General features: G+C 71.0%; 41 protein-coding genes. 27 read left to right on the forward strand and 14 right to left on the reverse strand.

Annotated features, from left to right (window positions below; all coding sequences use genetic code 11):
- Positions 1 to 853, reverse strand: an 853-nt coding sequence (locus E1285_RS14795; protein WP_132152270.1) for a DivIVA domain-containing protein, incomplete at its 3' end; no start/stop codon positions are given.
- 305 nt (positions 854 to 1,158) lie between these two features.
- Here E1285_RS14795 and E1285_RS14800 point away from each other — a divergent pair.
- The 5 genes from E1285_RS14800 to E1285_RS14820 all read left to right on the forward strand — a co-directional run bounded on the left by E1285_RS14800 (position 1,159) and on the right by E1285_RS14820 (position 8,814).
- Positions 1,159 to 1,716 carry a gamma carbonic anhydrase family protein gene (locus tag E1285_RS14800; protein ID WP_132152272.1) on the forward strand — a complete coding sequence of 186 codons (558 nt, stop codon included), beginning with the start codon at positions 1,159 to 1,161 and terminating at the stop codon, positions 1,714 to 1,716.
- A 174-nt stretch (positions 1,717 to 1,890) separates the two neighbouring features.
- A complete protein-coding gene (locus E1285_RS14805; protein WP_132152274.1) occupies positions 1,891 to 6,054 on the forward strand; it encodes an AAA family ATPase in 4,164 nt (1,387 codons plus the stop codon).
- 309 nt (positions 6,055 to 6,363) lie between these two features.
- Positions 6,364 to 6,555: a hypothetical protein gene (locus E1285_RS14810; RefSeq protein WP_347814080.1), complete on the forward strand. Its 192-nt coding sequence runs from the start codon at positions 6,364 to 6,366 to the stop codon at positions 6,553 to 6,555.
- A gap of 439 nt (positions 6,556 to 6,994) precedes the next feature.
- Positions 6,995 to 7,612: a DUF47 family protein gene (locus E1285_RS14815; protein WP_132152276.1), complete on the forward strand. Its 618-nt coding sequence runs from the start codon at positions 6,995 to 6,997 to the stop codon at positions 7,610 to 7,612.
- Positions 7,609 to 8,814 (forward strand): inorganic phosphate transporter, encoded by a 1,206-nt coding sequence (locus E1285_RS14820; protein ID WP_243722791.1) that lies wholly within the window; start codon positions 7,609 to 7,611, stop codon positions 8,812 to 8,814. Before E1285_RS14815 ends, E1285_RS14820 begins: the two co-directional genes overlap by 4 nt.
- Before the next feature lie 117 nt (positions 8,815 to 8,931).
- Here the strand turns inward: E1285_RS14820 and E1285_RS14825 are convergent, their stop codons facing one another.
- The gene (locus E1285_RS14825) at positions 8,932 to 10,617 is read right to left on the reverse strand and encodes a bifunctional metallophosphatase/5'-nucleotidase (protein ID WP_132152278.1); all 1,686 of its coding nucleotides are present in this window, start codon (positions 10,615 to 10,617) and stop codon (positions 8,932 to 8,934) included.
- Between the two features lie 159 nt (positions 10,618 to 10,776).
- Between E1285_RS14825 and mshD the strand changes: the two genes are divergently transcribed.
- From mshD to pstB, 5 genes are all read left to right on the forward strand, one after another.
- Positions 10,777 to 11,760: a mycothiol synthase gene (gene mshD / locus E1285_RS14830; RefSeq protein WP_132152280.1), complete on the forward strand. Its 984-nt coding sequence runs from the start codon at positions 10,777 to 10,779 to the stop codon at positions 11,758 to 11,760.
- Positions 11,761 to 12,116: 356 nt separating this feature from the next.
- Complete coding sequence (pstS, locus tag E1285_RS14835; protein WP_132152282.1) at positions 12,117 to 13,220, forward strand: phosphate ABC transporter substrate-binding protein PstS; 1,104 nt, start codon at positions 12,117 to 12,119, stop codon at positions 13,218 to 13,220.
- 92 nt (positions 13,221 to 13,312) lie between these two features.
- Positions 13,313 to 14,293, forward strand: a complete 981-nt coding sequence (gene pstC / locus E1285_RS14840) for a phosphate ABC transporter permease subunit PstC (RefSeq protein WP_132152284.1) — start codon at positions 13,313 to 13,315, stop codon at positions 14,291 to 14,293.
- Positions 14,290 to 15,186 carry a phosphate ABC transporter permease PstA gene (gene pstA / locus E1285_RS14845; RefSeq protein ID WP_132152286.1) on the forward strand — a complete coding sequence of 299 codons (897 nt, stop codon included), beginning with the start codon at positions 14,290 to 14,292 and terminating at the stop codon, positions 15,184 to 15,186. Before pstC ends, pstA begins: the two co-directional genes overlap by 4 nt.
- Before the next feature lie 35 nt (positions 15,187 to 15,221).
- Positions 15,222 to 15,998: a phosphate ABC transporter ATP-binding protein PstB gene (gene pstB, locus E1285_RS14850; protein WP_132152289.1), complete on the forward strand. Its 777-nt coding sequence runs from the start codon at positions 15,222 to 15,224 to the stop codon at positions 15,996 to 15,998.
- A 228-nt stretch (positions 15,999 to 16,226) separates the two neighbouring features.
- Here the strand turns inward: pstB and E1285_RS14855 are convergent, their stop codons facing one another.
- Positions 16,227 to 16,943 carry a response regulator transcription factor gene (locus E1285_RS14855; protein WP_132152291.1) on the reverse strand — a complete coding sequence of 239 codons (717 nt, stop codon included), beginning with the start codon at positions 16,941 to 16,943 and terminating at the stop codon, positions 16,227 to 16,229.
- A 218-nt stretch (positions 16,944 to 17,161) separates the two neighbouring features.
- Here E1285_RS14855 and E1285_RS14860 point away from each other — a divergent pair, with 218 nt between their 5' ends.
- From E1285_RS14860 to E1285_RS14900, 9 genes are all read left to right on the forward strand, one after another.
- Complete coding sequence (locus tag E1285_RS14860) at positions 17,162 to 17,422, forward strand: MoaD/ThiS family protein (protein WP_132152293.1); 261 nt, start codon at positions 17,162 to 17,164, stop codon at positions 17,420 to 17,422.
- A 112-nt stretch (positions 17,423 to 17,534) separates the two neighbouring features.
- Positions 17,535 to 18,242, forward strand: coding sequence for a DUF2993 domain-containing protein (locus E1285_RS14865; protein ID WP_132152295.1), 708 nt, complete (start codon positions 17,535 to 17,537; stop codon positions 18,240 to 18,242).
- An 85-nt stretch (positions 18,243 to 18,327) separates the two neighbouring features.
- Positions 18,328 to 18,843, forward strand: coding sequence for a sigma-70 family RNA polymerase sigma factor (locus tag E1285_RS14870; protein ID WP_132152297.1), 516 nt, complete (start codon positions 18,328 to 18,330; stop codon positions 18,841 to 18,843).
- Positions 18,840 to 19,580 (forward strand): zf-HC2 domain-containing protein, encoded by a 741-nt coding sequence (locus tag E1285_RS14875; protein WP_132152299.1) that lies wholly within the window; start codon positions 18,840 to 18,842, stop codon positions 19,578 to 19,580. Before E1285_RS14870 ends, E1285_RS14875 begins: the two co-directional genes overlap by 4 nt.
- A 117-nt stretch (positions 19,581 to 19,697) precedes the next feature.
- Complete coding sequence (locus tag E1285_RS14880; RefSeq protein ID WP_132152301.1) at positions 19,698 to 20,162, forward strand: thioredoxin family protein; 465 nt, start codon at positions 19,698 to 19,700, stop codon at positions 20,160 to 20,162.
- 249 nt (positions 20,163 to 20,411) lie between these two features.
- Positions 20,412 to 20,849, forward strand: coding sequence for a DUF4395 domain-containing protein (locus E1285_RS14885; RefSeq protein ID WP_132152303.1), 438 nt, complete (start codon positions 20,412 to 20,414; stop codon positions 20,847 to 20,849).
- Positions 20,846 to 21,685, forward strand: a complete 840-nt coding sequence (locus E1285_RS14890) for a sulfurtransferase (protein WP_132152305.1) — start codon at positions 20,846 to 20,848, stop codon at positions 21,683 to 21,685. Before E1285_RS14885 ends, E1285_RS14890 begins: the two co-directional genes overlap by 4 nt.
- 49 nt (positions 21,686 to 21,734) lie before the next feature.
- The gene (locus E1285_RS14895) at positions 21,735 to 22,043 is read left to right on the forward strand and encodes a DUF1416 domain-containing protein (protein ID WP_132152307.1); all 309 of its coding nucleotides are present in this window, start codon (positions 21,735 to 21,737) and stop codon (positions 22,041 to 22,043) included.
- Between the two features lie 156 nt (positions 22,044 to 22,199).
- Positions 22,200 to 23,501: a hypothetical protein gene (locus tag E1285_RS14900; protein ID WP_132152309.1), complete on the forward strand. Its 1,302-nt coding sequence runs from the start codon at positions 22,200 to 22,202 to the stop codon at positions 23,499 to 23,501.
- Here E1285_RS14900 and E1285_RS14905 read toward each other — a convergent pair.
- Genes E1285_RS14905 through E1285_RS14915 form a run of 3 tightly spaced genes read right to left on the reverse strand, consistent with a single transcriptional unit; the run spans position 23,389 to position 25,225 of the window.
- Positions 23,389 to 24,006 (reverse strand): hypothetical protein, encoded by a 618-nt coding sequence (locus E1285_RS14905; RefSeq protein ID WP_132152311.1) that lies wholly within the window; start codon positions 24,004 to 24,006, stop codon positions 23,389 to 23,391. The two genes, E1285_RS14900 and E1285_RS14905, sit on opposite strands and share 113 nt — an antisense overlap.
- On the reverse strand, positions 24,003 to 24,608 hold the full coding sequence (locus tag E1285_RS14910; protein WP_132152313.1) for a hypothetical protein: 606 nt from the start codon (positions 24,606 to 24,608) through the stop codon (positions 24,003 to 24,005). The genes E1285_RS14905 and E1285_RS14910 overlap by 4 nt, the downstream gene beginning before the upstream one ends.
- Positions 24,605 to 25,225: a hypothetical protein gene (locus tag E1285_RS14915; RefSeq protein WP_132152315.1), complete on the reverse strand. Its 621-nt coding sequence runs from the start codon at positions 25,223 to 25,225 to the stop codon at positions 24,605 to 24,607. The genes E1285_RS14910 and E1285_RS14915 overlap by 4 nt, the downstream gene beginning before the upstream one ends.
- Positions 25,226 to 25,400: 175 nt before the next feature.
- On the opposite strand from E1285_RS14915, the gene E1285_RS14920 reads away from it, so the two are divergent.
- Positions 25,401 to 26,669 (forward strand): S8 family serine peptidase, encoded by a 1,269-nt coding sequence (locus tag E1285_RS14920; RefSeq protein WP_132152317.1) that lies wholly within the window; start codon positions 25,401 to 25,403, stop codon positions 26,667 to 26,669.
- Between the two features lie 72 nt (positions 26,670 to 26,741).
- Here the strand turns inward: E1285_RS14920 and eccCa are convergent, their stop codons facing one another.
- Complete coding sequence (gene eccCa, locus E1285_RS14925; protein ID WP_132152319.1) at positions 26,742 to 30,722, reverse strand: type VII secretion protein EccCa; 3,981 nt, start codon at positions 30,720 to 30,722, stop codon at positions 26,742 to 26,744.
- Between the two features lie 199 nt (positions 30,723 to 30,921).
- On the opposite strand from eccCa, the gene eccD reads away from it, so the two are divergent.
- The 7 genes from eccD to mycP all read left to right on the forward strand — a co-directional run bounded on the left by eccD (position 30,922) and on the right by mycP (position 38,094).
- A complete protein-coding gene (gene eccD / locus E1285_RS14930) occupies positions 30,922 to 32,322 on the forward strand; it encodes a type VII secretion integral membrane protein EccD (protein ID WP_132152321.1) in 1,401 nt (466 codons plus the stop codon).
- A gap of 7 nt (positions 32,323 to 32,329) precedes the next feature.
- Entirely contained in the window at positions 32,330 to 33,784 is a 1,455-nt protein-coding gene (eccB, locus tag E1285_RS14935; RefSeq protein ID WP_132152323.1) for a type VII secretion protein EccB, read from the forward strand.
- Between the two features lie 192 nt (positions 33,785 to 33,976).
- Positions 33,977 to 34,297, forward strand: coding sequence for a WXG100 family type VII secretion target (locus tag E1285_RS14940; RefSeq protein ID WP_132152325.1), 321 nt, complete (start codon positions 33,977 to 33,979; stop codon positions 34,295 to 34,297).
- Positions 34,298 to 34,340: 43 nt separating this feature from the next.
- Positions 34,341 to 34,637, forward strand: a complete 297-nt coding sequence (locus tag E1285_RS14945) for a WXG100 family type VII secretion target (RefSeq protein ID WP_165966620.1) — start codon at positions 34,341 to 34,343, stop codon at positions 34,635 to 34,637.
- A 129-nt stretch (positions 34,638 to 34,766) separates the two neighbouring features.
- Positions 34,767 to 35,372: a hypothetical protein gene (locus E1285_RS14950; RefSeq protein WP_132152329.1), complete on the forward strand. Its 606-nt coding sequence runs from the start codon at positions 34,767 to 34,769 to the stop codon at positions 35,370 to 35,372.
- A 24-nt stretch (positions 35,373 to 35,396) separates the two neighbouring features.
- Positions 35,397 to 36,533, forward strand: coding sequence for a hypothetical protein (locus E1285_RS48175; RefSeq protein WP_132152331.1), 1,137 nt, complete (start codon positions 35,397 to 35,399; stop codon positions 36,531 to 36,533).
- A gap of 208 nt (positions 36,534 to 36,741) precedes the next feature.
- Positions 36,742 to 38,094 carry a type VII secretion-associated serine protease mycosin gene (gene mycP, locus E1285_RS14960; protein ID WP_132152333.1) on the forward strand — a complete coding sequence of 451 codons (1,353 nt, stop codon included), beginning with the start codon at positions 36,742 to 36,744 and terminating at the stop codon, positions 38,092 to 38,094.
- A gap of 4 nt (positions 38,095 to 38,098) precedes the next feature.
- Here the strand turns inward: mycP and E1285_RS14965 are convergent, their stop codons facing one another.
- From E1285_RS14965 to E1285_RS14995, 7 genes are all read right to left on the reverse strand, one after another.
- Positions 38,099 to 38,950, reverse strand: a complete 852-nt coding sequence (locus tag E1285_RS14965; protein WP_132152335.1) for a hypothetical protein — start codon at positions 38,948 to 38,950, stop codon at positions 38,099 to 38,101.
- A 17-nt stretch (positions 38,951 to 38,967) separates the two neighbouring features.
- The gene (locus tag E1285_RS14970) at positions 38,968 to 39,411 is read right to left on the reverse strand and encodes a hypothetical protein (RefSeq protein ID WP_132152337.1); all 444 of its coding nucleotides are present in this window, start codon (positions 39,409 to 39,411) and stop codon (positions 38,968 to 38,970) included.
- Entirely contained in the window at positions 39,408 to 39,863 is a 456-nt protein-coding gene (locus tag E1285_RS14975; RefSeq protein ID WP_132152339.1) for a hypothetical protein, read from the reverse strand. The genes E1285_RS14970 and E1285_RS14975 overlap by 4 nt, the downstream gene beginning before the upstream one ends.
- 24 nt (positions 39,864 to 39,887) lie before the next feature.
- Entirely contained in the window at positions 39,888 to 41,249 is a 1,362-nt protein-coding gene (locus E1285_RS14980) for a TNT domain-containing protein (protein ID WP_132152341.1), read from the reverse strand.
- The gene (locus E1285_RS14985) at positions 41,246 to 42,163 is read right to left on the reverse strand and encodes a glycohydrolase toxin TNT-related protein (protein ID WP_132152343.1); all 918 of its coding nucleotides are present in this window, start codon (positions 42,161 to 42,163) and stop codon (positions 41,246 to 41,248) included. The genes E1285_RS14980 and E1285_RS14985 overlap by 4 nt, the downstream gene beginning before the upstream one ends.
- A gap of 1 nt (position 42,164) precedes the next feature.
- Positions 42,165 to 42,974, reverse strand: coding sequence for a hypothetical protein (locus tag E1285_RS14990; RefSeq protein ID WP_132152345.1), 810 nt, complete (start codon positions 42,972 to 42,974; stop codon positions 42,165 to 42,167).
- 82 nt (positions 42,975 to 43,056) lie between these two features.
- Positions 43,057 to 43,917: a hypothetical protein gene (locus E1285_RS14995; protein ID WP_132152347.1), complete on the reverse strand. Its 861-nt coding sequence runs from the start codon at positions 43,915 to 43,917 to the stop codon at positions 43,057 to 43,059.
- Positions 43,918 to 43,962 lie beyond the last annotated feature (45 nt).

Here is a 43,962-nt window from a genome sequence, read left to right on the forward strand (position 1 = left end):
GGATCGGCTTCGTGGCACCACCGCCGGGCTGCGGTCCGGAGGGCGACGCGGGCCCGGACTGCCCGGGCTGCCCCGACTGCCCGGACTGCCCCGACTGCGTGGGCTGGGCGGGCGCGGACTGGCCCTGGGCGGGCTGCTGCTTGCGGGGTGCGGCCTGCCGGACGGCGTCCTCGACCATCTTCTCCAGCGGTCCCGCCTCGTTCTCGGCGGTCAGCAGCCGGTGCAGCGTCTCGCTGATCTCGGTGAGGCGCTGAAGGGCCTGGGTGTGGTTCTTGGTGAGCGAGGTCAGCCGCTGCGTCGCGCCCTCGTTGATCACGCTGGCGCGGCGCTCGGACGCGGTGAGGGTGCGCTCGGCCTCCAGCCGCGCGCTGCTCACGGTCTGCTCGGCCTCCTGCTGGGCGGCCGACAGCACGCCGTCGGACTCCTTCTGGGCGGAGTTGATCACGGTGTCGGCCTTCTCCTGCGCCTGGGAGAGGTTCTTCTCGGCGTGCGCGCGGGCGTCGTCGATGATCCGCTTGGACTCCTGCTCGGCGTCCTTGCGGATCTCGGACCCCTTGGTCTCGGCCTGGGCGACCTTGTCCTGGGCCTCGTCCTCGGCGAGGTTGATGATCTGCCGGAGCCGGTCGCTCAGGTCGTCGCCGGTGGGCTTGCGCGCCTCCCGGAGTTCGGCCATCTCGCGGCGGAGGCGTTCGCCGTCGTCCTGGGCGCGGGCGAGCCGTGCCTCCAGTTCGCGGTGCTTCTGCTGGGCGCGGGCGATGAAGTCGTCGACCTGGCGGCGGTTGTAGCCGCGCATGACGATCTCGAAGGACTCTTCTTGGAGGAGGTTCGGCAGGATTTCGGCTTCGTTGCTCATGATGCCTTGGGGGGTCGTTGGCGGGGGTCATCACCCCGTCAGGGTCGGTTGTGACAACATCCTCACCCGCCCGTTGAGCGGGCCCACTTGTGGAAACGTCAGGACGACTCTTGTCCGGTCCACCCCATTCGCGCAACCGGAACGCGCTTCTCGCTGCCGTTTTTCACCTGGGTAGACCCGACAAACTATCCAATACACCCAAACTTCGCGGGCCGTGGGTGCCGGACGCCCGCCGGGACACGTCCGCGGGTACCGCCCAGGGGGCACCGTCCAGGACGCGACGGGGCGCGTCCTAGCATCGGCGCATGAGCTACCTGGGATCATTGGGTGAGGACCGGCCGAAGATCGACCCCGAGGCGTGGGTCGCGCCGGGCGCGGTCGTCGTCGGGCGGGTGACGCTGGGCCGCGCGACCAGCGTCTGGTACGGCTCGGTGCTGCGCGGGGACGACGAGGAGATCGTGGTCGGCGACGAGTGCAACATCCAGGACCTGTGCTGCATGCACTCCGACCCGGGGATGCCGGCCGTCCTGGAGGACCGGGTCAGCCTCGGCCACAAGGCGATGGTCCACGGCGCGCACGTCGAGACCGGCTCGCTCATCGGGATCGGCGCGATCGTCCTGAACGGCGCCCGGATCGGCTCCGGGACGCTGATCGCGGCCGGCGCGCTGGTGCCGCCCGGCAAGAAGATCCCCTCCGGTGTCCTCGTCGCCGGGACGCCGGGCAAGATCGTCCGGGAGTTGACCGACGATGACCGGCTCTCGCTGGAACACACGCCCGAGGTGTACGTGACCAAGGCGCGGCGGCACCGCACCGCCGAATGGCAGCCGGCGTCCGAATCACGAGCACCGGCAAGCTCCGATTGATAATGCTCTGACCTGCGATTATGCGGCGAATGGGCCGGTGGGGGGCACACTGATCGAATTCTGCTGACTACGATGACGGTCGTGGTGTGGGGACCGGGCTATGGCAGCGCTCCGCCGCCCAGCCCCCAGATGGGGCAGGATCCGTTCGCGGAGGCAGAGCGGGACACAAGGGCGATGGTGGCTGCCGCATGGTGGCCGTCGACGGCGCCGCAGCAGCGCCATCACGCCATCGGCGGACGCATGCTCGTCCTGCCGGACGGCACATGGTGGCTGTTCGGCGCGTGGGCCCGCTGGTACCGGCTGCATCCGTCCGACGGCCAGTGGTACCTGTGCCCGCCGCCCCGCACGCCCGCCGTCCGGATGGCGGCCCGGCCCGCGCAGCAGGTACCGGGACGGGCGCCCAACCTGCCGCCGCACGTGATCCCGGCGGGGCCCGACTTCTCCTACGACCCGCCGGCGGGGCTGCCGTTCGTCGGGCACGGGTTCGCGACCGACGTGTCCTCGCGCGTGCGGTCGACGGTCGAGTCGGCCGCGGCGCTGCCCACGCCCGAGTACCCGCACTGGTGGCCCGAGTTCTCCAGCGGCACTCCGTCCACGGTCGTCGCCGCCTACGGCGTGATGCTGTGGTGTGCGTGCGCGCCCGCGTTCGATTCGCGGCTCGACGCGCAGATGCTCGACCTCTGGAAGCCCTACCGCGCCAAGCCCCTGCCGGAGGTGGACGGCCCGCGCTGGCTCACCCCGCCCGCCCTGGAGACGCTGGCCGGTCTCTACGCGGAGCGGCTGCGGGCGAGCCGGGTGGACTCCGCGGTCGTCATCCTGCGCACGATGTGGGCCGTCGCCAGCGCGCTGCGCGAGGACGTCCGGTACCAGGCGCGTGCGGACGCCCTGCTCGCCATTCTCGGCCCCACACTCGCCAACCCGACCGTCGACTATGGGGCGCTGCCGTACGGCGACCAGGCGATCGTCCAGCAGTGGCTTACCCGCTGCCCACCGAACCTGGTTCCCGCGCTGAGGAACGAGAGCTCGCCAGGGGACAACTTCCGGCACGCCTTCTACACGCTCAGCGAGCTGATAGCCGACCTGTCCGGTGACCCGGCCGAACCGGCCTACGTCGAACCCCGTCTCGTGGCCGCCGCGTTGCTCGCCGCCGACCTGGACGTCGTCCGCAAGGACATGGTGGGCACCATCGTCCCCTGGCTGGACCCAGAGATCCGCTACACGGTGCAGGCCGTGTCGCAGCAACAAGGCCACCCGCTGCGCCGGCTGTGGCCGCAGGACATGCGACTCCCGGAGCCGTTGCGGTCCGCGGCCGGGTCGGGCTCGGGCGCGGAGTCGCTGCTGGCCTCGATGTACGAGGTGGACCTGGCCTGGTGCAGGCTCGGCGGAATGCCCGCGCGTCCCCGCGGCTTCCCCGTCCCGACCGCGATCATCGCCGGGATCATCGGCCGCAACCGCGCCCGCGCGACGACGGTCACCTCCACCAGCACGCCGCAGCCCGAACCGGCGCCCTCGCAGCCGTCTCCGTTCGGGATGCAGAGCCAGCCGGGGCTCGCCCCGGGCGCGCCGCCGCCGGCGCAGGGACAGCCGTCCGAGCCCGACCGCCCGTTCGTCCAGCCGCCCGCGCAGCAGGGATGGGAGAACGAGCAGCCCGGACCCGCGGGGGAGGCACCCGCGCAGGGGCCCGGCCAGGGGCCCGCTCAAGGGCCGGGACAGGGACAGGGACAGGGTCCGGGACAGGGGCAGCAGGCCGCGTTCGCCGCACCCGCGCCCCCGGCGGCCGGCCCTCCGGTCCCGGCATCGCCCGCCGAGGAGGACCAGGACGACGGGAACGTCGCGCCGCCCTACACCGAGCTCGGATTCCAGCGTCAGGGCGGTGCCCAGCCTGCCCCGATGCAGAACCCGGCGCCCATGCAGGGCGCTCCTCCTCCGCCGTCCCAGGCCCCGGCGCCCATGCAGAGCCCCGGGTACGTGCAGAGCCCCGGGTACGTGGAGAGCCCCGGGCACGTGGAGAGCCCTGCGCACATGCAGAGCCCGGCCCCCATGGAGAGCCCCGCGCCCATGCAGAGCGGGTCGCCTCCACAGCCCCCGCCGTCACAGCCCGCGCCTCCGTCGCCCGCGCCGGAGCAGCCGTCCGCGCCGTCCCCGCAGCTCGGCGGGTTCTCCCCGCCCGAGGAGGAGGAGCAGGACGACAACTTCGTGCCGCCGTACACGCAGCTCGGCTACCAGCCGGCGGGCGCGCCGCCTCCGGGCCACGGGTCTCCGCAGCACGGGTCTCCGCAGAGCCCGATGCAGCAAGGGCCGCCGAACCCCGTCCAGCCTCCGGAACCGCAACAGCCGCAGCAGCAGCAACAACCGCAGCAGCAGCAACAGGCCCAGCAGCAGCAGCCGCCGGCGCCCGCGGCGTTCGACCCGTACGCCACCCGCGTGGAGGACCAGGGCCCGTCCGGGCCGCCCCAGCGGCAACCGCCGTCCCCGGCTCAGCAGGGGCCGCCCGGAACACGCATCCTCGGCCCCGGCGACATCGAGGACGACCTCGCGGACGTCCCCGACGACGGCATGGCACAACCGCCGCCGGGCGGGGGCCCGGGGACGAAGGTCATGTCCAAGACCATGGTCGGCGACTTCGACTTCCTGGACGACACCCCCTCGCCGGAGCAGCCCGTCCACGAGATCCCGCCGCCACGGGACCGCAGCACGCGCCGCGTCCTGGAGCGGTTCGGCTTCGGCTTCGTGTACGGGGACCACGACGTGAACCCACTCCTGTCCGACCTGCGTGCGCAGGCGCAGGAATGGAACGCGCCCGCCGGCAGTGACATCGAGCAGACCAGGGTGGACGGCGCGCACAGCTCGATCGGTTCGGGGCTGCCCGGCGTCCTGCTGGTCGGCGGCCCGCACTCGGGGCAGCGCCGCCTGGCCCGGATGATCGCGCTGACGCTGGCGAACGCCGGCATCGGCGACGGGACGATCCGCGCGCACAACGCCGAGGACGTCCGTGACGCGCCCGTGGAGCGGATCGGGGAGATCCTCGCCCAGCCGGGCCCGGTGATCCTGTTCGAGCGGCTGGACGCGGCGATCGACGGCGCGCCCGAGCCCGCGGCGGTCGTCGGCGCGGTCCGCCGGGCCCGCCGCGACCCGGTGATCACGGCGCCGGTGATCGCGACCTGCGAGCCGCACGCCTACAAGCGGCTCCTGCAGGAGCATCCGAAGCTCGTCCAGGCGTTCCGCGTCCACCGGCTGCCCGACTTCAGCGACCTCGACAACCGGATGACGCTGCTGCACCTGCTGGCCCATGAGCGGCGCGTCACCGTCGGCGCGTCGGCGCTGGAGGTCGTCCGGGAGGACCTGAACCGGCTCCGCGGGCCGGGCGACCTGGTCAACGCGCGGCTCGTCGAGGCCTACCTGGACCAGGCGGCGCAGCGGAACATGGAGCGGGCCGGGGCGTCGCACGACCGGCTCGTGCTGACGCCGGACGACCTGGCGGGCGTCGCGGAGGGGATCGAGCCCGCGCTGCGCCCGCCCGGCGACATCGACGGCTACCTGCGGCAGCTCGACCAGCTCACCGGGCTGGACGACGTCAAGGCCGCCGTGCACGAGATGGCCGACGAGGCGGGGCTGGCGGCCGACCGCGCCCGGTACGGGGTCGGCGGCGGCGACACGCATCACCTGATCTTCGTGGGGCCGCCCGGCACCGGCAAGACGACCGTGGCGGGCCTCGTCGGCGGCATCTACGCGGCGCTCGGGCTGCTGAGCTCGGGGCATGTGGTGGCCTGCCGTCCCGTCCACCTGGCGGGACGTGACCGGCTGGACACCGAGCGCCGGGTCGCGGGCATGGTCGAGCAGGCGCTCGGCGGGGTCCTGCTCGTCCAGGAGGCGCACCTGCTCGACCGGAGCCCGGCCGTGGTGGGCGAGCTGCTCCGCAGCATGAACCAGGGTGGTGCCCGGTTCATGGTGGTCTGCTCCAGCCCGCAGGCCGAGATGGAGGGCTTCGTCGCGGGCAACCCCGCGTTCCGCGCCGAGTTCGGCCGGATCCTGGAGTTCACCGGGATGGGCGACCGCGACATGGTCCAGCTCTTCCAGAGCTACGCCGAGCGCGACCTGTACATGCTGGACGAGGAACTGCGCGTGGAACTGCTGAGCCGGTTCGAGCGGCTGCGCGGCGACCCGCAGTTCGCCTACGCCCGGACGGTCAGGGCGCTGTTCGAGCAGACGGTCGCGCGGCAGGCGGCCCGGCTCGCGGGCGCCGACGTCAATGCCGCGACCGTGGCCCGGCTTTCGGCCCGGGATCTGCCCGAAACGCCGCTGGAGCAGATGCTCGGCGACTTCCGTCCCGGCCGCTGAACCCGCCTCGTTCCGGACGCGCGGCCGTCCGATCGGCTACTCGGCTCATCTGATATACGGCGAACCGGACACAGGTATCAGACGGTCATCCCCCGGGAAGGCTAGGAGGGTGACCAGCGTGACCGAGCCTTTCTCACCTGGTCCGGCCCGGGAGGCGTGACCTGCGAGGGGGCTGCCGGGGACGAAAACGGTCACCGTGGGGGCCCCGGATTGACAGGGGTCGGGGTGGCCCTCGAATGGCCCGCTTGGGTCATGTGCCTGACGGGGCCGGACGCGTAGCCTCGATTCGGGTGTGGGGAACGAACGGAGGTGGACGCGGTGCGCCAGAACCTTGATTTGCGCGTCCACGACCGTGTTGCGCTGGACGAGATCGAACTCTATGCCGAGATGCTCAGCGCGGTGGCGGCGGCGGAGCGGCCGCTCACCATCGCGGAGATCGACATGGTGCTCGGGATCCAGTCCGGCGAAGCCGGTCGTCGCGAGCTGACGCCACAGGATTAGGCGGTCCGGGGATCATCCCCGGACCGGCCGCGAGACGCAGCCCGCAGTGCACCGGGGACGCCGATCGAGGCGTCCCCGGTTCGACTTTTCCGGCCTGCCTCTATCCGGCCCGCGCGTCTCCGGCCTGCGGCTTTCAGGTCCCTCGTCCTCCCGGTGGCTCGTCGTCCCGGACCCACGGCAGCGGGCGTCCGTCACGGGCCGCTGTAACGAATCTCACGCCCGGTTTCCCGTCGCCGTCCAGGTGAACGCCGCATCGGGCCTCAGACCCTGCGATTCCGGTGGACACGCGCATCCACGGGAGGTATGCACCTGGTGATCTGGGGCAATCCTGTAGGTGAGAGGATGGCGGACACCAGCCAAAGCTGGGGCAAAGGTTCTTTTTACGGCTGGTTGCGCCTACGATCCTCTGCGGACTGTTCCGGCACTTCAGGAGAACGACGTGCGCTTGCGTCTCACGCCGCGTGAGGACAGCTTCTACGACATGTTCGCCGACTCGGCGAACAACCTGGTCACCGGGGCCAGACTGCTCGTGGAGCTCATCAGCGACGGCACCGATCGGGCAGCGATCGCAGAGAAGATGCGCGCCTGCGAGCACGCGGGTGACGAATGCACTCACGCGATCATGCGCCGGCTGAACGAAACCTTCATCACGCCCTTCGACCGCGAGGACATCTACCGGCTCGCCTCGACGATCGACGACGTGATGGACGAGATGGAAGAAGCAGCGGACCTCGTCGTCCTCTACGAGATCGACGAGTTCCCCAAAGGCGTCGTCGCCATGGTGGAGGTCCTGGAACGCGCCGCCGAACTGACCGCCGAGGCGATGCCGCGGCTACGCTCTATGAAGGAGCTCAACGAGTACTGGATCGAGATCAACCGGCTTGAGAACCAGGGCGACCAGGTCTACCGCAAGCTGCTGGCGAAGCTGTTCAGCGGCGAGTACGACACCCTGACGGTGCTGAAGCTGAAGGAGGTCATCGACCGGCTGGAGGGCGCGGCGGACGCGTTCGAGCACGTCGCCAACACGGTCGAGACGATCGCGGTCAAGGAATCATGAGCGTCCAGGACGATCCGCCGGAATCCGGCGGCCCCGCCGACCCGGCCAAGGGTGGGACGGTCGGGGCGGTACTCACCAAGGACGAACCTCCCGGCGCCGATCCGACGCTGTCGGAGCAGGTCCGCCGGGGCCCGGCCAGGTTCTGGCCCTTCCTGGTGCTGGGCCTGCTGGCCGTGGTGATCGCAGGGGCGGTGGGGCTCAACCAGGACCAGCAGACCGCCGTGCTGATCCTGGTCGTGATCATCGCCCTGGGCTTCGACTACACCAACGGCTTCCACGACGCCGCCAACGCCATCGCCACATCGGTGTCCACCCGGGCGTTGACCCCGCGGGCGGCGTTGATCATGGCGGCCGTGATGAACCTGATCGGCGCGCTGCTCGGCGTCGAGGTCGCCAAGACCGTCAGCGAGGTCATCACCCCGCCCACCGGGCTGCACGGCCTCACGGTGGTCGCCGCCGGCGTGCTCGGCGCGATCACCTGGAACATGATCACCTGGTACTTCGGGTTGCCCTCGTCGTCCTCGCACGCGCTGATCGGCGGCGTGGTCGGGGCCGGGGTCGCCTCCGCGTCCTCGGTGAGCTGGTCCACCGTCCTGGACAAGGTCGCCATCCCGATGGTGATCTCGCCGGTGGCGGGATTCGCGCTGGCCTACATGGTGATGGTCGCCATCCTGTGGATCTTCCGCAACGCCAACCCGGGACGGGTCGGCCGCCGGTTCCGGATCGCGCAGTCGCTGTCGGCGGCGTCGATGGCGCTCGGGCACGGCCTTCAGGACGCGCAGAAGACGATGGGCATCATCGTCCTGGCCCTGGTCACCACCGGCCATTCCGACGGCAATGACGTCCCCCTGTGGGTCATCATCTCGTGTGCGGGGGCCCTGGCCGCCGGCACCTACGCGGGCGGCTGGCGGATCATGCGGACGCTCGGCCGCAAGGTGATCGAACTGGACCCGCCGAAGGGGTTCGCCGCCGAATCGACGGCCTCGGCGATCCTGTACGCGACCGCCTACATCTGGCACGCTCCAATCTCCACCACGCACACGATCACGTCCTGCATCATGGGCGTCGGCGCGACCAAGCGGCTCTCCGCGGTCCGCTGGGGCGTCGCGGGCAACATCGTCACCGCCTGGGTCCTCACGATGCCGATGGCCGCGGCGGTGGCCGCCCTCGTCTACTTCATCGTCCACCTCTTCGGCGCATGATCATGCACGGTGCCTGATCATGCGCGGTGTCTGACCTTGCGCGGTGTCTGACCATGCGGAACGGCCCGTCGCCCCGGCTGGGGCGGCGGGCCGTTCGGTGCTGTGCTCTGGTGTGGGTTACCGGCCGGAGATGCGGTTCAGGGGCGGGGGCGAGATGGTGCCCTGGGCCTCGAAGTAGGCGACGAAGGCGTCCAGGTCGATCGGGCCGAGGACCTGGTCGGTGCCCTCGGTGAAGACCGTGAAGCCGTCGCCGCCGCCGAGGAGGAAGTTGTTCGCCGCGACCTTGTAGGTGGCCGCCGGGTCGATCGGAGTCCCGTCGACGGTGATGCCGGAGACGCGGTCGCCGACGGCCCTCGCGCGGTCGATGGTGAAGTTCAGGTTCGCCGACGGCTGGAGGATCTTCTCCCCGGCGTCCGTCCACTGCTGTTCGAGGAGCGCGTCGATCTGCGCGCCCGTCAGCGACACGACCCCCATCACGTTGCTGAACGGCTGGACGGCGAACGCCTCGCCGTAGGTGACGACGCCGTCGCCCTCGGAGCCGCTCGCCGCGTAGGCGAGGTCGGTGCGGACGCCTCCCGGGTTCATCAGCGCGACCTGCGCGCCGAGGTCCTGCGTCCCGGCCAGCTGGGCGTCGGCGATGACGTCGCCGAGCGCGGTCTCGCCCGAGGGGGACGGCGTGCGGGTGAGGTCGGCGGTGATCGAGCCGATGGGCGCGTCCGCGATCTCGGAGACGCGGTCCTGCCACGTCTGGACGAAACGCTCCGTCTTCGGGTCCGGCGGGACGTCGCGGGTCACGACGTGGTTGTCGCCGCGCAGGGACGGGCGGACGACGTCGCCGGTGCGCCGGTTCACCTTGAGGTTCACCTCGGTGATCACGCGGCCGTAGGACGAGCCGGACGAGAACAGCCGCGGTTCGCCCTCCGGGTCGTCGACCGAGCAGACGTACTGCTGGTGCGTGTGACCGGACAGCACGACGTCGATCTCGGGGTCGGCGTCCTTGGCGATGCGCGACCCGGCGCCCGGGACGACGCCGCACTCGTCCGGCCGCTGACCGGAGTTCACCTCGTCGCCCTCATGGACGAGAAGCACCATCGCGCGGACGTTGCGGCGCTTCAGCTCGCGGGCGGCCCGGTTCGCGGCCTCGACCTCGTCCTGGAACTCAAGGCCCTTGATGCCCTCCGCGGTGACGATGCTCGGGGTGGTCTTGGTGACGACGCCGATGAAGCCGACCCGGACGCCGTTGACGCGGCGGATCGTCCACGGCTTCATGGCCGGCCGCTTCCAGCGTCCGTGCTGCTTCAGCACGTTGGCGGCGAGGTAGTCGAACTTGGCGCCGCGCCATTTGCCCTCGGGGGAGCAGCCGTCCTCGGGGTGGCAGCCGCCGTGCTGGATGCGCAGCAGTTCCTCGTACCCCTCGTCGAACTCGTGGTTGCCGACCGCCGAGGCGGTGACGCCGATGTCGCCGAGGAACTGCACGGAGGGCTCGTCGTGGTAGGCGGCGGAGATCAGGGGCGTTGCCCCGATCAGGTCGCCCTGCGCGACCGTGAGGGTGTTGCGGTCGCGCAGCTTCTTCATGTGGGCGGCCACGTAGGCCGCGCCGCCGGCGAGGACGGTCTCTCCGTTCTCGTCGATGGCCCTGCCGGAGCTGCCGGACGGCGGCTCCAGGTTGCCGTGGAAGTCGTTGAGTGCGAGCAGCCGTACCGACGCTGTCGGTGCGGGCCGTGCGGCGGCGGGTTGCGCGGTCAGCCCGATGACCGTCAGCGCCGCCGCGGCGCACGCCAGGATGGTGCGTCGTCGAGTCATGCGCCGGACGCTAAGCGCGTCCGGCATACGGTTCCCGGCGACCTGGTGACGTTTCTGTGACAACTTGATCAGGCCCGGACGCGTTCGCTCGCGGTGCGGGGCCCTGATGGAACGCTCCATCGGGACGATTCGCCGCGACTCGACGCTAGGGTGGTGATCATGGGTGAGCTGCGGGGGCGCGGGGCGCCGGGCGACGGTGAGTGGGGGGACCACGAGGTCGCCGAGGTGCTCAAGCTGGCCGAGGCCGCGGAGGACGCCGACGGGGTCGGGCCGCTCTCCGAGCATTCGATGCTCGCCCTCCGCGGAGGCCACCCCGGACTCGCGCTCTCCGACAGCGGTGCCGGCGGCGGTTCCGCCAGTGGTTCCGGCGGCGGTTCCGGAGGGATCGTCGCGTACGCGCACCTCGACCCGGCGACCGCCGAGGAACCCGCTGCCGGGGAGTTGGTCGTCCACCCGGAACACCGCCGCCGCGGTCACGGGCGCGCCCTGCTGCGGGCACTCCGCGACGAGGCCGGCGGCCCCCTCCGGGTCTGGGCGCACGGCGACCTGCCCGCCGCCGCCGCGCTGGCCGCCTCCGAGGGCATGACCCGCGTCCGCGTCCTGCTCCAGATGCGCCGCCCGGCCGCCGCGCCGCTGCCGGAGATGACGGTCGCACCGGGCGTCACGCTGCGCACCTTCGAGCCCGGCCGGGACGAGCGGGCCTGGCTCGACGTGAACTCCCGCGCGTTCGCCGACCATCCCGAGCAGGGCGCCTGGACGATCGAGGACGTCCGCGACCGGGAGCGCGAGGACTGGTTCGACCCGTCCGGCTTCTTCCTCGCCGAACGCCCCGGTGAACGCCCCGGTGAACGCCCTGGTGAACGACAGGGTGAACGACGGGGCCGCCTCGCCGGCTTCCACTGGACCAAGATTCACCCGGGCGGCATCGGCGAGGTCTACGTGGTGGGCGTCGACCCGGACGCCCAAGGCTTGGGGCTGGGCCGCACCCTCACCCTGAAGGGCCTGCACCACCTGCGCGACGTCGGCGTCGACCAGATCATGCTCTACGTGGACGAGTCCAACACCGCTGCCGTCCGTCTATACGAGTCCCTGGGCTTCACCCGCCACGCCGTAGACGTCATGTACGCGACCCGCGCGTCCTAGCCGCGCCCCCGTCTAGCAGCCCCGTCCAGCCCGTCTGGCAGTGCCCGTCCGGCCCGTCCAGCGGTGCCCGTCCAGCCCGTCTGGCGGTGTTCGTCTGGCGGTGCCTCCGCTGGCCGCATGACCTGGTTTCGACCCGGTCATTGACGTTGTGAGCTGTGCTGTTAACCCGGTGTACATGGCAAATCGGGGCATTCTTCGCGGGCCCGGCCATCCTCGTTCATCCGCCGTTCACCTGGATCAGGGCGGCTGGTCACCTCGCCTGCTTAGCGTCGCATTCGACGGTGTCCCGGGGCCTGGCAGAGCGGGCCAGGACCGGCCCCAGGGGACCCGCACACGAACTAAGAGGAGACCCTCCGGTGAAGAACGGTTCCCGACTTGCCGCACTGAGCGGCGTGATCGTCGCGGGGGCGCTGGCCCTCTCCGCCTGCGGGAGTGACGACAACCCGACGGTGGGTGCGAGCAGCGCGCCGACGACTGACATCGACTGCGCCACGGGCAGCATCAACGCCGCCGGTTCCAGCGCCCAGAAGAACGCGGTCGAGGAGTGGATCAAGATCTACGCCAGCAAGTGTGCCGGCGCGAACCTCAACTACAACCCGACCGGCTCGGGGGCCGGTATCCAGGCCTTCAACGAGGGCCAGGTGGCGTTCGCGGGTTCGGACTCGGCGCTCGACGACGAGGAGAAGGCCGCGGCGCAGCAGCGGTGCCAGGGCGGCAGCGCGCTCAACCTGCCGATGGTGGTCGGCCCGGTCGCCGTGGTCTACAACGTCCCCGGCGTGGACGCGCTGAAGCTCGACCCAGAGACGATCGCGAACATCTTCTCCGGCAAGGTCAAGACCTGGAACGATCCGGCGATCGCCGAGCAGAACGAGGGCGCCGAACTGCCGTCCTCGCCGATCAAGCCGATCTACCGTGCCGACGAGTCCGGGACCACCGACAACTTCACGGAGTACCTGAACACGGTCGCGCCGGACGCCTGGCCGTCGGAGCCCGCCAAGAAGTGGCCGAACTCCACCGGCCAGGGCGCCAACAAGTCCGACGGCGTGACGACGCAGGTGAAGAACACCGAGGGCGCGATCTCCTACGTGGAGATGTCGTACGCCGAGAACAACCAGCTGCAGACCGCCCAGGTGAAGAACGGCGCCGGGGAGTACAGCGAGCTGTCGCCGGAGAGCGCCTCCAAGGCCGTCGCCGGGGCGAAGGTCGTCGGCACCGGCAACGACGTGGAGCTGGAGATCGACTACGCGACCAAGGAGGCGGGCGCCTACCCGATCGTCCTGGTCACCTACGAGATCGCCTGTGAGAAGGGGCTGCCGGAGGAGCAGGCCAAGTTCGTCAAGTCGTTCCTGACCTACGCCTCCAGCGCGGACGGGCAGAAGATCCTGACCGACGCCGGGTACGCGCCGATCCCGCAGACCGTGCTGACCAAGGTCCAGGCGTCCGTGAAGGCACTGTCCTGACGGCCGACAAGGACACCAGCAGCCCCGCCGCCGAGTACTTCGGCGGCGGGGCCGGCGTGGGTTCGGACGACGTGATCCAAGGGGGTCTCTCCATGACCAGCGACACCGGCGTCGAGGCGCGCGCCGGAACACGGGAAAGCGCCATCCGTGCGCCGGAGAGCACCGGGCGGACCGGAGACCGGCTCTTCGCCGGCGCGGCCCGGGGCTCCAGCCTCACGGTGCTGGCGATCGTGGCCGCGATCGCCGCCTTCCTCGTCTGGAAGGCGATCCCGGCCCTGCAGGACAACGAGGCGAACTTCCTCACCAGCGAGGAGTGGAACCCGAACGCGTCCCCGCCGCGGTTCGGCATCGCGCAGCTGGCGTTCGGCACGGTCATGTCGTCGCTGCTGGCGATGATCATCGCGACGCCCGTCGCGATCGGGATCGCGCTGTTCATCTCGTTCTACTCGCCCCGGCGGCTGGCGTCCGGCCTCGGCTACGTCGTCGACCTGCTCGCCGCGGTCCCCAGCATCGTGTACGGGCTCTGGGGCCTGATCTTCCTGTCCCAGCACATGGGCACGATCAGCGGTTTCCTCAACGCGGTGTTCGGCTGGATCCCGCTGTTGGGCGGCGACAGCCCCGGCAAGAACTCGATCTTCACCGCCGGGGTGGTGCTGGCCATCATGATCCTGCCGATCATCTCGTCCATCTCCCGGGAGGTGTTCCTGCAGGTCCCCCAGGCCAACGTGGAGGCCGCGCTGGCGCTCGGCGCGACCCGCTGGGAGATGATCCGGATGTCGGTGCTGCCGTACGGGCGGTCCGGAATGATCGGCGCTTCGATGCTCGGCCTCGGCCGCGCGATGGGCGAGACGATCGCCGTCGCCATGGTGCTGACCTTCGTCCCCGGCATCAACTGGCGCCTCCTGGAGAACGGCGGCGCGACGTTCGCCGCCAACATCGCCAACAGCTTCGCCGAGGCGACCGTCACCGGCCGCGGCGCCCTGATCGCGTCCGGCCTGGTCCTCTTCGTGATCACCCTGCTCGTCAACATGGCCGCCCGCGCGGTCGTCGCGCGCCGCAAGGAGTTCGTGTGACCACCCTCTCCACCGGCAAGAACACGAGCCTGACGTCGGTTTCGCTCGGCCGCAAGGTCAAGGACCGCGGCGTGCAGGTGCTGGTGTACCTGGCGTTCATACTGGCCCTGATTCCGCTGGTGTCGGTGCTGTGGACCGTCGTCGTGAACGGCATCGAGCGCCTCGACGCCTCGTTCTTCCAGTACTCGATGAACGCGGTCAGCGGCAGCGACGTGGGCGGCGGCGCCTACCACGCCATCATCGGGACCCTGCTGCAGGTCGCGATCTGCAGCGCGATCGCCGTCCCGCTGTCCATCCTGACCGCGATCTACCTGGTCGAGTACGCCGGCAACGGGCGGCTCGGCAAGATCATCAGCTTCACGGTGGACGTCATGATGGGCATCCCGTCCATCGTCGCGGGCCTGTTCATCCTGGCGCTGTGGCTGCTGACGTTCGGGTTCGACTACTCGGGGTTCGCCGGCGCGCTGGCGCTGACGATCCTGATGATCCCGACCGTGACGCGGTCGGCCGAGGAGATGCTCAAGCTCGTCCCGAACGACCTGCGCGAGGCGTCCTACGCGCTCGGTGTGCCGCGCTGGCGGACGATCTGCTTCGTCGTGCTGCCGACCGCGCTGACCGGGATGGTGACCGGCGTGATGCTGGCCGTCGCCCGCGTGATGGGGGAGACCGCGCCGCTGCTGCTCACGATCTTCTTCACCAAGGCGATCAACAACGACCCGTTCAACGGCCCGCAGGCGTCGCTGCCCACCTTCATCTGGGAGCAGGCCGCCGACCCCAGCCAGAACTCGATCGACCGCGCCTGGACGGGCGCCCTCGTCCTGATCGGGATCATCATGCTGCTCAACCTGGTCGCCCGGCTCGTCGCCCGGCGCGCCGCGACGAAGAGCCGCTGACCCCGTAGCCGACCAGAGAAAGGAATCCCCACCTCATGGCCAAGCGCATCGAGGTCTCCGGGCTGCACGCCTACTACGGCGGTGTCCACGCCATCGAGGACATCTCGATGACGGTCGAGCCCCGCTCGGTGACGGCGTTCATCGGGCCGTCCGGCTGCGGCAAGTCCACGTTCCTGCGCACGCTCAACCGGATGCACGAGGTCATCCCGGGCGCCCGCGTCGAAGGCAAGGTCATGCTGGACGACGAGGACCTGTACGACCCGTCCGTCGACCCGGTCGCGGTGCGGCGCGTCGTCGGCATGGTCTTCCAGCGGCCCAACCCGTTCCCCACGATGTCCATCTACGACAACGTGGCGGCCGGCCTGAAGCTGAACGGCGTGCGCCGCAAGAGCCAGCTGGACGACGTCGTCGAGGAGTCGCTGCAGAGCGCCAACCTGTGGAACGAGGTCAAGGACCGGCTGAGCAAGCCCGGCGCGGGCCTGTCCGGCGGGCAGCAGCAGCGGCTCTGCATCGCCCGCTGCATCGCCGTCCAGCCGCAGGTCCTGCTGATGGACGAGCCCTGCTCGGCGCTCGACCCGATCTCCACCCTCGCCATCGAGGACCTGATCGAGAAGCTGAAGACGCAGTACACGATCGTCATCGTGACGCACAACATGCAGCAGGCGGCCCGCGTCAGCGATCGCACCGCGTTCTTCACCATCGCCGGAACCGGCAAGCCCGGCAAGCTCATCGAGATCGACGACACCAGCAAGATCTTCACGAACCCGGAGGTGAAAGCCACCGAGGACTACATCACGGGCCGCTTCGGTTAGACGGCCGGTGCCAGGAACGTCGATGGGCGGTGCTGACGCCAGGCTCGCACCGTCTCGAGGCGGGCGGGGTGGCCGCTGAACGGGATACGGAGCGAGACGGCGATCCTCAGCCGGCCTTGACGTTTCCGAGACGACGGCCATGCCGGGCGCCTAACCCGCACTGCCAGATCCGCGGTGTGACCAGGGATCCCTCTCAGACTCGCGTCGTCGACCGCGTCCCCCGGAGAGTCAAGTACGCGCCGGGGTCTTCTCTTCGGTTTCGGTGCCGGGGCGGTGGTCGGGGACGAAGCGGTAGCCGACGTTGCGGACGGTTCCTATGAGGGACTCGTACTCGGCGCCCAGCTTGGCGCGCAGGCGGCGGACGTGGACGTCCACGGTGCGGGTGCCGCCGAAGTAGTCGTAGCCCCAGACCTCCTGGAGGAGCTGGGCGCGGGTGAAGACCCGGCCCGGGTGCTGGGCGAGGTACTTCAGCAGCTCGAACTCCTTGAAGGTCAGGTCCAGGACCCGTCCCCGGAGGCGGGCGGTGTAGGTGGCCTCGTCGATCGTGAGGTCGCCGCTGCGGATCTCGCCGGGGACCTCCTCGGCGTCGGTGACGGCGGCGCGCCCCACCGCGAGGCGCAGCCTGGCCTCGACCTCGGCGGGCCCGGCGACCTGGAGCAGCACGTCGTCCAGGCCCCATTCCGGGCTGAGCGCGGCGAGGCCGCCTTCGGTGACGATGGCGAGCAGCGGGCAGTCGAGGCCGGTCGTCCGCAGGAGCCGGCACAGGCTCTTGGCCTGCACCAGGTCGCGGCGCGCGTCGACCAGCAGGACGTCCGCCGGTGGCGCGTCGATGAGGGCGGACGCCTCGGCGGGGGCCACGCGCACGGAGTGCAGCAGCAGTCCGAGCGCGGGCAGGACCTCGTCGGAGGGCTCCAGCGCGTTGGTCAGCAAGAGCAGGTTGCTCAAGTGACGCCTCCCGTCCAGAAACACGTAGATCCAGGCGGCTCACCCTCAAACCCGCCCATGGCCGACGGCTTGAGGGCGAGGCGGCCACGGAGGGCTTTCAGATGAACTCCATGGCCTCGTCGCCCGGATCCCTCCCATGAGCATAACCGAGTGCGTCCGGGCGGCAATGGAGTGGCCAGGTCGGGACGGTAAGGCGGTGGGAATGAGAGTCTGGGCCCATGGCTAAGGGGACGATGCGGTACTGGGCGGCGGCGAAGGCCGCGGCGGGGGCGCATGAGGAGCCGTACGACGCGGGCACGCTGGCCGAGGCGATCGCCGCCGCCACCTCGCGGGACGGCCGTGGCACCGAGTTCCGGCGCGTCGTCGGACGCAGCTCGTTCCTCATCGACGGGGACCCGGTCGGGAGCCGTCCGCACGAGTCGGTGGAGTTGCCGGAGGGCGGCGTCGTGGAGGTGCTGCCGCCGTTCGCCGGTGGTTGATGTCACATTTGGGTGATTTATCGAACTTCGAGGTCATTCTCCGATGTGACGCGTTGTGCCGTGCCTGCGCATTAGTGTGTGGCGATCGCATGCCGACGCACAGAGGAGAGACATGCGGAAAGTACTCGTGGTGCTGTTGGTCCTCGCGATCGTGGGCGTGATCGCCGCGGACAGGATCGGCGTGCGGGTCGCCGAGGACAGGATCGCCAAGGAGGTCGCGGCGCAGACCGACCTCACGCGGCAGCCGGACGTCACCATCCACGGCATCCCCTTCCTCACCCAGGTGATCGGCGGCGAGTACGACCACATCGAGCTCGGCATCGGCGACTGGACGCAGCAGGGCGTGACCGTCACCGACGTGAAGGTCGACATGCGCGGGGTGGAGGCGCCGCTGTCGCAGGTCGCCGGGGGCAACACCGCGAACGTCACGGCGCGGACGGCGACCGTGTCCGCCGTCACCCCGTACGACCTGATCAAGAAGAACGCGCCCCGGGAGGTCCAGCGGATCCAGCCGAAGGGCGACGACCTGGCGGTGGACATCCAGACCAGCATCCTGGGCATCCAGGTGAACGGCACCGGCATCCTGGAGCTCAAGCCGACCGATCGCGGCATCGCGGTCAGTCCCGTCTCGATCGAGTCGGAGGGCGGGCCCCGGATCCCGCTGGCGGCGCTGAGGCAGCAGCTCACCTGGGTCGTGCGGGTCCCCGCGCTGCCGCTCGGAGCCAAGATCAGCCAGATCCAGCCGACGCCCGAGGGAGTGCGGGTCGGCGCCACCGCCCAGAACGTCAAGCTGAACGACCTGCAGCAGGTGCAGCAATGACCCGTGCACACAGGTGCGGCGATGACCCGTGCACAAAAGACCGGGTGCTTGTGAACCGGGCCGCCTAGGCGTACGTGTCAGTGGTGTGGGTCCCACCGCGGATGACAGATTGCTGCGTGCCCTGTACAGCGAGCATGGAGGTCCCCTATTCGGCTATGTCCTGCGGCTGACCGGTGGGGATCGAACCCAGGCCGAGGACGTCGTGCAGGAGACGCTGCTGCGTGCCTGGAAACACCCTGAGGCGCTTTCAGGACGGCCTGTCCGGCCGTGGCTGTTCACCGTCGCGCGCAACCTCGTGGTGGACGCGCATCGCGCCAAGCGTGCGCGGCCTCCGGAGACGGGCATCGACGAGCACGTCCTGATGACCGCGTCCGGCTCCGACGACATCGACCGTGCCCTGGAGTCCTGGACGGTCGCCGAGGCGCTGACGGGGTTGAGCCCGCCGCACCGGGCCGTCCTGGTGGAGACCTACTACAAGGGCCGGTCGGTGGCGGAGACGGCGAAGGCGCTGGGCATCCCGCCCGGCACGGTGAAGTCCCGCACCTATTACGCATTGCGGGCGCTCAAACTCGCATTGGAGGAGCGGGGGTTGGCGCCATGAACGACTGCACGGACGTCCGCACCTCACTCGGGGTGTACGTGCTCGGCTCGCTCGACCCCGCCGAGCGGTCCCAGGTGGAGGCACACCTGGCGGGCTGCCCGGCCTGCCGGGACGAGCTCGCCGGGCTGGCCGGCCTGCCCGCGATGCTCGGGCGGGTCGAGGAGCGGCAGCTGGACCAGATGGCCGGGCCGCCGCCCGAACTGCTGGACGGGCTGCTCGCGCGGGCGGCCGAACGGCGGAGGGGATGGCTCGGACCACTGCGCCGGCGGGCCGGCGGGCAGGCCGGCGGGCGGGGCGCCGGGTGGGCGCCGCTCGCCACCGCGGCGTGCCTGCTGCTGGTCGCCGGCGCCCTGTTCGGCGGCTTCCTGCTCCCGTTCGGGTCTCAGGACGCCGCGTCGCCGCCTCCGCCGTCCGCCTCGCCTTCCGCGTCCCCCACCGATGTCGAGAGGATCGCCGCCGAGAACCCCAGCACCGACATCAAGGGCTACGTGCTGCTGAAGAAGAAGCAGTGGGGGACAGAGGTCGAGCTGCATCTGGCGGGGGTCCCGAAGGGCTCGCACTGCAGGCTGCAGGTCATCGCGCGGGACGGCCGCCGCGACGCGCTCGGCAGCTGGTACGTGCCGTACGACGAGGGCTACGGTGAGTACCGCGGCTCCACGATGTTCCCGCGCGGGCAGCTGTACTCGTTCGAGATCGTCGGCCTGGACGGGCAGCCGCTCCTCACGATCCCGACCTGATCTCCATGACCTGAGCCCCATGACCTGATCCCCGTGACTTGATCTCCATGATGTGGTTGCAATGACCGGCCTGGCTGCGGTGGAAGAACTCGCGGCGCGGCGCGGTTGTCGTTGACGATGACCGGTGCATTGATCGCGGCGGCCGTGCTCGCCGCCGCCACGGTGTTCGGCCTGCTGAGGCGGCGCCGTGACGGCGTCCTGCGCGCACGCCGGGGGAGCGGGGGCAGCGCGGTGAACAGGAACCGCGTGGCGAACGGGGACGACGGGGCGAGCGACATCCTCCGGCCGGACGACCTGGGCGCGGAACTCGGCGAGAAGGCCACCCTGCTGCAGTTCTCCAGCGCGTTCTGCGCACCGTGCCGCACCACCCGCCGCGTCCTCGGCGAGGTCGCCGGGATGGTGGACGGCGTCGCGCACGTCGAACTCGACGCCGAGGCGAATCTGGACCTCGTCCGTCGCCTGAACGTGCTCCGCACTCCGACGGTGCTCGTCCTGGACGAGGCGGGCCGCATCGTGCGCCGCGCGGCGGGCGCTCCCCGCAAGCCCGACGTCATCGCGGCCCTGGGCGAGGCCATCTCGTGAACCGCACCGGGACGACCTGCGAGAAGACTGTCTCGGAAGGCGAGACGGATGTGACAGTACGTGGATTGTCGGATTACTATTGTGTTCGTGCGTGACCGGACAGAGCAGATGCTCACGAAGCGCCGCGCGGTCGACTTCTGCCGCGTGGCCGCCTCGCTCTGTCGTTAGGCCTGAGGCATCGAGCCCCGCCGCCCCCGAGCACTTCCACTTCCAGCTCGTACGCACGCTTCCTCCGCCAGGAGCACCCCGATGCAGGTTGATCCGCGTGGGCCGCGCTTCGGCGCGGCCGTCACGACAGTGGTCCTCATCGTGGTGCTGGTGACCGGAAGCTGGGCGCTGCTCGCCGCTCAGGCCGTCGTGTTCGCCATCGCGACGTTCTTCGGCCTCCGGTACGCCCCGTACGGTTCGGTGTTCAGAGTGCTGGTCCGTCCCCGGCTCGCGCCGCCCAGGGAACTCGAGGACGCGGCCGCGCCCCGCTTCGCGCAGGGTGTCGGCCTGGCGTTCGCCCTGGTGGGAACGGTCGGCTATGCGACGGGGAGCACCTGGCTCGGCATCGGTGCCACCGCCCTCGCCCTGGCGGCGGCGTTCCTGAACGCGGTGTTCGGGTTCTGCCTCGGGTGCGAGATGTATCTCATAATCCGGCGTATCACCACAAGAATCCGTTCCGATAGGGAGGTTCCCGCATGAGCCGCTCAGACGTCCTGGTGGACACCGACTGGGTTGAGTCCAACCTGGACGCCCCCGGTCTGGTTCTCGTCGAGGTCGACGAGGACGTGTCCGCCTACGACAAGGGCCACATCCGTGGCGCCGTGAAGATCGACTGGCAGACCGAGCTGCAGGACCCGGTCCGCCGCGACTTCGTGGACAAGACCGGGTTCGAGCAGCTGCTGTCCGCCAAGGGCATCGCCAACGACGACGTCGTGATCCTCTACGGCGGCAACAACAACTGGTTCGCCGCCTACGCGTACTGGTACTTCAAGCTGTACGGCCACGACAAGGTGAAGCTGCTCGACGGCGGCCGCAAGAAGTGGGAGCTGGAGTCGCGCGAGCTCGTCACCGACGTCCCGTCCCGTCCCGCGACCGAGTACAAGGCCAAGGACCAGGACCTGTCGATCCGGGCGTTCCGCGACGAGGTCGTGGAGGCGATCGGCAAGCAGAACCTCGTCGACGTCCGTTCCCCGGACGAGTTCAGCGGCAAGCTCCTCGCCCCGGCGCACCTGCCGCAGGAGCAGTCGCAGCGGGCCGGGCACGTGCCGACCGCGCGCAGCATCCCGTGGTCGAAGGCGGCCAACGACGACGGCACGTTCAAGTCCGACGAGGAGCTCCGGCAGATCTACACCGAGGCCGGCGTCGACCTGAACACCGACACCATCGCCTACTGCCGCATCGGCGAGCGTTCCTCGCACACCTGGTTCGCGCTGCGCGAGCTGCTCGGCGTGCAGAACGTGAAGAACTACGACGGTTCCTGGACCGAGTACGGCTCGCTCATCGGCGTCCCGATCGAGCTCGGCGCACCCAAGTAACCCACCGCCCATCGGACGAGTTTTCCGTGTGCACGCAGATGGAGGAGCAATGACCCAGGGATGCGCAGCTCCCGAGCAGACGGCGCACCTGCCGGCGACCGTCGACCTCACCAACGAGGCCGTCATCCAGGGCACCGTCACCCGTGACGGCACCCCGGTGTCCAGCGCCTACGCCCGCCTGCTCGACTCGACCGGCGAGTTCACCGCCGAGGTGGTCACCGGCGACGAGGGCGTGTTCCGGTTCTTCGCCGCCGACGGCGACTGGACCGTGCGCGTGCTGGCGGCCGGCGGCGTCAGCGTCGACAACGCCATCACCGCGAAGACCGGTGAGGTCGCCGGCCTCGAGGTCGCGATCTGACCCGGATCGCCGGCTGCCGTCGCGGGGGTCGCCCTCCGCGATGAAACGAGACACCGGACCCCGCCGCCCGCTCCATGCGGACGGCGGGGTCCGTCGTTGTCAGGGACATATGGGGATTTACCCGGCGAGGTGTGTGGGCTCGATACGATCAGCGCGATGTTGAGTCTGTCCGCCAGGTCGCCGCTGACACTCCCGTGGGCCACGCTGAAGCTCGCGGGACGTTTCGTGCTGCCGCTCACCCTGTGGTTCACGGTCGGCGAGCTGCTGCGCTACGGCGCGATGTACGGCGGGTACCGGCTCGGCTCGATGAAGGGGATGGCGGCGACGATCGCGCCGATCGTCACCGTCGGCCTGCTGGTCGTGATCACGCTGGCGGTCACGGTGCTGATGGTGCACAGCGTCCGAGAAGGCCTCGACGTGGTGCACGCCCGCGAGGCCGACGGCGAGCTGACACCGTGGGCGGTCGGCAACGAGGAGTCGGTGATCGGCGCCATGGGCCGCGCCGCGCTCCCGTTCGTGATCTTCTATCTGGCGTGGGGGAAGCAGAACGAGGACGCCCGCGAGTTCGCCGGCCAGGCGGCGAGCCGCGGCTTCACCGAGGGCGGCGTCCAGGGGCAGATCGACGCCCTCGGACTGCTCATCTCGATGGACAAGCACGTCGGGCTCGCGATCGGGCTCACCACCGGACTGTTCCTGATGAAGGTCGCGGCGGAGTGGAGCCTGGAGGAGCGGCTGCCCCGGGCCATCGGCGCGCTCGTCGCCTTCCTTGAGGTCCAGTTCGCCCTGTTCGGCATCTTCACCATCGACCAGCTGCGCAACAACGCGGCCGAGTGGATCACCGGGCGGCAGGTGTGGGAGTGGATGACCAGCACCGCGGGACCCGTCATCGACCTGTGGGGGCCGTTCAAGGACGCGGTGCTCGGCGCGCTGATCATGCTGGTGATCGCGGGGGTGATCCTCGGGCTCGACGCCGGGGACGAGCGGGTCGTGCTCGGGCGCAGCCGCGCGGCGCGGCGGCTGGCTAGGGCCGGCGGGGTCGAGCGGACGAACAGCCCCCGGGAGGTCCTCACCCGCGGTTTCCGGGAGATGTGGCTGCCCGCCTGGTACGGGCTGCGGCTCGTCCGCCGGTCGGGGATGATGCCGTTCGCGACGTTCTGCCTGCTGTTCGCCGGCCTGGACGTGGCCGAGGAGGCCTCCCGCCGCTTCGCCTACGAGGTGATAGGCCCGCAGGAGGTGACCTGGTGGATCCAGGCGCTGCCGTTCGTCGGTTACGGGACGGCGCTGGTCTTCGAGATCCTGCGCGTCTGCCTGCTGGCGGCGGCGTTCAACCTCGTCATGGCGAGGGTCAGTGCTCGAACCGCAGCGAAGCCAGTGGGTCCCCCTTCTTCCGCGACGTCTTCGGCGCCTCTATCTCAAGCTCCAGCGAGTCAGCCTTGGAGCGGGGCACCTTCGCCGTGATGGTGACCATCATCGCGACGCCCACCTGGGCCTTCCCGTCGGCCGTCCCGGTGGCGGACCACTCGCGGCCCTCGTCGTCGACGAGCCGGTAGGCGAACCCGGACCCGACCGCCTTCGCGGCGGCGGCGTTCTCGGGCCGGAAGCCGACCGAGAGGCGCAGTTCGGTCACGCCGCTCGAATCCTGCTGCCCGCCGATCGCCAGGGGCTGGGCCGCCGCACGCTTCATGATCTTCCACTTCGCGCCGGCGAGCTCGCCGATCGCTCCGGGCTGGACGGTGGTGACCTTCTCCGGAGGCTTCAGATTCTTCTCGACGCTGTTCGACTCGTCCACCCACTGCACGGACAGGAGCAGGGGCACGACGCACAGCACCGCGATGGCCTGGAGGATCCGCCTTTCCCGGGGACGCAGCCTGGGTTCGCGCGCCTCCTCGGACTCGGAGAACTCGGAGGGCTCGGGCTCGGGGGGGATCGCGGGGAGGTCCGGCTGGGTGTCCTCGGACGTCATGGGGTGTCCGCCCTGATGTCGTAGCGGTCGGGGGCGCCCTTGATCAGCTCGTCCGCCCGCTTCCCGGTGATGCCGAGGTCGATGTCCGCCTCCGCCGACAGCTGCGGCAGCAGCCCGCCCGCCCCGAGGACCAGGTGCGCCCCTTCCAGCCGCTTCTCCGGCAGCTCGAACACGAACGTGGCCGCCGACCAGATCATCGGCTGGAGGGTCGGCTGGGCCCTGGCGGACGCGGAGCCGCCCCGCGGGTCCTTCTCGAAGGTGTAGCCGCCCGGCGTCTCCAGGTCGGCCGTCCGCAGATCCACGGGCTCGCGGTGGCTCGTCGCCTTGACCCGCACGATGAGGTAGATCCCCTCGGTTCCGATCGGGGGCGGATCGCCGAGTGAGAGGTTCGGAGCCAGCGACCGCGCCGCCTCCACCTTCTCGACCCGCACGCTGAAGTCGCGGTTGCGGACCTCCTCGCCGATCGTGCCGCCGTTCCGGATGGGTTCCAGCGCCGTCGCCCTGACCTCGGGCAGGAAGGAGTGCAGCCACATCGCACCCGCGAGGAGCGCGGTCCCGCCGATCCCGGCGCCGCCCTTCAGGAGTACCTTGCGCACGTTCATCCGGCCGCCACCGGGAGGCTGAGGCGGCCGACGAGCTTGTCGTCCTCACGCTGGACGATCCAGTTGAAGGTGTCGTCGGTGAACCCGTGCTCGTACTTCCACATGCGCAGCCCCACGGTCAGTTTCGCCGGCGAGTCATCCGGGTGCAGCTTCCACATCGCCGACGCCTCGACCGGCAGCCCCGGCTGCGCCACGCCCGTTTCCGCGCCGGCGGCGACGCCGTCGACCCGGTCGGGTTTCACCCACTTGCCGTCCTTCGTCAGCGCGCCCACACCGTCCGCCAGGCCACCCGATTCGAGGGACTCGGTCTCCTTGCCCTTGTTGACCGCCCTCATCCGGACGATGAGGAACCGCTCCTGCTTGCTCCCGAAGTCGCCCTTCGCCGTCCCGATCCGCACGTCCCGGACGGTCACGTCGAACAGGCCGAGGTCCAGTGCCTTCCCCGCCTGCTTGGACGGCTGCTTCGGCGTCTCCTTGAGACCGCCCGTCACCCACAGCAGCGAAACCAGGACCGCGAGCACGCCCAGCACGCACAGGGGCACCACCCAGCGCCGCGCCGAACGCCGCCCTTGCTCTGCGTCCCCGGGAGGCGGGGGAACCGGTCCGTACGACTGCACCCGCCAGATGGTAACCGTTGCGGACCCCCAGGGTGCCTGGGATGGATGCCAATGGGTGGGTTCGAGGTCATCGTCGGGGACGTCCCCCTCCCCGGCGTCGATCATTTAGAGTCGTGGTCGTTCTAAGGTCGTGTTCAAGGTCGTGGGGTTCGCACACGTCAAGGGGAGACGAGGAATGCGCGGAGGGCGACTCGCGGCGGGGACCGGTGGCCTGGCCCTGACGTCGGTTCTGGTGTTCGCGCCGACCGCGGCGGCGGCACCGGCGGCGCCGGGGGACCGCCCCGTGGCGGCGCCGACCCCCAGCAAGAAGCCGGAGAAGCCGGCGAAGCCCAAGCCGGAGTGCAACAAGCCCGCCGGGCAGCCCGCCTCGGCCATCACGGTGGAGCCGTGGGCGCAGCGGCGCCTGGACTTCGAACAGGCGTGGCCGATCACCAGGGGCAAGGGCGTGACCGTCGCGGTCGTCGACAGCGGCGTCGACACCGGCCATCCGCAGCTGAAGAGCAAGGTCGCGGCGGACTTCGACGCGACGAAGACCGTGGCCGACGACTGCCTCGGCCACGGCACCCAGGTCGCCGGCATCATCGCCGCGAGCGACCTGCGCTCCCAGGACGTCCCGTTCGTGGGGGTCGCGCCGCAGGCCACGCTGCTGAACGCCAAGTGGTCCAGCGGGGAGAGCACGAACGACAGCACCCTGCTCCCCAAGGCCATCTCCTGGGCCGCCGGCAAGGGCGCCAAGGTGATCAACGTGTCGGCGGACGCCCCGGACACCCCGGCGCTGCGCGAGGCCGTCAAGAAGGCGCAGAAGAGCGACGCCCTGATCGTCGCGTCGGCGGGCAACGTCACCGAGAACCAGCGCGGCGAGGAGAGCGCGTCCTATCCGGCGAGCTACAAGGGCGTCCTGTCGGTCGCCGCGGTGGACGAGGCCGGGACGATCGCGAACTTCTCGAACCTCAAGACCCGGGTCGACGTGTCGGCGCCCGGCCAGAACGTCGTCTCGACCCTCGGCGACGGCTACGTGGGCGGCCTGCAGGGCACGAGCTTCGGCGCCCCCTACGCGTCGGGGGTGGCGGCACTGGTGCGCGCCCGGCATCCCAAGCTGACCTACCAGCAGGTCATCAACCGGATCCTGATCACCGCCGAGGGCGGCAACGGGCAGGGAAGCGGGCACGGCATGATCAGTCCGCTGCAGGCGGTGTCCGCGCTGATCGACCCGAACGCCAAGCCCGGCGCGGCCGGTGACCGGCCGATGGGCGGCGCCGTCCCGATCGCGAAGCCGGAACCCGTCGACCACCGGACCCGCGACATGGGCCTCGCCGTCGCGGGCGGCGGCCTCGCGCTCGCGATGCTCGTGGCGTTCGGCGGTGCGATCATCCCCCTCGGCCGCAAGCGCGGCTGGAAACCGGGACGCGCCGCCGTCCCCAACGACGAGCCGCGGAACGACTGAGCCTCCGCCCCTCCGTCACTGCTCGTGGCCCCGGTCGCTGTTCGTGGCCCGGGTCGCTGTTCGCGGCTCCGGTCACTGCTCGTAGTAGGCGGTCTGGACGAGGCGCTTGCCGGCGCGGCGGTCGGAATGGGTGCCGCGGCCGGTGGGCAGCGGGCTCGGCCGGACGTCGAACAGGTTGCCCTCGTCCTTGTTGCCGGACATGATCAGCGCCGGGCTGGCCATGTCCTTGAGCCGCTGCAGGACCGGGTCGAACATGGCGCGGCCCGCACCGCCCATCGTGCGCGAGATGATCAGGTGCATGCCGATGTCGCGGGCCTGCGGCAGCAGCTCGGCGAGCTGCGCGAGCGGGTTGCCGGACGGGGTGGCGACCAGGTCGTAGTCGTCCACGACCAGGAACAGCTCCGCCCCGCTCCACCACGACCTGTTGCGCAGCTGGTCGGGCGTCAGGTCGGACGGCGGGAGCCGGTTCACGAGGGCGCCGTTGGTGTCCTTCATCAGCCCGTTCGCGGCCGTCGAGGACGCGGCGAACCCGATGACGTGCTCGCTCTCCGCCGAGTCCAGCAGGGCGCGGCGGTAGTCGAGCATGATGATCCGGGCCTCGTCGGTCGTGTACCGGGCCTTGATCGACTCGACGATGAGCCGCAGCAGGTTGGACTTGCCGCACTCGTTGTCGCCGAGAACGACGAAGTGCGGGTCGTTGTCGAAGTCCAGCAGGACGGGCGACAGGGTGCCCTCGTCGATCCCGATCGGGACACGCTTGCCGGTCTCGGTGACGGCGGGCAGCCGCGTGTGCGGGAGCATGTCCGGGAGCATCCGGACGGGCGGCGCGGGCGGGCGGCCCTCCCAGCCGGTCTGGATCGTCCGCACCAGGTGCCGGACGCCGTCGGCGAGGTCGCCGGAGGTCTGCCGGCCGTCGACGCGGGGCAGCGCGCCGAGGAAGTGCAGGCCCTCCCGGGTGATCCCGCGTCCCGGACGCCCCTCGGGGACGTTCGCGGCGAGCTTGCGGTCCATCTCCGACTCGTAGGGGTCGCCGAGCTTCAGCTCCAGCCGCGTCTGGAACAGGTCGCGGATCGTCAGCCGGAACTCCGACCACTTGTTCGTCGCCGCGATGACGTGGATGCCGTAGCCGAGGCCGCGCGCGGCCAGGTCGGTGATCGTCCCCTCGATCGCCTCGAACTCCTGCCGGACGGTCAGCCAGTTGTCGACGACGAGGAACACGTCGCCGAAGCCGTCCCCGGCGATCTGCCCCTCGGCCCGCATCCGCCGGTAGGTGCCCATCGAGTCGATGCCGCGCTCGGTGAAGAACCGTTCCCGCGACTCCAGCAGCCCGGACACCTCGGCGACCGTCCGGCGGACGCGATCGGGGTCCAGGCGGCTCGCGACGCCGCCGATGTGCGGCAGGTCCGCCAGCGGCGCGAGCGCGCCGCCGCCGAAGTCCAGGCAGTAGAACTGCACCTCCTGCGGCGTGTGCATGAGCGCCAGCGAGGCGAGGATCGTCCGCAGCACGGTCGACTTGCCCGACTGCGGGTTGCCGGCGATGCCGATGTGCCCGGCGGCTCCGGACAGGTCCAGCCACATCGGGTCGCGGCGCTGGTCGAACGGCTTGTCGACGATGCCCGCGAAAGCGTGCAGCCGTCCCCGGCCGTCCCAGCCCGCCGTGGTGTATCCGAAGTCGGGCGTCTGCTGGAGCTGCGGCAGCACCTGGTCGAGGGTGGACGGTTCCGCCAGCGGCGGCAGCCAGATCGGGTGCGGCGGCGGCCCGTGCCCGGCGAGCTGCCGGACGACGAGGTCGAACAGGCTGATCTGCGGGCCCTCGTCCTCCTGGCCGCGCCGCCCCTGCTCCTGGTCCGGCTGCTCCTGCATGTGGGGCCGCACGTATGCGGGGGTGAACGGGACGATCTGCGCGAGCTGCCGCGGTCCCTGCCGCGACGACTCCCGCGCCAGGTCATCCTCCGGCTTGTACGTGCCGGAGACGTACGCGGCGCGGAACCGCGTCATCGACTCGGTCCCGATCTTGAGGTAGCCGTTGCCGGGCGCCTGGGGCAGCTCGTAGGCGTCGGGCACGCCGAGGACGACGCGCGACTCCGCCGACGAGAACGTGCGGAGGCCGATCCGGTAGGACAGGTGCGTGTCCAGGCCGCGCAGCTTGCCCTCCTCCAGCCGCTGCGACGCGAGCAGCAGGTGGACGCCGAGCGAGCGCCCGAGCCGCCCGATCATGACGAACAGCTCGGCGAAGTCGGGCTTGGCGGACAGCAGCTCGGAGAACTCGTCCAGCACGACGAACAGGGTCGGCATCGGCCTGAGCGGCGCGCCCTGCTCGCGGGCCTTCTCGTAGTCGCGCAGCGAGGCGTAGTTGCCGGCGGCGCGCAGCCACTCCTGCCGCCGCACCATCTCGCCGTGCAGCGCGTCGTACATGCGGTCGACGAGCGGCAGCTCGTCCTCGAGGTTCGTGATGATCGCCGAGACGTGCTGCAGGCCGTCCATGCCGAGGAACGTCGCGCCGCCCTTGAAGTCGACGAGGACGAAGTTCAGCACCTCGGACGAGTGCGTCATCGCCAGGCCGAGCACCAGGGTGCGCAGCAGTTCCGACTTGCCGGAGCCGGTCGCGCCGATGCACAGGCCGTGCGGTCCGTAGCCGCCCTGCGCGGCCTCCTTGATGTCCAGCTCGATGGGGCGGCCGTCGGAGTCCAGCCCGATCGGTACCCGCAGCCGGTTCCGCGGCGCCCGCGGCTGCCACACCTGCCGGGTGTCGACCTGGGCGGGGTCGGGGACGCCGAGCAGCGTCGTCAGCGTCGTGGCGGAGGACAGGGCGTCCATCTCCGGGCCGGTGGCGGTGCTGGCCCGCAGCGGGGCGAGCTGCCGGGCGAGCCCGTCCGCCTGGACGTAGCTGAAGTGGTCGGGCCGGCCGAGGGAGCTCGGCACGTCCTTGCCGGTGCGGTCGCGGCGCAGCATCGCCATCTTGTCGGGCGCGACCCGCAGCCGCAGCATCGTGCTGTCGGAGGTCGGCGCGACATGGCCGGTGAGGTCGATGACGCAGACGCCCTCGATGCCGTCCGAGCCGATCTGCGAGTCGGGCGTGACGGCGCCGCCGTCCATGATCACGACGTGGTAGGGCAGGTCGCTCTGCTGCAGGCCGGGGGTGAACCGCGCCCGGTCCTTCACCTCGTTCCCGAGCATCCGCTCGAGTTCGGACAGCGTGCCGGTCATCAGGCGGACGGGGCCGGCCGCGTCCGTCGCCGTCGGGTGCATCGCGTGCGGCAGCCACTTGACCCAGTCCCAGTGGGGCATCGCCTCGGGCGACGCGCACACGCTGACCCGCATGTCGTCGGGGGAGTGGAACGCTGTGAGCTGCGCCACCATGGCGCGGACCATCCCGCGCGCCGCGTCCAGGTCGCCCATCGGCAGGATCCGCGTGAACGACGGCAGCGACACCGCCACGGGCAGGTTGGGCACCGTCGAGTGCGCCCGCACGAAGCGCCGCAGCGCCCCGGCCGTCATCGGCTCCAGGTCCTCCACCGGGCGGGTCTCCGGCGGGATCAGCTGGACGGCGAGCTTCTGCGGCCCGGCGCCGATCCGCACGTTGCCGAAGTCGGAGTCGGACGGGCGGCGCTCCCAGATCCGGGCGCTCATCACCAGCGACCACAGCGAATCGGGGGCGGGGCTGTTCCATTCCAGCGACTCGCGCTGCTGCTCGGCCGCGCGGCGCACCTTGCGGCGCGCCTGGCTGAGGTAGCGGAAGTAGTCGCGCCGCGCGCCGTTCAGCTTGAACTTGCGGTCGCCGGAGCCGCGGCCGACCTGGCCGAGCATCATGGCGCCCATCGCCAGCGCCATGCCGCCGCTGCCGATCATCATGATCGGGCTCCGGGTGCCGCCGCCCAGCAGCATCAGGCCCATCATGAGCGGCATGATGGCCATCGGCGCGTACATGAGCACGTTCTGCAGGCCGCCGGTCTGCGTCTCCGGGATCTCCGGCGGAGACTCCAGCAGCAGCTCGCCTTTGGGGGCGGGGGGAGGTTTGCGGCGCTCCTTGCGCCGGACCAGGATCGTGCTCACCTCGGCGTTCCTCCGGGAGCCGTCCCGCGGGCGGCGGCGTGGGTCCGGGGAGCGGCCGGCCCGCGGGTGCTGATAGATGCTTGAGGTTGATTTACGGTAGCCCGGCGTCACATCCTAAGCTGCGCGTCGATCAGATCCGCCGCTGATCGGACATGAGCCGCTGATCGGACATGATCGGACATGGAGGTCGGGAGCTCCCGTGAATTCGCCCGCCACAACCGAACTCTGCAGGGTCACCCTCGTCGCCCCGAGGCGACGGGTCGACGTGAGCCTGCCCGCGGACGTCCCCCTGGCGCACATGCTTCCCACGCTGCTGCGCGCGGCGGGGGAGGACCTGGCGGACGCGGGCCTCGCCCACTCCGGCTGGGTCCTGCAGCGACTGGACTCGGAACCGTTCGACGCCGCCCAGACGATGAGCGCGCTCGGCGTCCGGGACGGCGAGATCCTGTACTTCCGGCCGCGGATGGAGCAGCTTCCGGAGATGTCGTTCGATGACGTCGCCGACGTGATCGCCTCCGGGATCCGGGAACGCACGGACCGCTGGCGTCCCACCACGACGCGCTCGTTCGGTCTCGGCGCCGGCGGCGTCGCGCTGCTCGTCGGCGCGATCGTGATCGCGCTGTCCGGGCCGCCGTGGATCGTGCCCGCCGTCGCCGCCGGGCTGCTCGCGCTGCTCATCCTGATCGTGGCGGCGGCGCTGTCGCGGGCGATCGCCGATTCCGGCGCGGGCGTCATCCTCGGCTACGCGGCGCTCCCGCACGCGTTCCTCGCCGGGCTGACCGCGCCCGCCCGCGAGGACCTGGAACTGCTCGGCTTCGGTGCGCCGCACCTGCTCGCCGCGTTCGGGGTGACCGCGCTCGCCGCGATCATCGCCGCGTTCGCCGTCGCGGACGGGCTGCCGGTCTTCCTCGGCATCGCGTTCGCCGCGCTGGTCGGCGCGATCGGGTCCGGCGTCGGGTTCGCGTTCGGCGACCTGCCGGCCGCGGGCATCGCCGCCGTCTCCGCGGTCGTCGTGATGATGTTCTTCGCGGCCGTGCCGTCGCTGTCGTTCAAGCTGGCGCGGATGCCGCTGCCTCCCGTGCCGAGCAGCGCGGAGGACCTGCGCCGCGACACCGAGACGGTGAACGGCCGGGAGGTGCTCACCCGGACCGCCGCCGCGGACCGGTTCTCCACCGGGCTGATCGCCGCGATCGCGCTCGTCGCGGGCGGGGCGATGCTGTTCCTGTTCGACACCGGCGGCTGGGCCGGTCCCACGATGACCGCGGTGATGTCGGTGTCGCTGCTGCTGCGAGCCCGGGTCTTCCGCGGCGTCGCGCAGCGCTCGTGGATGCTCGTGATCGGGCTGCTCGGCCTGGTGCTGACGGTGATCGGACTGGCGCTGCACGCCAGCCAGGTGATCGCGCTCGCCGCGGCGCTGGTCCCGCTGCTGGTGCTCACCGGCATCGTCATCGCGGTGACGCTGTGGCTGCCGGGCCACCGGCCCACGCCCGTCTGGGGCCGGTGGGGCGACATCCTGGACATGATCGTGATGATCGCGCTGATCCCGCTCGCGCTGGCGGTGCTCGACGTCTACGCCCGCGTCCGCGGGCTGGCCGGGTGACGCGCTGATGCAGAGCCGGCGGGATCTCTACCAGGCGCATCGCCTGATGACGCAGCGGGTCGGGCTCGCCCTGCTGCAGGGCGAGCCCGACGTCGCCGAATCGCCGATGCGGCGGCTTTCGGTGGGCGCGTTCATCGGGGTGCTGGTCGGCCTCCTGATCATCGCGGTATTCGGCATCTGGGGGCTGCTGTCCCCGGGCGGCGCCAAGGGCCTGGACGAGCCCGGCAAGCTGATCATCGAGAAGGAGACCGGGACCAAGTACATCTACGACGCCAACACCAAGAAGATGTTCCCCGTCGCGAACTACGCGTCGGCGCTGCTCGCCCTCGACTCCGACGGCGAGCCCGAGCGGCGCAGCGTGTCGCGCAAGTCGCTGGACGGGTTCGAGCGCGGCGCGATGATCGGCATCCCGGGCGCGCCGGACTCGCTGCCGGACGACGAGCAGCTGGTCCGCGGCCCCTGGTCGGTGTGCACGCGGGAGGCGGCCGGGCCCACCGGCGTGAAACGGCAGGTCACCGCACTCGCCGCGGGGCGGAAGGTCGGCGGGCGCGGGCTGGGCGGCGGTGAGGCCGTCGTGGTGCAGAGCGGCGGCACATCGTGGGTGGTCTGGCAGGACCACCGCATGCAGCTGACCGTCCCGGCGAACCAGGTCACGGCGCTGACCGGCGGGCCCGCGGCCGTCGAGGTCCCGGCGACGTGGCTGAACACGATCCCCGCCGCGGGCAACTTCGGCTCCCCGAACGTCCCGGAGCGGGGCAAGGAGGTGTCCGGTCCCCGCGGCGGGAAGGCCCGGGTCGGCCAGGTGTTCAAGGCCGAGACGGGCGCCGGCGGGCAGGCGCTCTGGTACGTGCTGCTCGCCGACGGGCTCTCGCAGATCAACGAGACGCAGGCGCAGCTGCTGCTGCGCGACGTGAAGACCGCCGACGCCTACCCGGGCGAGCAGGCCAGGCCGCTGCCGACCGACGTCCCGTCGGCGCAGCGGATGGCGTCGGCGACGCGGCTGCTGGACAACAACCTTCCTCCGACGCTACCGAAGTTCGTCTCCTGGGATACCGCGACGCCGCTCTGCGCGGTGTTCCCGGTCGGTTCGCCGAAGGCGCGGCTGACCGTCGGCGGGTCGCTCCCGGCGCCGTCCACCGGCGCGCTCGGTTCCGGCAGCGCCGGGGGGACCGGGACGGTCGACCAGATGGTGCTGCCGCCGGGCGGCGCGGCGTTGATGAGCCTCGTGCCCGCGGGCGGGGACACCACCACCGTCGGGGGCGGCGGCTCGGGGTCGCTGTCCCTGGTCAACGACCAGGGGGTCCGGTTCGCGCTGCCGTCGGCGGACGTCGCCAAGAAGATCGGATACGACCCCGGGAAGGCCGCGCCCGTCCCCTCCAGCGTCATCCACCTGATCCCGCAGGGGCCGGCGCTCGATCCGACCCTGGCGCGCAAGCCGGTGTCGACGTCGCGGGGAGGGTGAAGTGAAGGGGACGAACGTGCTGTAGGTCACATGAACCGGGAGATCATCAACCGCGTCGACCTAGATAGCGGCAAACACCTATGATCTCTAGATCTCGTGCCGTCAGGAGGGCTCCCGAGTCTGCCGGCGCAAGGCGGATGGCTCCCCCGTCTCCTGCGGCCCGCGACCAAAAATCGCTACGGAGGTGACACTGTGACTGACCAGTCCGCAGTCGACAGAGCAGCCATGCAGCAGGCCGCAACGCGGATCGAGGACTCCGCGGGCATCGTCAAGGGCCTGCAGACCAGGCTGGACGGGCACAAGGGCCAGCTGATGGCCGGGTGGTCCGGTAACGCCGCGGTGTCGTTCGACCGGGTCTTCAACGAGTTCCAGAGCGAGATGACCAAGGTCCGGACCGCTCTCGAGGGCATGCACCAGAAGCTGGTGCAGACCAAGATCACGTATGAGAGCGCGGAGCAGGAGCAGCAGGACGCGGTCAACAAGATCAACTTGCTGCTCAACGGCGGCACCTGACCGGTCCCGTCAGCAGACTTCCCTCCGATCGAAGGACTCCATCGTGAGCGACAGCTACACCAAGGCAAATTTCGGTCAGATGCAGCAGGCCCAGGCGGACTTCACGCTGGCCTACCGCGCGCTGGTCGACGAGCTCGACGACCTCGAGAAGGTCCTCGAGAACAGCCTCAGCCAGTGGGAGGGCGGCGCGCGAAGCGCCTACTGGGACGCCAAGCGCCAGTGGGACACCGCCGCCGCCCAGATCGGCCAGATCCTCAGCCAGCTCGGTGTCACCATCGGCGACGCCCACAGCAACTACAGCGGCGCGGAGCGCGCGAACCTCAACACGTGGTCGGGCTGACGCACGACCCGAGAGGCCCGGCGCCGAAAGGCCCGGTCCTGTGAGGTTCGGCTACGTCGTGCGTGCCCGGCGCGGGCCCGCACGACGTAGTCGTGCCGGGACAGACGTGAATCGCCGGGAGGGTGAGCGGTGAGCGATTACTACCTGACAGACGCGGAACTCGCGACGATCGAGCACCAGAGGTACGCGGGCTCCGCCGGGAGGGACGAAAGCGGCGAGATTCCGGAGTACGAGTCCGTCGTCGGAATGACCCGTGACGAGTGGAACAACCTCTCTGAGGCGAGGCAGCGCGAACTGTACTTCGAGTACAGCGCTGGAGCCGACGCCGGCAATTGGGACGATCCGGACAACGCCCTTCCGCGCGGCACCGAGCCACAGCGCGGCGAATGGGACGCGAAGGCCGGAGACGGCTACGACGTGGATCCGGCGGAGCTCCGGTCGCTGGCCGGTGACATGCAGTACAAGCTGGACATCTGGAAGCGCAAGCTCGACAAGGTCGGCACCACCTCGGTGACGCAGGGCGACCTCGGCAACATCCAGGGCTCCGAGCAGTTCATCGGCGTGGTGAACGCGAGCAAGTCCGGCTTCCAGCAGTACATCGGCGCCATCGAAACCGCCTACAAGAGTGTGATCCAGAAGCTCAGGACGACGGCGGACCAGTACGAGACCGCTCACGGCAACACCCAGTCGACCGTGAACGGCGTCGACCCGAGCGGCAACCCGAACCTCAGCTGATCACCGACCCCGGAAGGAGGATCGATGGGAGAGAACGCCGAGCAGTACCCGATCAGAGACGGGCTGAGCTTCGGGACCCACGACGCCGGCGAGATGAGCCATGAAGACGTCAAGAACAAGCTGAAGAGCCTGAATCCGGGCAAGGTCGGTGACGCCTCGACCGCCTACAAGGACGCGGCGGAAGCCCTGGCCGAGATGACCGACGAACTCCGCAACAACTTCGCCAACAAGATCGTCACGCACTGGAAGGGCGAGGCCGCGCAGAAGGCCCTCGACCAGCTCGGGCAGGTGTACAACACCGCAGGGACCCTCTCCGACGACAGCCACCGGAACGCCTCGCTCTACGCCTGGTACAAGCACGACGTCCTCGACTGGTACAAGACCCAGGGCGAGACCATGACCGACGGCTGGGTCCACACCGGCGGGGACGACGACAACGCCCGCGAGCTGATGAACAGGTTCATCGGGCGCATGAAGGAGGCGTTCGACGGTCACCCGCTCAAGATCGAGAAGGACCTCCCGTCCGGTGTCGGCAACGGAGGCGAGGACGGGCCGCCCTACGGCGGTCCGGGCCCCGGTTCGGGCGGCCCCGGCCCGTTCGGAGGCGGCGGCCCCGGCGGGTCATTCGGCGGCTCCGGTCTCCCGGCCTCCGACGGTGCCTCACCGTTCTCCGGCGGTCCGGGGAGCGGTCCGGGCTCGTGGAACCCGGGCGGTGACGGCGGCCCGTTCGCGCCGGGCGGCGGCGGTGGACCGCACCTGTCCGGTGTACCCGGTGGCAGCGGCCTGCCGGGTGGCGGCGGATCGCTCAGCGGGGCCCCCAGCTCCGATCTGGCGGGCATGCCCGGTGGCGGCGGTGGAATGCCCGGCGGTGGCGGTGGAATGCCCGGCGGCGGTATGCCCGGCGGCGGCTTCGGCGCCGACCCGGGCGGTTTCGGCGGCCCCGGCGCGGGCGCGGGCGGTACGGGTCCAGGCGGCGGCGCGATGGGCGCGGCCGGACGCGGTGCCGGCATGCGCGGCGGCATGCCCATGGGCGGCATGCCGATGGGCGCGGGCGGCGGCCAGGGCGGTCAGGGCGAGGAGCGCGACCGCCAGACCTGGCTGTCCGAGGACGAGGACGTCTGGGGCGGTGACGACGACACCGCGCCCCCGGTGATCGGCTGAACCCGGGTGAACGCGTGGCGCACGGGCGGCCGGCGGCTTCGGTCTCCGGACGCCCGGACCTGTGTGACGGGCCGGCCCGTGGGACGGACTGGCCTGTGTGACCGGCTGGCCTGTGTGACCGGTCGGCCTGTGTGACCGGTCGGCCTGCGTGACCGGTCGGCCTGTGTGACCGGCTGGCCTGCGTGACGGACTAGGGAGTGTGCGACGGATGCGATGGCTGCTTCGGACGGCGGCGTCGGCGGTGGCGATCGGCTTGGCGGCGACCCCGGTGCTGCCCGCACACGCCGTTCCGGGTCCTGACCCGCAGCAGTGGTGGTTCGACTCCTGGAGCATCCAGAAGGAAGTGTGGCCCGTCACCAAGGGCAAGGGTGTGACGGTCGCCGTCATCGACACCGGGGTCAACGCCCAGCTGCCCGACCTGAAGCCCGCCGTCCTGCCCGGCGGCGACATGACAGGCAAGGGCGGCGACGGCCGGAAGGACTACGACACCCGCCAGGACGGCCACGGCACCGGGATGGCGAGCCTGATCGCCTCGCAGGGCACCGAGACGGGGTTCGTCGGGGTCGCCCCGGAGGCCAAGATCCTGCCGATCGCCGCTCCCTCGCTGAGCGGCCCGACGACGGGCAAGGCGGTCCGCTTCGCCGCCGACCACGGCGCGAAGGTGATCAACATTTCGCAGGCCAGCCCGTCCGCCGGCGTGTACCCGAACCAGTGCCCGCCGCAACTGCTCGAAGCGATCAAGTACGCGGCGGGCAAGGACGCCGTGATCGTCGCCGGCGCGGGCAACTCCGGCGACTTCGACAACAAGCCCGCCTATCCGGCGTCGTGCCCGGGTGTCGTCGCCGTCGGGGCGTTGGCCCACAACGGAAAGCCCTGGAAGTCGACGCAGCGGCAGGACTACGTCACGGTGGGCGCGCCCGGACAGGACGTGGGCTGGATCAACAAGGAGGGCCACGTGTTCACCGCCGGCGAGGGGACCAGCCAGGCGTCCGCGCTGACCTCCGGTGCCGTCGCCCTGCTGCGCAGCCGCTACCCGGACATGCCGGCCCGCCAGATCGTGCAGCGCCTCACCGCCACCGCCAAGGACTTCGGCCCGCGCGGCAAGGACGACATGCTGGGGTACGGCGTCATCAGCATCCCGCGCGCCCTCAAGCAGGACGTCCCGGCGACCGCGCCCAACCCGGTGTACGCGCGGCTCGACAAGGTCGGCGGCGCCAAGGCCGGAGCCGGCGCCACGCAGCCGGCCGCCGCGGAGGAGGAGGACTCCGGCGGCTTCCCGGTGCTGATCGCGGGCGGTGCCGTGGTCGTCCTGCTCGTCCTGGGCGGCGGCGCGTTCCTGCTCCTGCGGCGTCGCCGTGGGCCCGCGGCGCCGCCCGGTCCCGGGGGGACGGTGCCGCCCCCGCCGCAGCCTTTCGGAGCGCCGCAGCCGGGTCCTGCACAGCCGGGTCCTGCACAGCCGGGTCCTGCGCAGCCGGGATCTGCGCAGCCGGGATCTGCGCAGCCGGGTCCTGCGCAGCCGCCGTACCAGCCTGGCCCGCAGGACCAGCCTCCCGGCCGCTGACGGCTCAGGGGCCGACGCAGTCCGCGCAGGTCGCGAGCGTGTCCGTGACGCTCTTCGCGATCGTCTCTGCGTCCGCCCGGGTGGCCTCCTCGTCCGGGGCCTTCGACGCACCGGCCTTGGGGGAGCCGTCCTTGCCGAGTTCCGACGTCGTTCCCCGGTACCGCACCGAGATGACGGCGTTGTCCAGGCGGACGGTCACCGTCGCGGTGCCGGACCGTCCCAGCGGCCCCTTGAGCGTCGAGTAGTGGGTGAACGCCCGGTCTCCGATCCCGATGACGCTGGGGGCCTCGGCGTGCAGCGATCCGCCCGCGCCCTGCGACTTGCCCGCCATGGACCGGGCGCCGTTCCATGCCGCGTCGAACTCGGACTCCGCCTGCGTCGCCCCGCCCAGGTGGAGCCGTACCGCGACGTTCAGCCGATGGGCGGTGAGCGTCTTCGCGCCCGGCGGCCCTAGCGAAGGCTCCGCCCACTCGCATGCCCCGTACCGCTCGGTCGCGGAGGTGGCGGCCTTGGCGGGGACGGGCGCGTCGGAGTTCGGCACGTGCCGTTCGAGCGTGTACCCCGGGACGAGGAGGCACGGCTCCGGGATCGAGGTGAACCGGGCAGGCGCGGACCCGCCGTCGTGGCCGCCCAAGGCCCAGGCGGCCCCGGACGCGGCGGCCAGCGCGACCGCACCGGAGACCAGCGCCCAGCGCCTCCTCGTGATCCGCGGCCACCGGGACTTCGCGGTCTCCGTGACGGGCACCGGCAGATCGGCGGGCTCCGGTGGGTCGGCGGGCGGCTCCCCGGCGGTCCGGTCCGCACCGTCCAGCCGCTGGTCCGGAGGCTCGAACGTCGGGCGCGACTCATCGGACACCGTGCGTGCCCCGCCGCCTAATTGTCGCCGGACGGCTGCTTCTCCCGCAGCCAGACCGGGACGTTCTCGGGTGCGCGCGGGTAGAGCTCAAGGTCCTCGGCGTAGGCCTCCGGCGGCGGCGCGGTGGCCCACTTGGGCTCCTCGTCCCGCCCGTACTCGATCTGGTACGTGAACGGGAACGTGAGCCGCAGCTTGGCGGAGAACCAGGTGCCGAGCCCGTCGGCGTACATGCCGGAGCGGAGGCGTCCGAACAGACCGCCGAGCGCGGGCGGCGGCGTCCACAGGCTGGGCAGGCCCGGCCCGGAGACCTTGCGCACCTGCCCCAGCGTCTCGCCGTGGGAGCCGACCGCCCGGTGGACGACCACGCACTCCTGCCACGCGGCCGGGAGCGCGTGCACCAGCACGAGCGTCATCTCTTCGAGAAGCTCGTTCTGCTCGGCGGGATCCAGCCGCTCGCTCACCGTGCCTCCTGCAGCCTGCCGCGCAGCCATTCCGGGATGTGCTCGTCGTCGCGCGGGAACGCGGCCAGGTCCTGAGCCCATTCGGCGGCCGTGATGTCCGGGTCCCAGAGCGGGTCGTAGTCGTTGTTGAAGCTGGTGTAGTACGCGCCGGGCGGGTCCATCATCAGCCGCATGCTCAGCCAGGTGCCCGCCCCGGGCCGGTACATCATCGAACGCAGTTCCCCGAGCATGCCGATCACGTCGCGCGGCAGCTCGGCCGGCGGCGACGAGCCGTCCCGCAAGACGACGGTGAGCGCGATGTCGGACACCGCGACGGTCATGAGGGCCTTCATGTCGATGCGCTTCCAGCCGGCCGGCGCCGCCTGGGCCAGGAGCGTCGCGACGCCCTTGGTGAGCTCGTCGTAGCGCTGCGGGTCGTAGGGCGTCGGCCCTCGGCCTGGAGCGTCGGTCATGGCTGTCCCTCCTGTTCCGCGAGTTTAGTGTCCGGCCCGGTCAGCGGTGATCTCCACCAGATGGCCGGACGCCACGAGGTCGGCGATGGAGTCGACGAGGTAGAAGCCGATCCCGGTGTCGGGCGGCTGAGGGTCGCTGCCCATGGGGCCTGGGGCGAAGAGGCCGGTGTAGGCGCGGATCGGCTTCGCCACGCGGTAGAGGTGGTAGCTGTAGTCGCTCGGCGATCCCCACAGGCCGCGTCGCAGGAACGGGGTTCCGACGGTGTAGACGAAGGAGCCTGCTGAGTCGCCGTAGGCGTCCACTTCCATGCCCGCTTCCAGAACCTCGCTGGGGGGTTCCGGTGCGGCCTGCGGTTCCGGGGCCGGTTTGGGGAGGACGTTCTCCGCGAGCATCATGAACACGTCGTGGACGGAGACGTACGCGCTTTCCTCTGGGGCGGGGCCAGGGAAGCAGACGAAGTGACCGTCGGGGCGGTTGTGGAGCGAATCGAGAGATATATATGGGCCGTCACCGTGCGGCCGTGGTGAGTCGGCCGTGCGTACGTTCAGCTCCCTGCCGGTGTCGCCGAACAGCCAAGCCTGCTGGCCCTTCTTGGGTTTGCGCTGCAGGCTGAGGATCCGCACGTCCATCAGTACCGTGCTGTTGACCTCCATCCCGGCATCGGTCATCACGCCCGCCATCGCGTGCGCGACCGCCCGGTGCGGTTCGGCGTAGGGGAAGACGTCACCGCCGGGCCCGACGGCCAGCCAGGCGCCGTCGGCGTGGGCGACCGTCCAGCTGTTCTCGGCTGGAACCCCGAAGCGCAGCGGGCTGGCGCCGGGCACGAAGTCGGCCAGCTTCATGCGGGCCCGCATGAACAACCGTTCGCTGCCCGCAGGCAGCAGCGCGACCAGGTCGTTCTCCCGTTGTGGGGCGGCGGCGAAGTTCTGGGCCGCGTCGTGGAGGTCCAGGAGCGTGCGCATCCACGGGGGGATACTGCCGTCCGGGCGGGGGAACCGCTGGAGGTCGGCGGCGCAGTCGGCGGGGGCGATCTCGTCCGTCCAGGCGACCTCGGCGGGGGACCGGGCGGATACTCCCCAGTCGGTCACCCCGTCCTTCTTCCAGAGGTTGTAGGTGAACGCCGCCCAGGGCCCCTCGTCCGGGTCGTAGGTGATCTCCCGGTGGCGGCGCAGGAGGTCAGGGACGCCGGTCCGCGGAAGGCGCCGTCCGGCGGCGTGGATGCCGGAGGGGTAGCGGCGTCCCGTTTCGGAACCGGTCAGCTGGACGACCTCGTGATCGCCTATCGCGCGGTAGGTCAGCGTGGCCTTCTCCCAGGTGTCGGGAAGCAGGCCGGCGACTTCGTCGATCAGCCGCTGGAGCAGCGTCGTTTCCGGATCGTCGGTCATGGGGCCCCGGTGGTCTCGCTCAGCGTCCCGGACGCGAGCAGCGCGGCGATCGTGTCGACGAGGTAGTAACCGCGGCCCTCCTCGGCGGGGTTCTCGACGGAGATCGTCGCCTTCTCGACGGGGAAGGACGGGTAGACGTGCAGCGGCTCGCGGACCCGGTAGGCGCGGTACGGGTGCCGTTCGGGCTCGCCCCACAGGCCGCGCCGGTTGAACGGCGTCCCCGGCTCGAAGAGGAACACCTCGCCGGTGTCGCCGTAACCGTCGAGGATCGTGTCCTCCGGCAGGATCTCGCCGGGCTCGCCCGCGGAGTCGGGGAGCAGGTTGAAGGCCGCCATGGAGAAGACCGTGTGGACGTTCATGAACGGGCCCTCGGAAGGCGCGGGGCCGGGCCGGTGGACGAAGTATCCGGCGCGTCCGGCGAGCCCTTCCAGTGCGATGCACGATGTGCCGGACGGTCGCGCCGCGTCCTCGGACTCGGCCCAGATCCGCTGGCCCGTTTCGGTGAGGGCCCAGGCGTTGGTGTCCCGGTCGACCGTGATCAGGCCTGCGATCTTCAGGATCGTGCTGTTCAGGCTCACGCCCTCGTCGGCGAGGAGGCCGCCGACCGCGTGTGCCGTGGCCTCCCTCGCCGTCGCATGGCCGGATGCCCGGCCCTGTGGCTCGTCGGATGCCCGGCCGTGTGGCTGGCCGGATGTCGCGTCGGTGGAAGCGGCCGGCCGATGAACGGACTGCCAGCCGTTCTCGCCGTGCAGGACCGACCGGCACCCCTGCTCCACGGCACCGACGCGGAATCGGGCGGCGCCGTCCCGTGTCATGTCACGCAGAACGTGACGGGCCCGCGCGAACAGGATCGGGCTCTCGGGGGCGAGCCGGGCGACCAGTTCGCGCTCGTGCTGTGCCTGCGGGGGAGCCATTTCAGGGCGTGTCCGCCGGCCGCTGGATGGTCGCCACGGCTTCGCGGCGCGCGTCCTCGTCCACCTCGGGAACCGCGAACCCGTTCCCGCGTGCGAAACCGACCAGGTCGGGCTCGGGCGGGACGCCGTGGACGCGCAGGTAGTAGGCGACCGCGCCGGGCCAGATCCACGTGCCGTCGGTGTGGTAGCTCATCGGTACCTCCGCGCGGCGGCCGGGATCGAGGACATCGGTGTCGTAGCCGCGAGCCGCGAGGACGATCGGGGCGCGCTCCAGATACCGCAGCAGCCCCTCACGCTCTCCCTCGGGGACCGAAGGGCGCTCGACGACCGGTGTGCCCGACGGGCCGGCGGAGTCGAAGAGGCGGGCGATCCGCATCCCCGCGGGCGCCGGCTGCGGGGTGCCCGCCAGCCCCCGCTCACGCAGCGACTCGTCGAACAGCGGATTCGTCCGCTTGCTCAGGGAACGGATCAGTGCCTGTTCCTCCGGAGTCAGCCGCCTGCCACCGCCCTCCTGGGCGGTCTCCTCAAGCCCGCGCATCGTCTCGTAGAGGGCCATGACGGTGCCTTCGCCCAGCCCCTTCCGGGCCCGGAACATCTCCACGGCGGCGACGAACTCCTCGAACGGCAGCTCGTCGATGTCGGCGTCACGGTTGAAGTCCAGCTCGCCGATGTAGCGCATGGCGCGCACGAAGGCCCCGCTGCGGGGGTCGGCGGCCAGGCAGTCCAGCCCCCCGCCCGGCGTCTCCAGGAGGACGACCGGCCTTTCGTCGTACACGAAGTACCGCGGATAGGTCTTCCTCACCAGCTTCACAACGACTCCCGTGATGATCCGTGACGGCGGCGACCGCACCCGGCGTCACGCCCCGTGCCCGGTGTCATGCCCGTGCCCGGTGTCATGCCCGTGCCAGGCGGTCCAGTTCGTCCAGCGTGGACGCCCGGCCCTCCTGCGCGTCGGCGGCGATACCGCCGGCGAGCCGGTCCTCGGGGGTTCCGCGCATGCGGCGTACCGCCTCCGCGGCCGGGACGCCCTCCCCGAAGGCGTGCGCCAGCCGGGCCTCCCACAGCCCCGCCGCGATCTCTCCGTCCCGGCCCGCGGCCGTCCGCCGGAGATAGGACGCGGCCTCGCCCGCCCCCTCCTGCGGCCCTTCTTGCGGCCCGTCTTCCGGCAGGGACGCCCACACGTACCCGAGGACCGCCCCATCGCGCGTCACCGGGAAGAACAGCACCGGCCCGGTCGTCCGTTGCGCGTACGACGGCGGCCGGACGCTCACGAGCGGGCCCCAGTCCTGCGAGCGGTCCGCCGGCGTCCCGTCCGGGTACAGGCCGTCCTGGACGAGGGGGCCGGGCGTCACCGGCGCGCCGGGGTTGGTCAGCTCGTGGAGGGCGGCGAGGTTCGCGGCCCGGTGCTCCCGCGCGTCCGCCGGGATCGCGCCGCCGACCGGGTCCTCGGCCGCGCCCGCCCAGCGCCGGATCGCGTCCGGGGCGGCGACGCCGCGGCCGTGCGCGTCGTCCAGGCGGCGCCCCCAGACATCGGCGGCTTCCGCGCCCGCCGCCTGAGCGGCGATCCGCCGGATGAAACCGGCGGCCTTCGGGTTGGACTCCGCCGCCCACAGATGCCCGAGCAGCTCACCGCGCCGGACGACGGGCAGGTAGAGCACGGCCTGCCGCGTGAACCGCTCGTATGCGGCCGCCGGCGGCCGTGGCCCGCCGTCGATGGGCGGGGCCTGCGGAAGATCCGGAAACCCGTCACTCATGACGTGCGCGCCTTTCCCTCGTCATTGTCGCACCCGCCCTTATCG

The organism is Actinomadura sp. 7K507 (assembly GCF_004348425.1).
In the GTDB taxonomy this organism is placed as follows: Bacteria; Actinomycetota; Actinomycetes; order Streptosporangiales; family Streptosporangiaceae; genus Spirillospora.

Bases quoted from the DNA above. Each gene is read 5' to 3' on its own strand.
- E1285_RS14805 (WP_132152274.1), top strand. From the start codon at position 1,891: ATGGTGGCTGCCGCATGGTGGCCGTCGACGGCGCCGCAGCAGCGCCAT.
- E1285_RS14985 (WP_132152343.1), bottom strand. From the start codon at position 42,163: ATGGCTCCCCCGCAGGCACAGCACGAGCGCGAACTGGTCGCCCGGCTC.
- mycP (WP_132152333.1), top strand. From the start codon at position 36,742: ATGCGATGGCTGCTTCGGACGGCGGCGTCGGCGGTGGCGATCGGCTTG.
- pstB (WP_132152289.1), top strand. From the start codon at position 15,222: ATGGCCAAGCGCATCGAGGTCTCCGGGCTGCACGCCTACTACGGCGGT.
- E1285_RS14875 (WP_132152299.1), top strand. From the start codon at position 18,840: ATGAACGACTGCACGGACGTCCGCACCTCACTCGGGGTGTACGTGCTC.
- pstC (WP_132152284.1), top strand. From the start codon at position 13,313: ATGACCAGCGACACCGGCGTCGAGGCGCGCGCCGGAACACGGGAAAGC.
- E1285_RS14800 (WP_132152272.1), top strand. From the start codon at position 1,159: ATGAGCTACCTGGGATCATTGGGTGAGGACCGGCCGAAGATCGACCCC.
- E1285_RS14995 (WP_132152347.1), bottom strand. From the start codon at position 43,917: ATGAGTGACGGGTTTCCGGATCTTCCGCAGGCCCCGCCCATCGACGGC.
- E1285_RS14980 (WP_132152341.1), bottom strand. From the start codon at position 41,249: ATGACCGACGATCCGGAAACGACGCTGCTCCAGCGGCTGATCGACGAA.
- E1285_RS14920 (WP_132152317.1), top strand. From the start codon at position 25,401: ATGCGCGGAGGGCGACTCGCGGCGGGGACCGGTGGCCTGGCCCTGACG.
- E1285_RS14900 (WP_132152309.1), top strand. From the start codon at position 22,200: ATGTTGAGTCTGTCCGCCAGGTCGCCGCTGACACTCCCGTGGGCCACG.
- E1285_RS14905 (WP_132152311.1), bottom strand. From the start codon at position 24,006: ATGACGTCCGAGGACACCCAGCCGGACCTCCCCGCGATCCCCCCCGAG.
- E1285_RS14975 (WP_132152339.1), bottom strand. From the start codon at position 39,863: ATGACCGACGCTCCAGGCCGAGGGCCGACGCCCTACGACCCGCAGCGC.
- E1285_RS14890 (WP_132152305.1), top strand. From the start codon at position 20,846: ATGAGCCGCTCAGACGTCCTGGTGGACACCGACTGGGTTGAGTCCAAC.
- E1285_RS14860 (WP_132152293.1), top strand. From the start codon at position 17,162: ATGGCTAAGGGGACGATGCGGTACTGGGCGGCGGCGAAGGCCGCGGCG.
- E1285_RS48175 (WP_132152331.1), top strand. From the start codon at position 35,397: ATGGGAGAGAACGCCGAGCAGTACCCGATCAGAGACGGGCTGAGCTTC.
- E1285_RS14895 (WP_132152307.1), top strand. From the start codon at position 21,735: ATGACCCAGGGATGCGCAGCTCCCGAGCAGACGGCGCACCTGCCGGCG.
- mshD (WP_132152280.1), top strand. From the start codon at position 10,777: ATGGGTGAGCTGCGGGGGCGCGGGGCGCCGGGCGACGGTGAGTGGGGG.
- E1285_RS14880 (WP_132152301.1), top strand. From the start codon at position 19,698: ATGACCGGTGCATTGATCGCGGCGGCCGTGCTCGCCGCCGCCACGGTG.
- E1285_RS14910 (WP_132152313.1), bottom strand. From the start codon at position 24,608: ATGAACGTGCGCAAGGTACTCCTGAAGGGCGGCGCCGGGATCGGCGGG.
- E1285_RS14885 (WP_132152303.1), top strand. From the start codon at position 20,412: ATGCAGGTTGATCCGCGTGGGCCGCGCTTCGGCGCGGCCGTCACGACA.
- E1285_RS14820 (WP_243722791.1), top strand. From the start codon at position 7,609: ATGAGCGTCCAGGACGATCCGCCGGAATCCGGCGGCCCCGCCGACCCG.
- eccB (WP_132152323.1), top strand. From the start codon at position 32,330: ATGCAGAGCCGGCGGGATCTCTACCAGGCGCATCGCCTGATGACGCAG.
- E1285_RS14865 (WP_132152295.1), top strand. From the start codon at position 17,535: ATGCGGAAAGTACTCGTGGTGCTGTTGGTCCTCGCGATCGTGGGCGTG.
- E1285_RS14825 (WP_132152278.1), bottom strand. From the start codon at position 10,617: ATGACTCGACGACGCACCATCCTGGCGTGCGCCGCGGCGGCGCTGACG.